We start from the raw sequence: 56,855 nt of genomic DNA, 5'->3' as shown, positions 1-56,855 counted from the left end.
CGTTCGGCTTCGGCCCCGCGCCGGTCGTCCGCGACGTGTCGCTCTCCGTCCCGGCCGGCTCGTTCCTCACCATCCTCGGCCCGTCCGGGTGCGGGAAGACGACGCTCCTCAAGCTGATCGGCGGCTACCTGCTCCCGACCACCGGCCGCGTGTTCCTCCGCGGCCGCGACGTGACGGCCGCGCCGCCGGAGGCGCGGAACGTCGGCACGGTGTTTCAGAACTACGCCCTGTTCCCGCACCTGACGGCCCGCAAGAACGTCGCGTTCGGCCTCGAAGTCCGCCGGCAATCGAAAGTGGGCGAACGGGTCGAGGCGCTGCTCGACCGCGTGCGATTGGATCGTGACGAGTGGGACCGGCTGCCGTCGCAGCTCTCCGGCGGTCAGCAGCAGCGGGTCGCGGTCGCGCGGGCGCTGGCGTTCGGCCCGGACGTGTTACTCTTGGATGAACCGCTGGCGAACCTCGACCGCCACCTGCGGGAGTACCTGCGGGCCGAGCTGCGGCGGGTCCACGCGGAATCGGGCACGACGACGCTCATGGTCACGCACGACCAGGACGAGGCGCTGGCCGCGTCCGACCTCGTCGGCGTGATGCACGCCGGGCGGCTGCTCCAGGTCGGGCCGCCGCGGGAGGTGTACGACCGGCCGCGGACTCCGTTCGTCGCCCGGTTCCTCGGCGACGCGAACGTCCTCGACGGCGGAATCCTGGGAAGGCCCGTCGGCTCGAAGGTGCTGGTTCGTCCGGAAAACGTGACGCTTGGCGGCCCGCGAGCCGGCCGGGTGACGGCGGTTACGTTCTACGGCCGCGACCTGTCCGCCGACGTGCGGGCCGACGGCTTCACGTTGAAGATTCGGCTGGGAAGTCAGGAGAAAGTGTCGGTCGGCGATGCGGTGACGTTCGACATCCCGCCCGCCGCGTGCTGGCCGATCCCGGACGACGAACCGTGAGCCGCGGCACGCCGTACCTGTTGACCGCCCCGGCCGCCGCGCTGCTTGGCGGGTTCGTGATCGTGCCGCTCGTGCTGCTGCTACGGGTCAGTCTGTACGAGCCGGCCGGCGGACGCGGATTTTATTCACCCGGCACGGTCACGTTCGACAACTTCGCGGCCCTGTTCGACGCCAACGGGCTCGCGCTGATTCGCTTCACGATCCTGTTCGCGGTCACGGTCGCCGCCGTGACGCTGCTCATCGGCTACCCGCTCGCGCTGTTCGTGCGGTCGCTGACACCGCGGTGTCAGTCAATCGCCCTCGCCCTCGTGCTGCTGCCGAAGACGGCCGGGCTGCTCGCCACGCTGTTCGGGTTGCAACGCCTTCTACCACGTGGCCCGGTCGCGGCCGCCGTCGCGGAGGTGTACTTGATCCTGCCCTACGTCGTACTCGTGCTGGTCGTGCAGTTGCGGTCCATCGACCCGACGCTGACGGCCGCCGCCCGCGGCCTCGGCGCGGGGCCGTGGCAGGCGTTCCGCCGCGTCACGCTGCCGCTGTCGCGGCCGGGCATCGTCCTCGCGTTCGAGCTGGGCCTCGCGTGGGGGCTGGGGGCGTTCCTCGGCCCGCTGTTCCTCGGCGGGCCGGACGAGATGACGCTGTCGGTCGAGGTCCACCGCCAGGCGTTCGAGTACGGCCGGTGGCCCCGCGCGGCGGCGGAGGCGGTCGGGTTGCTCGTACTGACGCTCGCCGTGCTGCTCGTCAGGAGGCGGCGATGAGTGCGCGACTCGTCGGCTGGGCCGTCCTCGTCGGCCTGCTCGCGCCGGTGTTGCACACGGCGTGGGTGTCGTTCTCGCCGGACTCCTTCCTGACGCCGCCGGCCGACGACTGGTCGCTGCGGTGGTATCGGGCCTTCGCCGAGGACCGCCGCTGGACGGCCGCCGTCGCGCGAAGCCTCATGGTGGCGACGTGCGCCGGCGTGCTGAGCGTCCTCGCCGCCGCGCCCGCGGCCTACGCGATTCGGCACGAGCGGTTCGTCGGTCGAAAGCTGCTCGCGGCCGGCGTCCTTTTGCCGGCGTGCCTGCCGCCCGCCGCGCTCGGCATGGGCGTGCTGCCGTTGATGCACGCCATCGGGTTGTGGGGCAGCCTCGTCGGGATCGTGCTTGTCCACGCGACGCTGGGCCTGCCGGTCGCGTTCCTGATCGTGCGGTCTCATTTGACGGAACAGATTCACCAGCTCGAATCGGCCGCGCGGGGCCTCGGCGCGAGTCCGTCGCAAACACTCCGCCGCGTCACGCTGCCGCTACTCCGGCCCGCGCTCGTCGCGGCGGGCGTGGCCGTGTTCGTGCTGTCGCTGAACGAGTCGCTCGTCACGCTGTTCCTGGCGACGCCTTCGACCGAAACCGTCCCGGCGGTGACGTGGCCGCAGTTGCGGTACTCGCCGACGCCGCTCGTCGCCGTCGCGTCCGGCGTCACGGCCGTCGTCGGGGCGGTCGGCATCTGGATCGTCTTCCGCGTCGCGCGGCCGATGAAATGACGAACGGCGGGCGTCTTCGCCGTTCGCGGATGAACCTTCATCATCAGTCGATGTTCGCGATCACCTCGCCGCCGTTGCGGGTGACGAACGCCGCCAGCGCCCGGATGTCCACGGTCGAGCGGAGGAACCGGACCGACCCGTCGGCGAACAGGGCGTTCACCCCGCCGGTGTGGAACCCGTACACCTGGCCGCTGCCGTCCACGTTGTAGAACGGGTGCGGGTACGTGCCGATCTGCTCGCCGTTCGTGACGTTGATGGCGTTCGGGCCGGGGAACGTCGTGCCGTCCGCCGACGCCCCGCGGAGGACGTTCAGCTCCGTCGCCGGGCGGCACCAGCCGCCGCCGTTCACCCGGTTGTTCCCGCTCGCCTGCGTGACCAGCTTGCCGAGCCGGTAGACGTTCGGCCGGCCGGCGCTCTCGGTCAGGTGCAGCGTGTTGCTCAGGCCGTCGGTGAAGCTCGCGAAGTTCAGCTTCACGGTCTTCGACAGCGCCCCGTTGTCCGCCTTCCCAGTGCCGGGTTGGATCAGGCCGAGCGTTTCGAGTTCCGGCGAGACGCCGTAGAACCCGGAGTAGTCGCCGTTCGCGACGATGTTCGTCCACGCCGGGGTCGTGTCCGGCGCGCCGTCCACCAGTTGCCCGTTCGGGGCGGACGGGCACTCGACGACCTTCAGCCGCGTGCTAAAGCCGGGGTTCAGGTTCGCCGGTTGGTGCCAGTTCACGTTGAGGCTCACGTTCCGGAACACGTTCTCCTGCTCGATGTACGGCAGCAGGTACGTCAGCCAGCGAACCCGCACGGTGCTGGTCGCGTCCGGCCGGATGTTGCTCGGCAGCCCGTTGTTCGGGTCGTGGTAGTTGTGGAACCCGAGGCCGAGTTGCTTCAGGTTGTTCTGGCAGGTGCTGCGGGCCGCGGCCTCGCGGACTTTCTGGACGGCCGGCAGGAGAAGGCCGATGAGGATCGCGATGATCGCGATCACGACCAGCAACTCGATCAACGTGAAGGCGCGGCGGGTGGTACGAACGCGGTTCATGGAACTCTCCGGGTTTGGGTTTCGTTTAGCGCTTGATGGTGAACGGTTGCAGGTCGGTGGGTCCGGTCGTCACGGTCGCGGCGAACCCGGACGTTTCCGGCTTCGCGAACTTCGGCGGCAGTTGGCTGGTCGGCCCCTCGTCCGGCCGGCGGGTGACCCACAGTTCGACGGTCACCTTGTAGTCGCCGGCCGGCGCGCCGTCGTTGCCGGCGTAGGTGGTGAGCTGGAAGTTGCCGGCCGCGTCCGTCTTGCCGTGCGGCTTCTCGCCGCCGCCGGCCGGGTGGAACACGACGGAGGCGTTCGCGACCGGCTTGTTGCCGTCAAGAACCTTGCCGCTGACCGGGAACGTCGCCTTGCGGCCGTCACCCTTCGAGCAGGACGCGACGGACACGGCGAGGACGACGACGGCGATACGGAGCAGAACTCGGCGGGTCATTTTATCACCAATATGGTCAATTTAGTGATGTAAATTCTCTATAAAGATTATCGTCTAAGTCTCCTATAGGCAACAGTTTTCCCGTCGATTTTCTGATGATTTCTTAAATTGATTGATTGCAGTGACTTGCGTTATTTCAACCTGGACGGGTCAAGGCTTTGCGCCGACCCGCCGGGGCACATGTGGCGACGGCGGGTCGGCGCAAAGCCTTGACCCGCCCTACGAGAACGATCAGATGCTGTAGTCCGGGTCGAAGACGCGGACCTTGCGAGGTGCGACGAAGACGGAATCGCCCTTCTTCAACTTCAGCTCCGCCGACCGCACCGGCGGCAGGTCCACGTTCAGCTCCATCCCGCCGTCGCGGACGGCGACCAGCACCCGCGTCACGGCCCCGGCCGGGACGACGTGCTTGACCGTCGCCGGCAGACTCCGCGTGCCGTTGGCGTGCGTCGCGAGGTCCAACTCGTGCGGGCGGACGAACACCTTCGCCGGGCCGTTGGCCCGATACTCCGGCACGTCGAACTCCAGCCCGCCGACGATCGCCTTGCCGTCGTGGACGCGGCCGTGGAACACGTTCACCTGGCCGAGGAAGTCCATGACGAATGGGTTGGCCGGGTGGTCGAACACCTCCTGCGGCGTGCCGGCCTGCTCGATCCGCCCGGCGTTCATCACGACGACGCGGTCGGCCACCTCGAAGGCCTCCTCCTGGTCGTGCGTGACGAAGATCGTCGTGACCGGAACCTCGTCGTGCAGCCGCCGGAGCCACTGGCGGAGTTCGGCCCGGACGCGGGCGTCGAGCGCGCCGAACGGCTCGTCCAGCAGCAGCACCTGCGGCCGCGCGGCCAGGGCGCGGGCGAGCGCAATCCGCTGCCGCTGGCCACCGGAGAGTTGTGCGGGGAACCGGTCGCCGTGGTTCTCCAGCCGCACGAGGTGGAGGAGTTCGTTCACGCGGGCGGCTACCTCCGCGTCCTTCCACTTGCGAACGCGGAGCGCGAACGCGACGTTCTCGAACACGGTCATGTGCTTGAACAGCGCGTAGTGCTGGAACACGAACCCGAAGTTGCGGTCCTTCGCCGAGCGGCGGGTCACGTCCGCCTCAGACTGCAACACGCTGCCGGAATCGGGCTGCTCCAGCCCGGCGATGACGCGGAGGAGCGTCGTCTTCCCGGACCCGGACGGGCCGAGTAGCGCGAGCAGTTCGCCTTCGGGAACGTCGAGCGAGACGTTGTCGAGGGCGGCGAACTTCCCGAACCGCTTCGTGGCGTTCTGGACGCGGATGCTCATGCGAGGGACTCCGAAAGGCGAACGGCACGGCGTAAGCGTGCCGGTGTGCGGCGGCGTGCGCCCGAGCGGTTCACCGGCACGCTTACGCCGTGCCGTTCGCCGTAGCCGCTGTTTCGGCCCGCAACTTCCGCTCGACGGCGACCTTGATGACGAGCGTGACGAGGGCGAGCATCGTCAGCACGGACGCCAGCGCGAACGCCGCCGGCTGGTTGTACTCCTGGAACAGCTTCTCGACCCGCAGCGGCATCGTGTCCGTCTGCCCGCCGATCCGGCCGCTCACGACGTAGATCGCGCCGAACTCGCCCATAGCACGGGCGTTGCACAGGATGACGCCGTACACGAGGCCCCACTTGATGTTCGGCAGCGTCACCCGCCAGAACATCTGCCACCCGTTCGCCCCGAGGCTGCGGGCCGCGGTTTCCTCCTCCGGGCCGTTCGCTTCGAGAACGGGAATGAGTTCGCGGGCGACGAACGGGAACGTCACGAACGCCGTCGCGAGGACGAGGCCCGGCGGGGCGAAGATGACCTGGTAGCCGTGTTGTTTCAGCCAGTCGCCGAGCGGCGTCTGCTGGCCGAACAGCAGTACGAACACGAGGCCGGCGACGACCGGCGAGACACTGAACGGCAGGTCGATGAGCGTCGTCAGGATCGTGCGGCCGGGGAACCGGAACCGTGCGATCGTGTACGCCGCGGCGACGCCGAACACGGTGTTCAGCGCGACCGCGACCGGCGCGACCATGAGCGTGAGAAAGACCGCGTGCCGGGTATCCGGGTCGTTGACGAGGTAGCTCCAGTACGCGGCGAGGCCCTTGCTGAAGGCTTGCGCGAACACGTTCACGAGCGGCACGACGATTAGCACGCCGACGACGAGGAGCGTGAACGCGATCCAGAGCTTCGGAATCAACTTCGTCAGCGGCGCGAGGACGCGGCCGAGCTTCTCCAGCGGCTTCTGCGCGACTTCCGCCGCGAACGGGACCGTCAAGAGTAGGCCGAGCAGCGAGAAGAACCGGGACGTGCCGCGCGAGAGGTACTTCGGAGCGGACCCCGGCTGGCTCCACCGCTCGATGAGGTTCACGACGACGAGCAGCACGAACGACACCGCGAGCAGCATCACGGCGATGGCGGCCGCTTCCTTGTACGCGAACTCTTCCAACCGCGACACGATCAGAACCGGGGCGATCTCCGTCTTGAACGGCATGTTGCTGCTGATGAAAATGACCGACCCGTACTCGCCGATGGACCGCGCGAACGCGAGCGTGAACCCGGTCAGCGCCGGCGGGATGAGGATCGGGAAGATGACGCGGCGGAACGTCTGCCACCGGCTCGCGCCGAGGATGGCGGACGCCTCCTCCGTCTCGGCGTCCAGGTCTTCGAGCACCGGTTGGACCGTCCGCACGACGAACGGGAACCCGGTGAACACGAGGACGAGGATGATCCCGGTCCGCGTGTACGCCGCCTCGAACCCGACCGGCATGAGGAACTGGCCGAGCCACCCGTCCTTCACGTAGAGGCTCGCGTACACGAGGCCGGCCACGGCCGTCGGCAGCGCGAACGGCACGTCCACCAGCGCATCGACGAACCGCTTGCCGGGGAACTCGTACCGCACGAGCGTCCACGCGACGGCGAGGCCGAGGGCGACGTTGATGAGCGCCGACACCAGCGACACGGTGAACGTGAGCCGGTACGCGGCCTGCGCCCGCGGCGTCCAGACGGCCGCCCAGAACTCGGCGAGGCTGAGGTCCGCGGCCTTCACCAGGCACGCGGCGAGCGGGATCAGCACGAGCAGGCTGAGGTACAGCATCGTGTACCCCAGCCCCAGCCCGAACCCCGGTAGCACCCGACGGGACGACGCGGAACTCATGCCGCGTCCCCGGCCCGCGCCTCGGCGTCGAACACCTTCCGCAACTCCCGCCACAGCGCGAGTTCGAGGTCGGTGAACGGCACGGCGGCCGTGTGCCGGAGGGCCACGTTGTACGCCGCCTGCGTCAGCTTCGCGATCAGCTGCTCGCGCGGCGTGTCGGTGGTCTGCCACTCTTCTTGGTTCGTCATGGCAACTCCAAGGCGAACGGCACGGCGTCAGCGTGCCGGTTACGCCGCAGCGACCCACACCGGCACGCTGACGCCGTGCCGTTCGCCGTTCATGGCTTCGCGTAAATTTGGTCGAACACGCCGCCCTCGGCGAAGAACCGCTTCTGGATCGCGTCCCAACTCGGGCCGAGTTCGCGGGCCGGGAACAGCTTTAGGTCCGGGAACCGGGCCGCGTTCCGCTTCCGCACGGCCTCGTTCGTCGGCCGGTAGTAGTGGTGCGCGATGATCTCCTGGGCCGGCTCCGTGTAAAGGAACTTCAGGTACGCCACGGCCGACGCCCGCGTGCCCTTCCGGTCCACGACGGCGTCCACCATCGCGACGTGCGGCTCGGCCAGCACGCCCACCGGCGGGTAGACGATCTCCAACTCGCCGTTCGCTTCCTGTACTTCGAGGTACGCCTCGTTCTCCCACGTCAGGTGAACGTCGCCGATCTTCTTCTGAGCGAACGTCATCGTCGCGGCGCGGGCCGACGTGTCGAGGACCGGAACGTGCCGGTACACCTTCGTCACGAAATCCAACGCCTGAGTCTCGGACCCGCCGAGGGTCGTGACGGCCCCCCACATGCCGAGGAAGCTCCACTTCCCGTTGCCGGAGGTCTTCGGGTTCGGCGTGATGACGCTCACGTTGTCGCGGGCTAGGTCCGACCAGTCGCGGATTTGCTTCGGGTTCCCCTTCCGAACCACGAACACGATCGTCGAGACGAACGGTAGCGACCGGTTCGGCAGCCGGTCCTCCCAGCCCGCGTCGATCAGCCCGGCCTTGCGGACGGCGTCCGTGTCGGTCCAGAGGGCGAGCGTGACCACGTCCGCCGGCAGCCCGTCGATGACGGCCCGCGCCTGGCTGCCGGACCCGCCGTGCGACTGGCGGATGAACAGCTTCACGCCGTTCTTCTGCTCGTAGTCGGCGATGAACGCGGTGTTGATGTCGCGCCACAGCTCCCGCGTCGGGTCGCAGGCGACGTTCAGCATCTGCTCGTTGCGGGCGAACCCGGCCGTGACGACCCAGACGAACGCCCCGACGACGTACAGGATGGTTGCTACTACGGCCAATTTCCGAACCATCGGGGACGCCTCGTGAATCTTTACAATGATTATCGTCTAGAAGATAATTGTCAACAGCGCGATTTCCGAGAATGTCAACTCGACCGGTGACGGCAGGAGAAGGTGTAGCGATTCCGGGAAGAGCGAGGAGTTGAGCGGCCGACCGAATGCTTTGCGGCGGGGGAGCGGAGGGCCGACTTCCGAAGTCCGGCTTCGACTTCGGAAGTCCATCTCGCGCCAAAGCGTTCCACACCCCCGGAGGATACTCGTCCCGTTCGACTTCCGAAGTCGAAACCGGACTTCGGAAGTCAGGGTTGACCGGCGGCGGAAATTCCTTCACCCTGTCGCACCGGAGACACCGAGGTTTCCTCATGCGCAAGTCCGTCAGCCTACTCGTCGCCGCCGGCCTCGCCGTCGGGGTCGTTGCCCAATCGCCGCCGCCGGGGCTGCTGCCGCCAAGCATCACCGGCAAGCCGGCCCCGGAGGCGGTCACGCCCGCCGCGGCCACCGTGCCGAAGCAACCGGCCATCGCCCGGTTCCAGAACTTGCAGAACGTCCCGCCCGAGACGGCTTCGACGGTCCTCGCGATGCGGTCGTCGGCCGAGTGGCTGGCGAAGCGGCAACTCGCGCACGGCCGGTTCCTCTTCGGCGTCAACCCGGCGCTGCGGACGCCGATCGACGGCGACACCGACTTCCGCCAGGCGGTCGCGGCGTGGGCCGTGTGCCAGGCCGCGAACTTCACCGGTGACGAGAAGCTGACCGCGTGCGGCGCGCAGGCCGTACTGACGCTGCTGACGCAAACGAAGGACGGCGTGCCGATGCCCGCGAACGGCAACCCGGTCGGGTTCGGGGCGACGCTGGCGCTCGCGATCTTCGCGCTGCCGACGGCGGACGCGAAGCTACTCGGCGAGGCGGAAAAGCTGTGCGACCAGCTGCGGAAGCAGATCCAAACCGATGGCTCCATCGCGTGCAGCGACCCGGCGGACGCGGACTGCTTGAACGTCTACCCCGGCCTCGCGCTGCAGGCGTTGGCCGCGAGCCGGCGGCCGAAGCCGGAGGTGGCGAAGGCGCTGGCGTTCTACCGGGCGAAGTTCAAGGCGGCCCCGCACGCCACGTTCGCGGGGACGATGATCCCGGCGGCCGTCGAGTATTGTTTGGAATCGAAGGACGGCGCGGCCGCGGCGGCCGCGTTCGAGATGGCCGACTGGCTGTCCGCCGTGCAGTACGGCAAGGGGGACGTGAAGCACGTCCTGTGGGCCGGCGCGTTCCGCACGGACGTTTCGCCGACGGCCGAACCCGGCTTCGAGTCGGCGCACGCGGCTCGGGGCCTAGCCGCGGCGTGCCAGCTCATCCGCCAGGGCGTGCCGGACGTGGCCCGCTACCAGAAATACCGCCCGGCTACGGTCGAGGCGCTGGCGTTCCTCCGCGGGCTACAATACTCGGTGGACAACACCGGCCACTTCGCGACCGACTTCCGGTCGCAGTACCTGCTCGGCGGCGTGCGCGCCGGGCTGACCGACGGCAACATCCGGGCGGACGCGACGGCGCTGGCGGAGCTGGCGATGCAGCGATTCCTGGAGAGCGGCGCGGAGGGGCAGTAGGCTTGTAGGGCGGGTCAAGGCTTTGCGCCGACCCGCCGTCGCGCCAACCAGCGCGTCGTTTCTCCCGCGTGGTTGCGGTCTCCCGGCGGGTCGGCGCAAAGCCTTGACCCGCCCTACAAGAAGCGAACTGACACCCCGCTGTCAAACTGACACCCTCCTCCGACCACTACATTTCTGGCCGTTTGCACCAAATTTCCATCGCGCTTCCACTTGCGTCAACGCCCACGGATTGGCACGCCGGTTGTATTCGCACCCGTCAGAAGCGGCCGCCGGACTAACCCACGGGCTGTCGGCGGTTCGCTTCAAAACCAACCCAAAATTACACCCTTGCCCGTGGAAAACCTGTTGGAGGTCGAGGCATGTTTACGTCCTATCGCAACGGCTCCATGGTCCCGGCGGAAGAGCGGAACTCGAACCGGCTGTCGTCCCTGCTGGACCACTTCTTCCATAACGACTTCTTCACCCCGGCCGGCACGCCCGCCCCGACGACGGTGCTCCCGCTGTCCGTCTGGGAGGACGAGCAGAAGGTGTACGTCGAACTCGACGCCCCCGGCGTGTCCGAGAAGGACTTCGACATCACCCTGCACGACGGCGTGCTGACCATCCGCACGGAGCGGAAGAGCACGGCCGAAGGGCGGTTCGACACCCGGACCTATGGCCGGTTCGAGCAGCGGATCACGCTGCCGAACACGGTGGACGAGAACGCCGTGGCGGCCAACCTCGCGAACGGCGTGCTGAGCCTGACGATCGCGAAGGTCCCGGAAGCGAAGCCGCGGAAGATCGAAGTGAGCGTGCAAGCCAACGGCTAATCCCCGTTCATACCTTTGGGCGGTCGGTCCTCGACGGGCCGGCCGCTTTTTTTTGGGCCGGCGGCCGCCGTAGAATTCCAAGTCCCATCCGGAGGAAGATTGGAGGTTCAATCATGAAGTTTCTCTCCCGCATCCCGCTCGCCGTCGTTTGTCTCAGTGCCGGCGGGCTGATTGGCATGTTGTTCAGCGACCGGCTGCACGGCCAGAACGTCCCGGCCCCGCTGCCGGCCGTCATGCCGAAGGAAACCGGGTCGTACCGCGAGGTCGTGAAGCGCGTCCTGCCCGCGGTCGTGAGCATCGAGGCGAAGGTCACCAAGAAGCCTGTCCAGGCCAACCGCCCGCGGCAGCAGCTGCCGCCGAACGTGCCGGAGGAGTTCCGGCGGTTCTTCGAGGGGCAGGACGGCGGCGAGCAACGGTTCGACCCGAACCTCGGCTTCGGCTCCGGATTCGTCATCGACCCGAGCGGCGTCATCCTGACGAACTTCCACGTCGTTGACGGGGCCGACACACTGGAAGTGTCCTTCCAGGACGGCCGCAAGTTCACGACCACCGACGTTCGCCGGGACGCGAAGACCGACCTCGCGGTGCTGAAGATCAAGGCCGACCAGCCGCTGCCCTCGCTGGAGTTCGGGGACAGCGACGCGATGGAGGTCGGCGACCGCGTGCTGGCCGTCGGCGCGCCGTTCGGCCTCGCCGGGACGGTGACGCAGGGGATCGTCAGCGCCAAGAGCCGGCAGAACCTCCGGCTGAACCAGTACGAGGACTTCCTGCAAACGGACGCGGCGATGAACCCCGGCAACAGCGGCGGGCCGCTCGTCAACCTCGAAGGAAAGGTCGTCGGCATCAACAGCGCCATCAAGACTCGCGGCGGCGGCTCGAACGGCGTCGGCCTCGCGGTCAGCAGCAACCTCGCGAAGGACGTGAGCCGGCAGCTACTCGACGGCGGGAGCGTGAAGCGCGGCTACCTCGGCGTCGGCGTGCGGGCCGTGGACGCGGACCTCGCCGCGCGGCTCGGCGTCCCGGCGGACGGCAACGCCGTCGTCGTCACGAAGGTGTACGACAACACGCCGGCGGCGAAGGCCGGGCTGAAGGCCGGGGACGCGATCCTGTCCGTCGGCGGCGTCGCGCTCAAGGACGTGGCCGCCCTGCCCCGCGTCGTGGCGAAGCTGCCGCTCGGCAAGCCGACGGAAGTTATCTACGTCCGCGACGGCAAGACGTTCGCCCAGCAGGTGACCATCGACGAGCAGCCGGAGGACTACGGCAGCGCCGAAAAGATGACCCGCAGCAGTTCCGCCCGCGTGCCTACGGACGCCGGCGTGGACGTGGGCGGGCTGACCGTCACCGACCTGACGCCGCAGTTGACCGGGCAACTCGGCTTCCCCCGCGACGCGAAAGGGGCGCTAATCATGGGCGTCGAGCGCGGGTCGGCCGCGGCCGACGTGGGTCTCGTCCGCGGCCTCTTGATCGTGAAGGTGGACAAGACGCCGATCAGTGGCGTGAAGGACTTCCAGGACGCGATGGCCGCAGCGTCGAAGGAGAAGGGGGCGCTCTTGATGGTGACGCGGCCGAACGGCGAGTCAGACTTCGTCGTGCTGAAGGTGAAGTAACGGATAGGGCTTGAGCGTCGCGGACCGAGAACGATGTTCCCGGCCCGCGGCGGTTTCAAACGCGTGACTGCCACACGTCCGGCGACCGGCCGCCGTAGAGAACGGCAATCACCTCAACGGCCGTGCCGTCCGTTCGGTAGTAGACCACATATCCGAACCGCCGGACACCGACGGCCCGGACGCCGTCACCGACTTCGCCCGCTACGAGCGGCCAGTCACCGATACGGTCGAGCGTCGCCAACACTTCGTCCACGAACTCGTTTCCGAGGCCGGCCCGCTTACCGTTGAAGTAACGTTCCCCATGCCGAATGTCGTCTCGGGCCAGCGGCGTCACCCGAACCGGCACGCTCATGGCCGACCGCCCTTCAGTACGCGCCGGAGGTCTTCCAACGGGATCGCGGCACTCGGGTCGGCGTCGGCCGCGGTAATTCGGCGTCGCAACTCGTCCCGATGCCACGCGGGAATCGGCGGCGGCCCGGCGTCGAGAAGGCTGTCCCACAATCGGCCGAGGAGAGTCAACCGTTCGTCCACGGTGAGTTCATCGACGGGCAGGTTAACGGCCGCGTGTGCCATGTCGTTCCTCCGAATGCGACACGTAGTAGTCTACTCGGAACTCGATTGAAACAAAAGCACTCGACCTACCCTCGCGTGTTCACGCCCATCGCCTGGTAGCCGTAGCAGTGTCCGGTGTAACCCCGGAACACGAGCATCCCGCCGAGGGCCGCGAGCGCCATCCCGGCCAAGTTCCCCTGGGCCAGCCCGAAGCCCGCCAGGGCCGCCCCGCCGAGTTCGGAGACGATCCGCTCGTTCCTGCCCACGTTGATGGCAGGCCCTTTCCGAATCGGGTTATCCAAGTTGCGGACGCCCTGGTGCGTCATCGGATATTGTTGCGTAACGGCCATTTCCGCCCCTCCTGTTTTCGCCCGGCGAACCGTTGCCGGGATCGGTAAGAACGGGAGCAACTCGAATACCCAAAAAAGAAACACCCCAGGCTCATCGCCTGGGGTGTTCCCATTATCAATGACGGCTGTCGCAGACAGTCGCCCGTCTGCGGCTGTCAGACAGCCGCCACCTCAAAACCTTGGTAACACGAACTACTCAAGGGATCACCTCCTTTACGTTAAGCCTCGCCGGACGGTCCCCGGTACCACGGGTTCCGTGCGGCCTTTCGTCCGTCGCGTCACGGTTCACGCGACCCACACCAGAATCATACCCGACGGCCGGCGTCGATCCAAATAATTCTGCCCCCGCAATCCCGTGCCAACGCCCGCCCGACCGGCAGGACGCGCACGATTGATTCCGGAAGTTCCCCCGCCCCACCCCGGCGGCTCTAGTCGGTTACGTCAACGGCCGACAGAATATCCCGTTAGAACGGGTGGAACCCCGTGCCGCCACTCCTCGAAGGAATCCCGTCATGCTCGGATCGGTCCTCCTCGTCACCGCCCTGACCCTGTCCCCCGGCCAGTCGGACGGCACGCTGAAACTGTCCAACGTCCGCAGCACTTACGGGCTGCACGGCGGCACGCGGCCGGAGGGCAAGCTCCTACCCGGCGACGTGCTGTTCGTCGGGTTCGACATCGAGAACATCGTCGTCAGCCCGACCGGGTACGTGAAGTACGAGATGGCGATGGAAGTCCTCGACAAGAACAACAAACCAATCTTCAAGCAGGACCCGGCCGAGAAGACCGACTTCGTGCCGCTCGGCGGGTCGAAGCTGCCGGCCCGCGCGTTCATCACCATCGGCCTCGACCAGGAGCCGGGGGCGTACACGCTCAAGCTGACCGTCACCGATCTCGCGAAGACCTCCGGCAACGCGAAACAATCCTTCTCCAAGGCGTTCGAAGTGGCGAAGAAGGAATTCGGCATCGTCGCCGTCTACCCGAGCGTCGATGAACGCGGCGAGATCCACGCCCCGACGGCCGGCACGGTCGGGCAGTCGTACTTCCTCCAGTGCAGCGTCGTCAGCTTCGAGCGGTCGAAGCCGGACCCGAAGACGCCGAAGGCGGTGGCGCAGCCGGACCTGACGTTCGAGATGACGATCCTCGACGCGACCGGCCGGCCGACGCTGGCGAAGCCGACGACGTTCAAGCTGACGGCCGAGGTGATGGAGAAGGACCAGATGTTCACGATGCGGTTCGTGCTGCCGATGACGCGGGCCGGGAAGTACGTCGTCCGGCTGAAGGCGGTGGACGGCATCGCGAAAAAGGAATCGGCGTTCGACCTGCCGATGTCCGTGATCGAATCGCCGAACTGATCGCTGCCATACATAGCCGCCGGCTTGCCGGCGGGGTTTTGGGCGTCGCAAAACCCCGCCGGCAAGCCGGCGGCTATATAATTGCGGTCACGCTCGGGCGTCCCGGCCCCGTGCCATTCCAGAACAGAGACCGGCAAACATGAGCCAGCTGCACGACCGCATCGCCCAGTTCCGCAAGATGGCGACCGACGACCCGGAGAACGAACTCGGCCATTTCCGCCTCGGCCAGCTCCTCGCCGAGGACGGCCAGACGGCCGAGGCCGCGCTGTCGTTCGCCCGGACGCTGGAGATCAGCCCGCAGTTCTCGAAGGTGTACCAACTCCTCGCCGAGTGCCACATGAAGCTCGGCGACAACCCCACGGCCGTCGCGGTGCTGACGACCGGGTACAAGATCGCCGACGAGCGGGGCGACAAGATGCCCCGCGACGCGATGGCGAAACTGCTGACGCAACTCGGCGCGGCGATCCCGAAGGTCGAGGCGGCGGCCGCCGCGGACGACGGCCCGGACACCGGGTTCCGGTGCGAGCGGCCCGGCTGCGCCGCCGGCCGGCGTGCCCGCCAACTGCCGAAGCCGCCGGTCCCGGACGAGATCGGCGTCCGCATTTACGAGAAGGTGTGCGCCGACTGCTGGACCGGATGGTTCAAGGACTACAGCATCAAGGTCATCAACGAGCTGCGGCTCGACCTGAGTTCGGAGTTCGGCCAGGCGGAGTACGACAAGTACATGCGGGAATACCTGGGGTTCGACGGCCAATGACGCGGGAGTACCTCATCCAGTACGGCTCGGCCGCGTTCGTCGGCCGGTTCGCCGCCGGGGTCGCGTTCGCCCGCGGCTCCCGCGCGGTCGTCGAGTCGCCGCGCGGCGTCGAACTCGGTACAGTCCTGTGCGAGCCGCACGAGCAACTCCGGCGGGCCGTGGCCCCCACGACGGACGGCCGCGTCCTCCGCCCCGCGACTTCGGAAGACGAGGTGGAGCAACTCGCGACGACGGACCGGGCGAGCGACCTCCTCGACGCGGCGAACGCCGACATCGCGGCCGGCGAGCTTCCGGCCCTCGTCCTCGATTGCGAAGTCTTGTTGGATTCGTCCGCCGCGATTCTGCACGTGACGACGTGGGGCGAACTCGACCTGTCGCCGTTGCTCGACCGCTGGTCCGCGGCCTTCGGCCGGCCGGTGCGGTTGCACGACCTGACCGCGATGCCCGTCGCCGCGGAACCGGCGACCGGGTGCGGCAAGGACGGGTGCGGGTCCGGCGGCGGGGGCTGTTCGTCGTGCGGCACCGGCAACTGCGGGACGGGCGGCGGGTGCTCCCGCGGCAAGGTGAAGTCGGGCGCGGAGCTGACCGCCTACTTCCGCGACCTTCGCGAGAAGATGGAAGCTAAAGTGGTCGGGCGGCGCGGGTTAGTCTAAGGGGTTAGGTTGTTCGGGCGGGAGCGGCGGTTGCTCGGTCGTATCCCCCTGCGACCCGGTTGAAGGGTCGCCCTCCGTGTCCCGGAGGGTGTCACGGACCCGCCTCTCGATTTTCCGCGCAACCTCGCGCACACGGTTGAGCATGGGATCGCTCAACTCCTGAGGTTGCTCCGGGACCTCTTCGCTCTGGCGCGAAGAGTCTTCGGGGTCTGCGTCAGGTTGCATGTATTCTGTAAGCAGTTAAGGTAACTCTTTTCATCAGTGCATCGGGCGCGCCGTTCTCCACTAGCCCCGACAGATTCTCGAAGATCGTTGTCGAGGTTCCCACCAGGACGTATCGTGGCCCGGCCCCCGCTCGATTTATCGCGGCTGAAAGTCTTCCCCCTGGCACAACGGGCGAGCCTGACGCTGGCGGACGACATCCTCCTCGACCCGGACGCCGAACCGGCCGCGTGTTCCGAAACGAACGCGGCCGTCATTCGCGAGTGCGCGGGACGGATCGCGGCGGCGAAAGCCCGCGGCTCGTCAATCATCCTCATCTACGGGGCGCACCTCTTGAGGAACGGCGCGGCCCGTATCCTCGACCGGATGATGGAAGCGGGGTGGCTGACGCACCTGGCGACGAACGGGGCCGGCACGATCCACGACTGGGAGTACGCCTGGTTCGGCGCGAGCACCGAGAGCGTGGAGATGGGCGTCGCCGGCGGCAAGTTCGGGACGTGGCACGAGACGGCCGACGCCATCCACCTCGCGGTGATGACCGGCGCGCTCGACGGCCTCGGCTACGGCCGGGCACTCGGCCGGTTCATCGCGGAGGACGGCGCGGACGTTCCCGCCCCGGAAACGCTGGCCGCCGAGGTCGCGGCCGACCCGTTCCACCCGCTCACGGCGGCGCGGGCCGACCTGCTGCGGGCGATTAAGGAACAGAACTGGCCGCCGGTCCGAATGCGGGTCGATCACCGGTGGCGGCACGCCTCGATCCTCGGGTCGGCGTATCAGCGTGGCGTGCCCGTGACGGTGCATCCGGGCATCGGGTACGACATCATTTCAAACCACCCGGTCTTCAGCGGCGCGGCCATCGGCCGGGCGGCGGAGTGGGACTTCAAGCTGTTCGGCGGCGCGGTGGACGGATTGGACGACGGCGTCGTGCTGTCCGTCGGGTCGGCGATCATGGGGCCGCAGGTGTTCGAGAAGAGCATCAGCTGCGCGAATAACATTCGCCTGAACGCCGGCCGCGACGCGGTGCGGGGGCACGCAATCTACGTCGTCGATCTCCAGGACGGCGGCGGGTGGGACTGGGCGACGGGGGAGCCGCCGAAGACGAACCCGGCGTACTACCTGCGGTTCTGCAAGAGCTACTCGCGGATGGGCGGGGCGATGCGGTACGCCCAGTGCGACAACGCCGCGTTCGTGCATCGGCTGTATCAGGAACTCCGCCGCTCGTAGGGCGGGTCAAGGCTTTGCGCCGACCCGCCGGGGACTGCAATCACCCGGAGACACGCCGAGCGGGTTGGGCGATGCGGCGGGTCGGCGCAAAGCCTTGACCCGCCCTACAAGAAGCCGGTTCGATGTCCTTCCGACGCGGTCGTGACCCCACGGCGGGTCGGCGCAGAGCCTTGACCCGCCCTACAAAACTCACCTTGCGAACTCGTCCCGCAGGAACGCTTGCACGTCGTCCCACAGGTCGGCCGCCCGCTCGAAGTTCACGTCCATCGGCTTCGCCCGCCCCGGTGTGAGCAAGCTCGCGGGCAGCTTCGCCGCCACCTTCGGGTTCAGCGGAATCTGAAACCCGCCGCCCTCGGCGAGCGCCTTCTCCGTCTCCGGCCGCAGCAGGTGGTCGATCAGCCGCCGCGCCCCGGCCGGGTTCGGGCAGCCCTTCACGACGGCCAGCGTGTTCGGGATGTACAGCACGCCGAGCCGCGGGTGGGCCGGGTGGCCGTCGCGGTCCGGGAACACGATCGCGACCGGCTTCCCGGCGTTCAGCTCGATCAACGCGTCGTCCGTGTCGGTCAGCCCGACGGCGTACCGGCCCTCGCTCACGCCGACGGCCGCCTGCTTGTTCCCCGGCACTAGCTGCACGTCGTTCGCCTTCAGTCCGCGGAAGAACGCCTTCGCCCCGTCCGGCCCGAGGGCGTCGAACAGGCACGCGGCGTGCGTCGCGGTCGTGCCGAACTGCGGCTTCGCCATCGCCACCTTCCCCTTCCACTTCGCGGCCGTCAGGTCCAACAGCGACCGCGGCCGCTCGGCCTCGGTGACCAAGTTCGTGTTCACGATCAGCACCCGCGCCCGGCCGGCGAACGCCTGCCACGTCCGGTCTTTCGCCCGCGTCCAGTCCGGGAACGCCGCGGCCGCGGGTGGGTCGTAGGGTTCGTACACCCCCTTCCGGGCGAGGCGGATGGTGGCGAGGATTTCGTTGTTCCAGTGAACGTCGGCCCGCGGCCGGGCCGCCTCCGCTTCCAGCTCCGCCGCGAGGCTGACGGACTTGTTCGCCTCCGTGTCGAACTTCGCCGCGACGGTCAGTCCGGCGTGCTTTTGGAACTCGTCGAACACGCCCTCGGCGAACTCGCGGTCCTGGGCGCAGTACACGACGACGCGACTCGTCGGCTTCTGACAGCCGACGGCGACGCCGAGGACGAATAGGAGTGCGAAGCGCGGAAGCGTGGTCATGCCTTCAACGTGGCGAACTTCGACCGGATGTTCAAGGGTTTCCGACGGGCACGCCGCCGCGACAGGCCGGGCGGGCGGCGAAGTCGTAGAAGATACGCATGTTCGATTTCTACCCGGCCTACGAGGAGCACTTCGCCCAGGTCCAGCTGACGCTGTTCATGCTCGGCATGGGGGCGACGCTGTCCGTCCGCGACTTCGCCGCGGTGGCGCGGAAGCCGCGGTCGCTCGCCGTCGCGCTCGTCGGGCAGCTCGTCCTCTCCCCGCTGATCGCGCTGGCCGTGAGCCGCGCGTTCGGCCTGACGCCCGGCATCGCCCTCGGGCTGATCCTCACGGCGGCGATGCCCGGCGGGGCGACGGCGAAGGCGTTCGTCGTCCTCGCCCGCGGGTCGGCGGCCCTCGCCATCTCGCTCACCCTCGTCTCGACGCTGGCCGCCGTCGTGACCGTGCCGCTCACATTGCAACTCTGCGCGGGCGCGTACGTCCCGGCGGGGTTCGAGATGCCGACCGGCCGCATCGTCCGCGACGTGGGCTGCTTCGTCCTCGCCCCGCTCGCGGTCGGCATCGCCCTCGGCTCCCGCGACCCGGCCCGCGGGCGGGCCGTCAGCCGGTGGCTCATCCGGGCCGGGTTCGTGGTCGTCCTCGCGATGGTCGTCTGCGCCCTCGGCAGCCAGCGGATCCGCCCCGGCGAGCGGGGGTTCACCGTCCCGGCGGCGGTGATCGTGTTCGCCCTCGTCTGCATGCAGGTGAACATGCTGCCGTTCCGCGCCCTCGGGTGGCCGCGGGCCGACACCGTCAGCGCCGGCATGGAGGCGACCATGCGGAACATGAACCTCGCGCTGCTATTGAAAGCCGGCCTGTTCCCGGACCGCGGCCCGGCGGACGTGGCCGCCCTCGGCGCGGAGGTCATGTTCGTCGTCCTGTTCTACGCCGGCGCGGCGTTCTTCCTGGGGCTGCCGCTGGCGCTCAACTTCCGGCGAATGGCCCGCCGCGACGACCGGCGGGCGGCCTAAGATAAACAGGCCCGGCCCGGCCCCCGCGTGACCACCCACCGGGGCCGTGGCCGCCCACGACGGGACGTAATGAGCGACAGTACCAGCGGCGTGGCCGAACCCTCTCCCGCGACCGCCCTTCCCGACCTAGCCCACGTCCGCGCCGTCGCGGACCTGCTCCCGCACCTCGCCTGGTCGTGCCGGCCGGACGGCCACTGCGATTACCTCAGCCGCCGGTGGGTCGAGTACACCGGCGTGCCGGAAGCCCGGCACCACGGCCGCGGGTGGCTCGCCGCCGTCCACCCGGACGACCGGGACCGCACCGGGGCGGCGTGGGCGGCGTTCGTCGCCGGCCGCGGCGAGTACGACATCGACTACCGGCTCCGCCGGCACGACGGCGTCTACCGGTGGTTCAAGACCCGCGGCGCGCTCGCCACGGACGCCGCCGGCCGGCCCGTCCGGGTGTTCGGCACGACGACCGACGTGGACGACCAGAAGCGGGCCGACGACCGGTTTCGGGCGCTCGTCACCACGACCGCGGACGTTGTCTACCGGATGAGCGCCGACTGGTCGGTGATGTACCCGCTCGACGGCCGCGGGCTGGTGCGGAGCACCGACCGGCCGATCCGCGACTGGCTGGAGGCGAACATCCCGGCGTTCGAGCACCCGCGGGTCCGGGCGGCGGTCGAGCGGGCGATCCGGACCCGCGAGCCGTTCGAGTTGGAACACCAGGTCTTCCGGCCGGACGGGTCGCTCGGGTGGACGCACTCCCGCGCCGTGGCGGTCCTCGGCCCGGCCGGCGAGGTGGTCGAGTGGTTCGGGGCCGCCACCGACGTTACCGCCCGGAAGCTGGCCGAGGCCCGGTTCCGGTCCGTGTTCGAGGCGATGGACGAGGGGTTCTGCCTCGTCGAGCCGGTGTTCGACGCGGCCGGCCGCCCGGTCGATTACCGCTACCTGCTCGCCAACCCCGCGCTCGAGCGGCACACCGGGCTGAAGGACGTGGTCGGCCGGACGGCCCGGCAGGTCATGCCCGGCCACGAGCAGGACTGGGTGGACGGGTACGCGCGGGTGGCCCTCACCGGCGAGCCGTTCCGCCGGGAGGGCGGGGTGGAAGACCTCGGCCGGTGGTACGAGGTGGTGGCGTTCCGGGTCGGCGACCCGTCGCTGCGGCAGGTGGGCGTCCTGTTCGCCGACGTGACCGCCCGCCACCGGGCCGAGGAGGCGGTCCGGGCGAGCGAGCGGCAACTGGCGGACGTGTTCCGCCACGCCCCGTCGTTCATGGCCGTCCTCCGCGGGCCGGACCACGTGTTCGAGCGGGCCAACGACGGGTACGCGGCCCTCGTCTCCCGTCGGCCGCTCCTCGGCCGGCCCGTCCGGGACGCCATCCCGGAGGTCGTGCGGCAGGGGTTCGTCGACCTGCTCGACCGGGTGTACCGGACCGGCGAGCCGTTCGTCGGCCAGGCGACCCTCGCCGTCCTCGACCCCGGCGACGGCCGGCCGCCCGAGGAGCGCATCCTCGACTTCGTTTACCAGCCGCTCCGCGACGCCGCCGGCGCGGTCACCGGCGTCCTCGTCCACGGCATCGACCTGACAGACCGCGTCCGGGCCGAGGAGCGGCTGCGGGAAGCGGACCGGCGGAAGGACGAGTTCCTCGCCGTCCTCGCCCACGAGTTGCGGAACCCGCTCGCCCCGATCCGCAACGGGCTGCAAGTCATTCGACTGGCCGGCGACGACCCGGCCGCCGTCCGCACGGCCCGCGAGATGATGGACCGCCAGCTCACCCACCTGGTCCGGCTGGTCGATGACCTGCTGGACGTGTCCCGGATCACCCGCGGAAAGCTCGACCTCCGCCGGGAGCGAATCCTCCTGTCGGACGCGGTGGCCGCGGCGGTCGAGGCGGCCCGCCCGGCCCTGGACGCGGCCGGGCACGCCCTGGCCTTGTCCGTGCCGCCGGCTCCGGTCTACCTGGACGGCGACCTGACGCGGCTCGCGCAGGTGCTGGGGAACCTGCTGACGAACGCCGCGAAGTACACCCCGCCCGGCGGCCGCGTGTGGTTGACGGCCGAGCCGACCGCGACGATGGCCGTGGTGCGGGTCCGTGATACCGGTATCGGCATCCCGGCCGACGCGCTGCCGACGGTGTTCGACATGTTCAGCCAGATCGACCGGCCGCTCGAACGGACGACCGGCGGGCTGGGGATCGGGCTGGCGCTCGTCCGCGGCCTCGTCGAGTTGCACGGCGGGTCCGTGACGGCCGAGAGCGAGGGGGAAGGTACGGGGAGCACGTTCACGATCCGGCTCCCGCTCGCCGAGTACCAGCCGCCACCGGCCATGCCGGCCGACGCGGACGCGGTGCCGACCGCCGGGCCGGGCCGGCGGATTCTGGTCGTGGACGACAACCGGGACGCGGCCCTGTCCACGGCCGAGATGCTGCGACTGCTGGGCCACGAGGTCGCGACGGCGCACGACGGCCGGGCCGGGCTGGCGGCGGCCGCGGCGTTCCGCCCCGAGGTGGTGCTGATGGACGTGGGGATGCCGGGGATGAACGGCCTGGACGCCACGCGGGAACTCCGGGCCACCCCGTGGGGGCGGGCCGCGACCGTCATCGCCCTGACCGGCTGGGGGCAGGAGGCGGACCGCGAGCGATCGCGGGCGGCCGGGTGCGACGGCCACCTCGTCAAGCCGGTCCACCTCCAGGACTTGCTCCCGCTGCTCGCCGTGCCACCTGCCGATCCCGCCCCCCTTCGTCCGTGACGTGGAAATCATAAGATTGCAGGAGGCCATCCGGAGGGCGGACGATCAGCAGCAGTTACAACCTCACCCACTTGAAAGTTCTCGAGGCCGAGAGCATCCACATCATCCGCGAGGTCGCCGCCGAGTTCGAGCGGCCGGTGATGCTCTACTCCATCGGCAAGGACTCGGCCGTCATGCTCCGGCTGGCGCAGAAGGCGTTCCACCCCGGCCGGTTGCCGTTCCCGCTCTTGCACGTCGACACGACCTGGAAGTTCCGGGCGATGATCGAGTTCCGCGACCGGTACGCCCGCGAGCAGGGCCTCGACCTGAAGGTCTGGACGAACCAGGAAGGGAAGGCCCAGAACATCAACCCGTTCGACCACGGATCGAAGAAGCACACGGACATCATGAAGACCGCGGCGCTGAAGCAGGCGCTGAACCACTACCAGTACGACGCGGCGTTCGGCGGCGCGCGGCGGGACGAGGAGAAGAGCCGGGCGAAGGAGCGGGTGTACAGCTTCCGCGACCAGATGCACCAGTGGGACCCGAAGAACCAACGGCCGGAGCTGTGGAACCTCTACAACGGCAAGATCAACAAGGGCGAGAGCATCCGCGTCTTCCCGCTCTCCAACTGGACCGAGCTGGACGTGTGGCAGTACGTCCACCTGGAGAACATCCCGATCGTGCCGCTGTACTTCGCCGACGTGCGGCCGGTGGTGGAGCGGGACGGCACGCTCATCATGGTGGACGACGACCGGATGCGACTGAAACCCGGCGAGCAGCCGATGATGAAGCGGGTGCGGTTCCGCACGCTCGGCTGCTACCCGCTGACCGGGGCCGTCGAGAGCAGCGCGACGACGCTGCCGGAGATCATCGAGGAGATGATCCTGGCGAAGAACTCCGAGCGGCAGGGCCGGGTCATCGACCACGACGAGACCGGGTCGATGGAACAGAAGAAACGCGAGGGGTATTTCTGAATAGTTGATAGTTGGCGGTTGGTAGTTGGTAGTCCGAGGGTGGCCGATGGCCGTTCAAAATTACAAAGACCTCGTCGCGTGGCAGAAGGCGATGGAGTTGGTCGTCGAGATATACCAAACCACGGCGGCCTTCCCCACCGGCGAACGGTTCGGGTTGACGAACCAGGTGCGGCGAGCGGCGGTGTCGATCCCGAGCAATATCGCCGAAGGCCAGGGCCGCGGCCCGTCGCACGATTTCGTTCGCTTCCTGTGCATGGCCCGAGGCTCGCTCCAGGAGGTCGAGACGCAATTGATCCTGGCCGCCCGCCTCGGCTACATTCCACTAGAGCGCTGTGACCAACTGTCCGACCGCCTCATCGAACTGGCAAAAATCATCAACGGCCTCATCCGTTCCATCCCGACTTGATTTAACTACCAACCACCAACTATCAACTGCCAACTATGCAGCAAGAAAACATTCACGAGTACCTCGCCCGCCACCAGCGGAAGGAGCTGCTTCGCTTCCTCACCTGCGGCAGCGTGGACGACGGCAAGAGCACGCTCATCGGCCGCCTCCTGCACGACACGAAGATGATCTACGAGGACCAGCTCGCCGCCGTGAAGCGGGACAGCGAGAAGGTCGGCACGACCGGCGCGGGCGAGATCGACCTCGCGCTCTTGACCGACGGCCTGAAGGCCGAGCGGGAGCAGGGCATCACCATCGACGTGGCGTACCGGTACTTCAGCACCGACCGCCGCAAGTTCATCATCGCCGACACGCCCGGCCACGAGCAGTACACGCGGAACATGGCCACCGGCGCGTCCACCTGCCAGCTCGCCATCATCCTCATCGACGCCCGCCACGGCGTCCAGACGCAGACCCGGCGGCACTCGTTCATCGTCTCGCTGCTCGGCATCCGGCACGTCGTCGTCGCGATCAACAAGATGGACCTCGTAGGCTTCTCCCGCGAGGTCTTCGAGAAGATCAAGGACGAGTACACCGGGTTCGTCGCCAAGCTCGGGCTGCCGGACATCACGTTCATCCCGATGTCGGCGCTGAAGGGGGACAACGTCGCGGCCCGAAGCGACGCCATGCCGTGGCACCACGGCCCGGCCTTGCTCGACCACCTGGAGACGGTCCACATCGCCAGCGACCGGAACCTGACCGACCTGCGGTTCCCGGTGCAGTACGTCCTCCGCCCGAACCTCGACTTCCGCGGGTTCGCCGGCACGGTCGCGGCCGGCATCGTCCGCAAGGGGGACGAGGTCGTGGTCCTGCCGTCCGGCAAGCGGAGCCGGGTGAAGTCGATCGTCACCTACGACGGCGAGTTGGACGAGGCGTTCGCGCCGCAGGCGGTGACGGTGACGCTGACCGACGAGGTCGATGTCAGCCGCGGCGACATGCTGGTGCATCCGGACAACACGCCGCACGTGTCCAGTCAAATTGAGGCGATGGTCGTCTGGATGGCCGAGCAGCCGCTCGTGCCCGGCAAGGCGTACACGCTGAAGCAGACCACGCGGCAGGTGACGGCCGAGGTCGCGGCGTTCCGGTACGGCGTGGACGTGAACACGCTGGAACACCGGGCCGCCTCCCGGCTGGGGCTGAACGAGGTCGGGCAGGTGCAGCTCAGCCTGACGCAACCGCTGGCGTGCGACCCGTACCGCTCGAACTCGGCGACCGGGGCGTTCATCCTGATCGACCGGCTGACGAACAACACCGTCGGGGCCGGCATGATCCTCGAAGCCGGCACGCCGCGGCAGGCGGAGGCGGTCGTCACCGCCAAGGCCCGCGAGAGCCTGGTCGCCCCGGCCGAGCGGGAGCAGCGGTTCGGCCAGAAGCCGGTGACGGTGCTGCTCGTCGGGCTGACCGGCAGCGGCAAGAGCCGGATCGCCTACGCCCTGGAGCGCCGCCTCTGGGACGAGGGCCGCGCCGTGACGGTGCTGTACGGCCAGAACATGCGGCACGGGCTGAACCGCGACCTCGGGTTCACCGCCGACGACCGGTCCGAGAACCTGCGGCGGTCGGCCGAGGTCGCGAAGCTGATGAACGACGCCGGCGTCATCACCGTCGCGGCGTTCGTCGCCCCGCACGAGGCGGTCCGCGAGCGGGCGAAGCAGCTGATCGGCCCGGACCGCGTGTTGGAGGTGTACTGCACGGCCCCGATGGACGTGCTGCGGTCCCGCGACCAGAGCGGGGCGTACAAGCTGGCCGACGCCGGCACGATCGCGCAGATGCCCGGCGTGACGGCCGCGTTCGAGGAGCCGAAGGCCCCCGACCTCGTGCTGCAAACCGACCAGCTCAACGTGGACGCGAGTGTGACCCGCATCGTCGAACTGATGAAGGCGAAGGGCTATTTACGGTAGCGGTCAACAACCACTCAAGACGGTTTGATCCTTCGCGGAAAGGCGGTAAACTACCAGGTGTCCCGAACGGAGTCCGTCCCGCGATGAGCAGCCCCGCGACCGTCCTTCCCGAAGAACAGACCGACACCCGCACGAAGCGGCAGCCGCCGTACTCGGTCATCCTCCACAACGACGACGTGAACACCATGGCGTTCGTCGTCGCCGTGCTCCAGAAGGTATTCGGGTACACCCTGGAGAAGTGCGTCAAGCTCATGTTCGAGGCGCACAACTCCGACCGGTGCGTCGTCTGGACCGGGGCGATGGAAATCGCCGAGCTGAAGGCCGACCAGATCATCGGCTGCGGCCCGGACCCGGACCGGGCCGACGACGGGGCCGAGCCGCTCCGCGTGACCGTCGAACCCGCGCCGTGACGGTCGCACCCGGCCTGCCAATTCTGCCGGTCGCGCGACCCGTTCCCCGCCGACATCCCGCGCAATTCCCCGACCGATTCGCCCGCCGTTCGGCCGCCCGCCGATGTCATCCGAAGTCCCACACCAGGAGCATCACGATGATCTCGCGCGCGATCGTGTCGGCGGCCGTCCTCGCGGCCGTGTTTGCGTCGGCGGCGTCCGCCCAGTACCGCGGGTCGGTCGGCGTGGGCGTCGGCGTCGGGTCGCCGTGGAACTACTACGGCCTGCCCTACGGCCCGTACGCGTTCGGCTACCCCGGCGCGGCCGGCAGCTTCTGGACGAACGGGCACAGCCTGTACGGCCCGCCGGTCCCGACCTACGGCCCGACGCCGGGGGCGTTCGGCGGCAGCGACGCCCACCGCGGCCACCAGAACTACGGGTGGCTCGGCTACTACACGCCGTCCCCGCGGCTGGGGTTCTCCACGGTGAACGTCTACCCGAACGACCAGCCGCGGCTGGAACTGACCGGCCCGTCGGTGGACGCGATCGCCCCGCGGGAGGTTCCGCGGGCGGAAGCGACGACCGCGCCGTCGAAGTTCCGGCTGTTCAAGCGGCGGTGAACTTGACCGGCCTCGGCGGCGTACCTACCGTGACGGCACGCTATCACCCGTGCCGTGACGCCACGCCGAGGCTTTCGTGATCGTACCACCTTCTCCCACCGACCCGCCCGTCGAAAGCCCCGCCCCGCCCCCGCCGGAGGCCCCCGCCGTCCCGTCGCCGCCCGGCCCCGCGGCGTGGCTGACGTGGGTGAAGTCGGTTGACGCGGCCCTCCTCGTCATGGTGCTGGTCGCCGCGTTCATGCTCGCGTCCGGCGTCTCCCGAACGACCGACCAGTGGCTCCACTTCGCCAGCGGCCGGGCGCTCTTGAACGGCGAATACTCCCTCGGGACCGACCCGTTCTCCCACGCGACGGCCGGCCGCACGTGGGTGAACCACGCTTGGCTGTCGAGCGTAGCCGCGTACCTGCTCTACCAGGCGGACACGTCCGGGTTCGTCGTCGTCGCGGTGAAGGCGTTCCTGTTCGCCGCGACGTTCGGCGTCGTCTTCCTGATCCGCCGGTCCGGGCAAACGATCTGGCCGTGGGTCGTCGCCACGGCCGTCGCCGTCGTCGCCGCCGCCCCGCACGCGCAGCTCCGGCCGCTCGTCGTCTCCGGGCTGTTCCTCGCCGTCACGCTCTACTTGGTGCTCGGCCGCGACTGGAAGGCGTCCGCGAAATTGCCCCTCGCGGCCGTCGGCCTGCTGTTCTGGGTGTGGGCGAGTTCCGACGTGTGGTTCTTCCTCGGGCCGCTGACGATCCTGCTCGTGCTCGTCGGCGAGGTCGTGCAGAACGCGGTCTGGAAGAAGGCCGAACCGACGGACGACGCCGTCGCCGTGCCGCACCTGCTGAAGGCGCTCGCCGTCGGCGTCGTGGCGTGCAGCCTCACCCCGCACCACGTCCGCGTCTGGCAGTTGCCCGCCGAGCTGGGGTTCCACCTGCCGACGAACTTCCAAACCGACTTCGACCTGGCGGCGTTCGCCCTGTCCCCGACGGACAAGAGCTACTTCGACCGCCCGACCCGCGGCAAGAGCGTCAACGGGGCGGCGTTCGCCGGGCTGCTCGTCGGCGGCGGGATCGTGGTGGCGATCACCGGGCTGGCCCGGCTGCGGGTCGCGCACCTGCTGCTCTGGATCGCGTTCGCCGGCCTCGCGCTGCTGCAACAGCGGGCCATCCTCTTCTTCAGCGTGGTCGCCGTGCCCGTGTTCGCGACCGGGCTGTCGGCGCTGATCGACGGGGTGAAGCTCGGCCCGGCGGACGGGCCGCGGGCGAACCTACTCTTGATGCTGTCGAGCCTCGGCCGCATCCTCGGGCTGCCGGCGACGCTGCTGTTCGTGGCGGCCGCGTACCCCGGCTGGCTGCTGCCGCAACCCGGCCACCCGTCGCTCACCCCGCGGGTCGCGTGGGCCGTCGAGCCGGACCCCGGCCTGAAGCGGACGGCCGAGATGCTCGGCCGGTGGCGGGAATCCGGCCGGCTGCCGGCCGACTACCGCGGGCTGATCGTGAACACCGAACTGGCCAACCACGTCGCGTGGTTCGCCCCGAAGGAGAAGGTGTTCGTCAACGGCCGGTACGCATTCCACGGGCCGGAGTTGGCGGACTTCCTCAAGGTCCGGCGGGTGTTCCTCGACCGCCAGCAGCCGATCGACGCGGTCGAGATCGAGGCCGTCCATGAGGTCGCGCAGAAGCACGACCTCGCCTACGTCGCGTTCGCCGGCATCGGCTACCCGCCGCTGAACGTGGACATGCTCCCGCTGTACCAGTTGACCGCCCCGGAGGGCGGGTACGCCCTGTGGCACGTGGACGGCCGGGCCGTCGTCCTCGGCGACTTGCAGGCGAAGAATTATCGGGCGGCCGTGTTCCAGGAACTGGCGTTCAACCCGGCGCGGCTGGGGTTCGACCCGAACGCGGCGGCCGTGCTGCCGCCGCCCCCGCCGGGGATGCCGAAGGTGGCGGCCGAGCCGTCGTTCCTGGACCCGTTCTTCCAGCCCGTGCCGGCCGTCCCGCCGCACGAGGCGCTGGACGCGGCGACGTGGTTGAACATCGGCGACGAGTACGCCCGCCGGGACTACCGCGGCCGGGTCGGGGACCGGGTACTGCTCGACGACCAGACGATCCGGATGATCGGGTGGCCGTGGTTCGGCGGGGCCGTCGGGAACCCGCTGCTGGCGAGCGCGGCCCAGAACGGCGGCTACCGGACGCCGGACGTGGCCGTCGCGTACAACGTCCTCGCGCTGCGGGCGGCGTGGCAGGCGATCGCCGCCAACCCGGACGACCCGTTCGGGTACTACAACCTGTCGCAGGTCTGCGGGGCGACGCCGTTCGGCGTGCCGGGGCGGAACGTCCTCGGCGGGCGGAACGCGATCCCCGGCATGCGGGGCGACATCAAGCAGCAGCTGGAAGTCGCGGGGCTGCGGCAGTTCATCGACCGGCTGCCGCCGCCGGGGGCCGTCTCCCGCGGGGTGGCCCGGATCGGCCAGGAGGCCGCGTACCGGCTGCACCTCCTCTACCAGCCGGACCAGGCCTCGCAGGCCGGCCAGGCCGTCCTCCCGGAGTCGGCGTCGCAGATGCTCATCCGCGCCCGCGAGTACTACGAGGCGAGCGACCTGCCGGCGCGGATGCCGGAGGAGCACGACCGCCGCAAGAAGGACTTCGAGGCCCGGTTGAAGAACTTGGAGCGGCTCGTCATCCCGGCGAACGACAACTTCCAGCAGTTCAAGAACCTGGACCTTCCCGCGCAGGTCCGGGGGGCGATCGAGCGGAACCTGTTGGTCCAGGCGGCGGAAAAGTTCGCCGAGGCGTGGCGGACGCAGAACCTCGGCCCGGACCCGCAGAAGTTGACGCTCCAGATGGTCCGGTCGTTCGTAATCCTCGGCCAGTGCGACCAGGCCGACTTCTACCTGACCCAGGTGGAAGACGCCATCGCGGAGTTGCGGGCGAAGGGGGACGCCAAGGTCGAGGGCGTCGCGCAGGTCGTGGACGGGTTCCGGTTCCAGTTGTGGCAGCTCCGCGGCGACTACGCGAAGGCCGGGGAGGCGCTCGAGAAGGCGATCCGGCTGCCGCCGCTGACCGAGTCCGAGAAGGAGGCCGTGCGGGCGGCCGTCGCCAAGCCGACGCTGGCCGCGTACCAGGACTACCTCGGCGGTTTTGACCAAAACGGCCTCATCAACGGCCCGGCGATGTCATTGCTCGGCGGCCCCGGCCTGTTCGGCCAGACGCACGTCCAGTTCAGCATCGACAAGTGGCAGCAGCACGCGGACTTCTTCATCCAGCGGGGCCTGCAACTGCTGCTCGAGGGGAAGGTGGCGGAGGCGAAGGTCCGGTTCGAGCAGGCGCTGCGGCCGGAGAAGGTCGAGATGCCGGCGTACATGCCGCAACGGCAGCTCGCCGAGCAGTACCTCCGGCTCATCGAGGAGGGGCCGCGCTAGTCCCCCATCCAGGCGAGGATGTCGGCGACGAACGGGTGGCCCGGCGGCTCGAATTCCAGCGTATGCGCGGCCGCCGGGTAGTCGATGACCTGCTTCCGCGGCGCGGGGAACGTCTCGACGAACGCCCGCGTGCGGGCGTTGTCGATGATCTTGTCCTCGCCCGCCAACAGCACGAGCGTCGGCACGGTCACGCGCTTCGCGGCCCGCTTCAGGTACACGTCGAAGGCGGCGCTGTTGAACAGGAACCGGGCCGTCGCCATTCTCAAGTCGTGCGGCTCCGCGGCGATGAACTTTTGCCACTCGGCCGACTTCGTGAACAGCTCCGGCTCGTTCAACGGGATCGGGAACATCCGCGACGGGTTGCGGACCCGCGCACGACCGATGGCGATCCGCTGGCCGAGCGACGGCGACACCTTCGGGCATAAACCCGGGCAGGCCAGGATCAGCGAATCGACGAGGCCCGGCGCGCGGTACGGCAGGCCGACGGCCAGCTTCCCGCCCCAGGAAATCCCCATCAGGTGGACCGGCAGCCACGGCCGCGACCGCCGGAGTTCGCGGAGGAACTCGGCGAGGTCGTCGAGCAACCGCCGGAAGCTCGGCGCGTCGCCGCGGTGGGCCGTGTTCAGCCCGGACCCGCGGCGGTCGAGGAAGTCCACGTCGTACCCGGCCGCGGCGAACTGTTCGCAGGATCGCGTGTACCACCCGCCGTGGCTGCGGATGCCGTGGACGGCGACGAGCCGGCCGCGGGGCCGACCGGCCGCCGGGTAGTGGCGGTAGTACCAGCGGTAGCCGTCGGAGGATCGGAACGTGTGAAAGGCGGCGGTCATGCGGACGGCCGTTGGCGGTCGGCCCGGTCGAAGATTTCTTGCAGCGAGAGTGTGAACCCCGGCAGGATGTCGCCGCCGGAGACGGTCCCGTTCGCCGGGACGGGCGCGAGTTGATCCTCGGCCGTGTAGACGACGGCGGACCGCGTTTCGGGGTCGATCTCCCAGACTTGTTTGACGCCGGCGGTGAAGTACTCCCGCCGCTTGCGGGCCATCTCGCCGGGCCGGTTGCTCTCGCTGAGGACTTCGACGACGAGGTCCGGGACGATGCTCGGCACGCGGTCCTCGCGGGCCGGCGGCCGGCCGCCGGGCAGACTGGCCCAGGCCACGAACGTCACGTCCGGGCCGCGGGCGATGTCCGGCAGGATGCGCATGAACCCGTCCGGGGCGGAGATGATCCCCAGGTCGTGTTCTTCAACGTAGTTGAGTAAGGCACGAATGATGAACGTGGCGATCCGGGATTCGTAGTACCCCACGGCCTTCTCCACCAATGTTCCGTCAACCCACTCGTAGAGTTTGCCGCCGGGCCGCCGCTCGCTGATCTCAACGTACTGCTCGAACGTCACCGTGCCCGGTGGCGGGAACAGTCGGACCCGCTCGGCGGGCACGTCGCCGAGTTCGTGCAATAAGTCGGCCATCGTCCGGGCGTCGAGTTCCGGTTCGATTTCGGTCGCGGTCGTCATGTCGGTATCTTCCCTCAGCCCTTGCGGACCCGCAAGAGGAACGTCGGGTTCACGGCCTCGAACCGCAGGCTCTCCATCTGCTCGACGCCGCGGGCGATGCTGACCAGTTGCACGTCCACGGCCGCGGCCAGCCGCTTCATCACCGCATACGTCGCGGACAGCATCTCCAGCGTGCCGACGTTCACGACCAGCCGGCCGCCCTTGCGGAGGGCCGCGAACGCCGCTTCGAGCAAGCGAGAAATCTCGCCGCCGTTGCCGCCGATGAAGATCGCGTCCGGGGCGGGCAGGCCGTTGAAAATGGCCGGGGCGGTGCCGAACACCGGCTTCACGTTCTTGACGCCGAACGTCTCCAGGTTCGCGGCGATGAGGTGGAAGTCGGCCGCGTCCTGCTCAATGGCGTACACCACGCCGGGGGCGACGAGGTTGGCCATCTCGATCCCGACCGACCCGCTGCCGGCCCCCACGTCCCACGCCACGTCGCCGGGCTGGAGGTTCAGCTGCGCCAGCGCGAGCGATCGCACTTCCGCCTGCGTGATGAGGCCGGACTTCGGCCGGGACTGTGCGAACACGTCGTCCGGGTTGCCGAACCGCGCGAGCGCCGCGCCGGTTCGCGGCACGTCGGCACGGTTCGGCTTCCGCTTCAGGATCAGGATGTTCAGCGGGTCGAACGTCATCCCCTGGAGGTCGGCGAGTTCGCCCTGCGTGACCCGCTCGTCCCGGCCGCCGAGGTTCTCGCAGACCGTCGCGCGGAAGTAGTCGATGCCGCGGGCCAGCAGCTCGCGGGCGATCCGGCCCGGCGGGTAGGCGTCGCTCGTGAACAGGCCGACCGTTTCCGCCCCGCGGACCTTGTCGATCACGTCGTCCAGGGACTTCGTCGAGAGGTCCGTCAGGTAGGCGTCCTCCCACGTCTCCTTCACGCGGGCGAAGGCGAGCTGCATGCTGCTGATGTGCGGCACGACCTCGAACAGGTCCGGGCCGACCTTCTCACACAGGTAGCGGGCCGTGCCGTAGAACAGCGGGTCGCCGACGGACACGATCGCGACCCGCTGCTTGCCCGCGACCGCCTTCAGCCGCTCGACGACGGCCGGCAGATCGGTCCCGATGGTCACCCGCTCGGCCTTCAGTTCCGGCAGCAGCCGGAGGGCGGCGTCGGACCCGAACACGATGTCCGCGCCGGTCAGCCACTCGCGGGACCGGGCCGTCACCCCGGCCAGCCCGTCGGGGCCGACGCCGAGAATCGGAATCTTCACTGCGGACACGGTGACACCTGCGGCGGGAGGGAATCGGTTTCCGGAGATTGTAGGGGCAACCCGACTTCCGAAGTCCGGCTTCGACTTCGGAAGTCGAACGCGGCCAAGAACCGGGGGGCTAGGGAGAAACGCCCCCGCGTGGGATCGACTTCCGAAGTCGAAGCCGGGCTTCGGAAGTCGGGGCCTCTAGCAATCCGCATGGCGTTCGCCCGGCCGCGTGGGTAGAATCCCAATAATTCCTCCCACCCTTCCCCCGCCTGACTGAAAGGACTTCCGATATGACCCGTCACCGGCTCTGGACCCTCGGCCTGTCCGCCGCCCTCGTCGGCGTGCCGGCCGTGCAACTCGTCGCCGCCCCCGCCGCGGAGTTGACCGAGGAGCAACTGATCGAGAAGGCCAAGAAGCTCAACGGCGAGACGAAGACGCTCGAGGACGCCGACGCGAAGCTGAAGGCGCTCAACAAGGACAAGACCGGCACGGCCAAGCTCGTGAAGGCCGCGGCGAAGCTCCAAAAGGCGGCGAAGGACGACGAGAAGCCGTTCCGGTACTTCGCGACGCTCGTGCTGGCGAAGGCCGCGCACACCGTCAAGGACTACGACGCCGCGGAAATCTTCTACAAGGCGTGTTCGGACATCGCCATCGACGACCTGCAGTCGAGCGAGCACATCATCCGGGCCGTGGACGGGCACATCGACTTCCTGATGGCCCGGAAGAAGTACGACCAGGTCGAGGAGCTGTGCGAGCGGGTCATGGCCATCAACGGCGACGACACGCTCAAGAACTACAGCCTGATCGACGTGATGGAGAATTTGCTCGTCGCCCAGTCGCGGAACGGGCAGGGGGACAAGGCGCTGGAGAAGGCGGACAAGCTCATCAAGACGTTCGACGGGAACTTCATCTTCCACCGGATGAAGGCCCGATTGCTGGTCGATGCCGAGAAGTGGGACGACGCGGTGAAGCAGTACGAGAAGATGATCGACGCGATCAACGACAACGAGAACCTCAAGAAGGAGCAGAAGGAGCAGTACGTCCGCGGCACGAAGTACGCCATGAGCGGCATCTACGTCAGCCAGAACAAGATCGACGAGGGGATCAAGGTCCTCCGCGAGCTGGTGAAGGAGGACCCGGAGAGCGCGACGTTCAAGAACGACCTCGGGTTCATCATGTGCGACAACGACCAGAACCTGGACGAGTCCGAGAAGCTGATCCGCGAGGCCATCGCCCAGGACCTGAAGCTCCGCGAGAAGGCGGCCGAGGAGGGGAAGATCACGAAGGAGGAGGCGAAGAAGCCGAACGCCGCGTACGTCGATAGCCTCGGGTGGGTGCTGTACAAGAAGAAGAAGTACGACGAGGCGCTGAAGAACCTGCTGGAGAGCGCCGGCAGCGACGACGAGGAGAGCAACCACATCGAGATTTGGGACCACGTCGGCGACTGCTACCTGGCGATGGGCAAGAAGAAGGAGGCCCTGGAAACGTTCCAGAAGGCGCTGAAGATGGAGGACGTGACGAAGAAGGACGGCGAGCGGAGGAAGAAGGTGACGGAGAAGATCAAGAAGCTGAAGGCCGAAGTGTCTAAGTGAGTGGAATGAAAAACCGAAAGCCCCGGCACGACCGTGCCGGGGCTTTTTCGTTTACACGAACCGGACGTGCGATTTCTTCACGGCCGCTTTGAGACGCTTCAGGTACGCCGCCCGCGGGATTTCGACCGCCCCCATCCGCTGGGTGTGTTCCGTCGTCATCTGCACGTCGAACAGCTCGTACCCCCGCTCGCGGAGGTGCTGCAACAGCGACACGAGCGCGACCTTCGACCCGTCCGTGACGCGGTGGAACATCGACTCGCCGGCGAAGAACGCCCCGATGCCGACGCCGTAGATGCCGCCGGCCAGCTCGTCGCCCTGCCACACTTCGAGGCTGTGCGCGTGGCCGAGGCGGTGCAGCTGCGCGTACGCCTGCACCATGCCGCCGGTCACCCACGTCCCTTCGGGGCGGTTCTCGCCGCACGCCAGCATGACCATCTCGAAGCACTGGTCGATGGTGACGTGGAATTTGCCGCTCCGGATGGTGCGGGCGAGGCTGCGGGAGACGTGCAGCGTGTCGTACTCGATCACCGCCCGCGGGTCCGGCGACCACCACAGGATCGGGTCGTCGTCGTTGAACCACGGGAACACGCCGTCGGTGTAGGCTTTGATTAGTGTCGAGGGGTTCAGGTCGCCGCCGACGCCGACCAAGCCTTCCCCGTCGGCCAGGTCGGGGGCGATCCACGGCCGGTCATCGGGCGTACTCGCTTTCATCGCTCGCTCAACTCCGCGGTGTCGTCCCATCATACCACCCGCCGCCGCGGGGATGAAGGGCGCGGCTACTTCCCGATGGCGTCGATGATTGCGGGGGCGTCTTTCGGGGCCGACCACGCGGTGAAGGTCACCACGGCATTCCCCGCCTCCTTCGACGGTTCCAGCCGGAGGATCGCCTGCCAACCGCTCTTCGCCTTCACGAACCGCCAGACCGTCCCGGTCGGGGCCGCGCCGACCGTCAGCACGACGGCGCGGCCGTCGGCCGGCAGAACGACTTTCGTTCCGTTCGCGGGAACCTCGGAATCCGGCGCAACCGTCGCCCCGACGACCCGCGGCTCGGCGGTCGTCGTTCCGGCCAACAGCCACGCCGTTCGTGCCGCCGGAACCTCCACCTGGAACGCACGCGTCAAACCTACGGCCAAGCCCCCCTTCGCCGGGCGGACCGTCTCGCGGACCGCGAGTTCATCCTTCACATCGCCGTCGCCGACGCGGTAGCGGAACGTCGGCGAGCCGTCGTCGGCCAGCGCGTACCCGTCGAAGTGGACGTGCCGCGGCCCCTTGTAAATCTCCTCGTTCGGGACCGGTGCGCCGAACGCAAAGTCCTTCGCCCGCGCGTCGAAGTCCGGTGGCGTGCGGCCCGCGGTCACGGCCCACGGCGGACCCTTCGGCGGCGTCAGGAACTTCGGGCCGAGCAACTTCGCCGGCGCGCCGCCGCGGTTGTTCCAGACCGGCGACGCGTCGAGGAAGTTCCCCTCCCAGGCGTAGCTCACCCGGCAAGCGTCGGCGTCGAACGCGAAGCTCACCCCGGCCGGGAACCCGACGGCGATGGCCTTCGTCCCAGCCCCGTCCGGCATGAACGTCCGCAGGATCTCCGGCCGCGCCCCGACCTTCACGATCAGGCCCTTCGGCGGCTCCATCCCGGCCGGCAGCGGCAGGCCGGGGCCGAGCGACAGGTACGCCCAGATCGCGTCGATCTGCGGGTCGGCCTCGCCCTTCAGGAGTTTGTCGAACGCCGACTTGCCGTAGTTGAAGTTCTGGGGCATCTTCGTGCCGGGGGCGAGCCGCTGCGGGTTGTGCATCCACCGCTCGTACCAGTCGAACCGCAACCGCTCGGCCGTCCGCGCGAGGTCCGGCCCCCGCGTCCCGCCGCCGACGTGCCCGCTAATGTCGTGGCACTTGATGCACCCCAGCCCCTCGGACCCGCTCAGCTTCCGCCCGGCTTCGAGCTTCTCCTGCGTGTACTCGACCTTCCGCGTGCTGGAGTCCGGCACGGTCCCTTCGAGGTGCGCGAGGGTGACGGGTAGGTGGCCGACGTTCTGCTGGCCGTACTGCGGCATCCGCAGCGACATCCACGGCCGGGCGCGGCCGCCGCTGACCAGCACGCTTTCGAGCCACGTCGTCTTCGCCTTGTGGCCGACGCCGGTGAGCCGCGGCGGGGCCACGTCGTCCGCGTTCTCGGCGTTCTCCAGCTTCTTCATCTGGTCGGCCAGCTCCGTCCCGATGCCGCCCTCGCCGTCGCGGACGTGGCAGTTCAGGCAGTTGAACCGCTTGAACGCGGTGCGGGCCAGGTCCGTCGGCGACCGCGAACCGGTTCCGACGAACGCGGCGAGCGCCGTCCGCTGCGGGTCGTCGAACTTGTAGACCGGAACCTTCGTCGCGTCCGGCTTCGCCGCGAGGCAGCCGGCGTCGGCCTTCTTCGCCGGCGGCGCGGTCCGCGCGGCCAGCGCCTTGCCGCCCGGCGCGACCGTGTGGCAGTTCACGCAGCCCTTCGATGTCACGAGCTTCTGGCCGAGTTCCCGCCACGACTTCGCGTCGAAATCGGCGGGCTTCAGGTTCGGTTCCTTCACGGCGGCGCGGTCGTAGTGGTCGTCGGTCGAGCGGATGAGGAACCGCGCGAGGTCGCGGGCCTCCTCGTTCGTCAGCTGCATGTTTGGCATCCGGCCGTGCGGGTTCGCCTTCAGCGGGTCCGCGAGGTACCGCTGGAGCTGCTCCGGCGTCGTCTTGCTGCCGAGGCCGCCGAGGGCGTAGAGCGATTGCGACCCCGTCGCCGTGCCGAGGCCGTGGAAGCTGGACGATGGCTCGAATGGGACCGGCTTCTCGTCCTCGTCGTCCTCGTTCTTCTTCGCGGTCGCGGCCAACTGCTTCCCGTGGCACGCGGCGCACCCGGTCGTGGTGAACAGCTTCTGCCCGTTGGCGATGTTCTTCGCCCATTCGTTGGAGATCGTCGGCAGCTTCGCCGCCGCGAGCGGCCCGTCGAGGGAGGTGAGGTATTGCCCGACGGCGTACCGCTCCGCCGCGCCGCGGTCGTCGTTCGCGAACAGCTTCGGCATCGTCGTGTTCGGCCGCAACTTCGCGGGGTCGGCCAGCCACGCATCGAGCCAGCCGGGGTAGACCCGCTTGCCCACGTCGCTCAGGTCCGGGCCGGTACGGTCCACGAGGGCCGCGTCCTTCGGGGCGTGGCAGTTCTTGCAGCCGTGTTCCTCGAACAGAAACCGGCCGTGGTCGAGCGGCAAGCTCTTCTCGACCGTCTCCTTTCGCTGGGCCGGCAGGTGGCCGAAGAAGTAGTGCGGGACCGGCTCGCGGCGGAAGCCGGGGCCTTCCCAGACGAGTTCAAACTGCCGGTCGGCTTTGTCGTCCGAGGCGAACGTGGCGACGAACTTGTAAACGCCGGGTTCGAGCTGCACCGCTGGCGCGCCGAAGGCGGCGATCACTTTCTCGCCGCGCGAAAGCGTCACGCTCGCCGTGCCCCCCTTCACGGTCCCGGCGAACTGGTACTTCCCGGCCGTGACGATCTGGAGGTAGCCGTCCCAGGTGACGCGGCCGATGGCCGGGCCTTCGCCGGCCCGCTGGTAGAGCGCGACCGTCGGTTCCAGGCGGTACGTCGTCCCGAACGTGGCGACGAGGCCGGGCTTCAGCAGCTTGCGATCGACTTCGGGTTCGGCGGCGGGGCAGACGGTCGTGGCGAGGACGAGGGCGGCGAGCGCGAGGGTTCGAGTCATGTCGAAACGGGCCGGTGGGGTGGGTGGTTCGTCCCTCTGATTATCCCGACGGCGAGTGAAGCCGCAAGCCGAATGGGGTCAGGATTTGGCGAACGGCACGGCGTAAGCGTGCCGGTGGTCCCGCGGGGCCACACAGACCCACACCGGCACGCTTACGCCGTGCCGTTCGCCAAATCCTAAACTATCCGCGTCCCATCACCCCGAACGCAGGTGCGGCATGTTCGATCTCGCAGCGGTTCAACAGGCGATTCGCGCCAACAACTTCGACGGCTGGCTGCTGTACGACTTCCGCGGCCTCAACGTCCTCGCCCAGCGGGTCGTCGGCCTCGCAGAGAAGAAGCTGTCCCGCCGCTGGTTCTACTTCGTCCCCGCGACCGGCGAGCCGCGGAAGCTGGCCCACGCCATCGAACCCGCGTCCCTCGACGCGCTGCCGGGGACGGACAAGACGGTCTACCGCCGGTGGCAGGAACTGGAGGCCGGCGTGCAGCAGCTGCTCGCCGGGGCGAAGACGGTCGCGATGGAATACTCGGCCCGCAACGGTAACCCGTACGTCAGCCGCGTCGATGCCGGGACGGTCGAACTCGTCCGCTCGTTGGGCGTCGAGGTCGTTTCCTCCGGCGACCTGATCCAACAGTTCGAGGCGACGTGGGACGACGAGCAGGAGCGGATGCACTTCGCGGCCGAGAAGGTGACGGCCGCCGCCTACGGCGTGGCCTACCAGTTCATCGCGGACGAAATCCGCGCGAAGGGGCAGACGACGGAAGTGGCGGTGCAGGCCCGAATCATGAAGCACTTCGCGGACCACGGTTGCACGACGTACTCGCCGCCGATCGTCGGCGTCGGCCCGCACAGCGGCGACCCGCACTTCGACACCAGCCCGGCGACCGATTCCCCGATCCGCAAGGGGGACTTCGTGCTGATCGACTTGTGGGCGAAACTCGACCAACCGCGGGCCGTGTACAGCGACCTGACCCGCACCGTCTTCGTCGGCGAGACGGTCCCGGAGAAGTACACGAAAATCTTCAACGTCGTCGCCGCCGCGCGGGACGCCGCCATCGCGAAGGTGAAGGACGCCTTCGCGAAGGACGAAGTCCTCATCGGCTACATGGTGGACAACGCCTGCCGGGACGTGATCGAGAAGGCGGGCTACGGGCAATACTTCACGCACCGGACCGGGCACAACATCGGCCAGGAGGTCCACGGCAACGGGGCGCACATCGACGGGCTGGAAACGAAGGAGGACCGCCGCGTCATGCGGCGGACCTGCTTCAGCGTGGAGCCGGGGATTTACCTGCCGGAGTTCGGCGTGCGGAGCGAGGTGAACGTGTACATCGACGCCGCCGGCGCGGTCCACGTCACCGGCGGAGCGCTACAGACGGCGGTGGATACGATTGCGGTGTAGGGGCCGGCGTCGCCCGCCGCTGCTTCAACTGCCAGATCGCGTCCGCGAGGAAGATCAGGACGGCCACCCACACGCAGACGTACGCGGCCCACTCCTCGCGCGTCGGCGTCTCGCCGAGGGTGAAGATGGCGATCAGCATCTGCGTCGTCGGCGAAATGAACTGGAGGAAGCTCATCGCCACGAGCGGTAGCCGGCGGATCGACATGATGTACGTCAGCAGCGGCGCGACCGTGACGACGCCGCTGAACATGATTAGCCCGTTCAGCCCCCACGATTGATTGAAGTGCCCCTGCGGGCCGAGGTACGCCAGGTACGCGGCCGCGGGCAGGAGCATGACGAGCGACTCGACGGTTAGCCCGGTCAGGCTGTCCACCGGCATCGCCTTCCGGACGAACCCGTACAGGCCGAACGTGATCGGCAAGGAAAACGCCAGCCACGGGAAGTTCCCGGCCGCGGCGAGCGGGACGCACAGCCCGGCCGCGATGATGCCGAGGGCGGGGTAGTGGGCCGGCCGCAGCCGCTCGCCGAGGAACACCGTGCCGAGGAAGGCGTTCACGAGCGGCAGCATGAAGTACCCGAGGCTGCCTTCCGCCACCCGGCCGATGACCGTGGCGTAGATGTAGATGAGCCAGTTGACCGCGAGCAGCGTGGCCGACAAGACCATGAGGGCGAGCAGCTTCCGCGAGCGGAACACGGCGACGACCGGCCGCCACCCGACGACGGCGAGGGTGAGCAGCCCGAGGATCGGGAGCGACCAGACGACCCGGTGGGCGAGGATTTCGACGGCCCCGACGTGGTGTTGTTTGAGCGCCGAGAAGTAGAGCGGGACCATCCCCCACCACAGGTACGCGAACGTCCCCAAGAGGAACCCCGTCCGCGTACTGGCCGAGTCGTCTGACACGTCGTCTCCTTAATCGCGTATCGAATGTCGTCTCGCGGCGGTCTTGTAGGGCGGGTCAAGGCTTTGCGCCGACCCGCCGGGGGACCGCAACCACAGGGAAGATACGTCGAACCGGCTGGGACCGTATCGGCGGGTCGGCGCAAAGCCTTGACCCGCCCTACGAAACCCCCAACCACTTCGCCAGCAGCTGGTGGAAGTGATACCCCGCGTTCTCCCGCTTCACGCTGAACCGGCCGCTGACGAACGTGGAACTTTGCAGCCCGCGCTGCACGTCCTCGCAGATGCCCACGTCCTCGGCCTGCACCCGGTCCGCGACGGCCACGCTCTCGTCCTTGAACGTCGCGTCCGTCTCGGCCGCGAAGTAGAAGTCGAACACCACCCGGCAGCGGTCCGGGCCGAGCGGCAGCACGAGGTTCGTGTCCATCACGCCGGCGTACACGTTCGCCATGAAGTTCGGGAAGACCCACCAGTACGCCGCGAGGTCGCCGGTGCGGGTGCGGCCGGTGTCGCCGTCGGCCGCCTTCAGCGGGCTGCACTGGAGGCTCGTGTTGCCGTGCGTCGTCGTCACGTACTCGCGGTAGTCGAGGACGCCCGCGAGGCCCGGATGCACCGTGTTGACGTGATACCCGCCGTCCAGGTAGTTATCGACGTACACCTTCCAGTTGCACGCCAAGTCGTAAGTCTTCCGCGCGTGCCACGTCAGGTTCGCGAAGCAGTTCCGGGAATCCGCCCAGTCGGGCAACGGACTGAGGAACCGCTTCAGAGGTTCGCGCGGCTCGCCGAGGTGGACCCAAACGAACGGCCCCCACGCCGTAACGGGTATAGCGACGAGGCCGTTCGCGTCTTTCGCGAAATCGCAAACGCCCTCGAACTCCGGCGTGCCGCGGAGGTTCCCGGCGAGGTCGTAGGTCCAGCCGTGGTAGCGGCACCGCAGCTTCGTGGCGTGGCCGCACGGCTCACTCATCACCGGCGCGGCCCGGTGGCGGCAGACGTTGAAGAACGCGCGGAGGATGCCGTCGTCCCCCCGCACGACCAGCACCGGCTCGCCGGCCACGTCCGCGGTGAGGAACCCGCCGATTTCCGCGACCTGCTCCGCGCGGCCGACGCACTGCCAGGAGTTGCCGAAGACGTGCCGCCGCTCGCGGTCGTGGTGGTCGCGGTCGAAGTACCAGGTGTTCGGGATCGTGTGGGCGAGTTCGAGCGGCCGGGCCGGGTCGAACGGCGTGCGGTCGATGGACATGACAGACCTCCATCGACTAGCCTACAAAAACGAAGAATGGCCCGCAGATGACGCGGACTTCGGCGCAGATAAAGAGGATGAAAACCAAGAAGAGATTTGGCTTTATCCGGTTTTCATCTGCGTCCGAAGGTCTGCGTCATCTGCGGGCCATTCTGATTACTTCTTCTCCGCGATCTGCTCGAAGTACAGCTTGATGACCCGCGCGTAGTCCTCGCCGTACTTCGCCTGCAGGTCCTGGATGATCTTCGACTTCACGTCGCCGGGCAGGTCGCCCCACGGCTTGCCGAGGTACTGCTGCACGTCCTTCGGCAGGTCGGACTTCGTCGGGGCCTCCTGGCCGGACCCGTCGTTGTTCATCGGGTTCGACGCGCTGCCGTTCTTCCCCTTGCCGTCCGGGTCGCCCTCGGCGAGTTGCTTCGCGGCGTCGTTGAGCTTCTGGGCCGCCTTCTCCATCGACTTCTGCGCCTTGTCGTTCTCCTTCTGGCCGAGCTGCTTGCCGGCCTGGTCCATCTGGCCCTCGGCCTCCTTCACGCTCTTCCCGGCCTTCTGCGCGGCCTTGTTCCCCTTCTCCCCCTCGCCGTCCATCGGCTTGCCGCCGCCGGCTTCCTCGGCCTGCTGCTGGGCCTCGCCGAGCTTCTTCTCGGCCTGCTTCCGCGCGTCCTCGGCGTTCTGCTTGCGGCCGGCCTCCTCCTCGCGCTTGGCCCGCTCCATCTGCTTCTGGGCCTCGCGGGCGGCGTCGCCGGCCTTCTTGAGCTTCTCGTTGTCGGCCTTACCGGGTTCCCTCGCCGCGTCGTCGAGCTTCTCGCCGAGTTCGCCGGCCTGCTTCGCGAGGTCGCCCTGTTGCTTCTGCTGCTGGGCCGCGGCCGCGCCGGGGTCGTTGCCCTGCTCGCCGGCCTCCTTGTTCAACTGCTGCTGCCGGTCGGCCAGTTCCTTCGCCTTCTTGCCGGCGGCGTTGTCGCCGTTGGCCTTCGCGACCCGTTCGAGGTTCTGTTGCGCCTTCTCGCCCGCCGCCTTCGCGCGGTCCGGCGACCCGGCCTTCATCTGGTCGGCCGCCTCCTGCGCTTGCTGGGCCGCGTCGTTCGCCGGCTTGCCCGCGCCGCCCTCCTGCTTGCCGGCCTCCTTCGCCAAGTCCTGCGCCTCGTTCGCGAGGTCTTGCTGCTTCTTGGCGTGGTCCTCGACCTTCTTGTTGTCCGTCGGCTGCGGCCCCTTGTCGCCGGCCTCGTTCGCCTTCGCGAGTTCGTTGCGGAGGTCGCGTTCTTGCTTCGCCAGGTCGCGGGCGGCCTGCGCGTCGGCCTTCGACGGCAGCCCGGTCGCGTCCTCGCCGGGGGTCGCGTCCGGGTCGCCGCGGTCGGGTTGCTTCTGCGCGTTCTTCTCGCCCTTCTTCTGCATCTGGTCGGCGAGTTCCCGCATCGCCTCGGCCGCGTCCTTCTGAAGTTTCGGGGCCTTCTCCGGGTTCGGGTCGCGTTGCAACTTCTCCAGGGCGTCCGCCGCCTTCTTCTTCGCCTCCTGCGCGTCGCCGACGCGGGTTTGCTTCAAGTCTTCCGCTTGCCGTTGGAGTTCGTCCTTCGCGGCGTCCGTCTGCTCCGGCGTGGACGGCTTCCCGGCCTGCTGCTTCGCCTTCTCCGCGGCCGCCTCTTGCTGCTTCGCCAATCGCTCGGCGCGCTCGGCGTCCCCTTCCGCGCCGGCCAACTGGTCCGCGAGCCGGTCGAGTTCCTCGGCCGCCTCCTTCGTCTTCTTCTTGAGTTCGTCCGCGTCGTTGCGTTGAAGGGCCTCCTCGGCCTTGCGGACGGCGTCCTTCGCGCGGTTGAGTTGCTCCGCGTCATTCGGGTCGGTCATCTTCGCGAGGTCGTTCTTGAGCGCCCGTTCCTGCTCCTGCAGCCGCTGGAGCTGGTTCGGGTCCGGCTTGCCGTTCGCCTTGTCGGCCGCGTCCGCGATCTCGCGCTGCTGCTTCGCCAGCTCGTCGGCCTTCTGGTCGTTCGGCTTCTGCCCGTCGAGCGCCTGCCGCAGCTGCTCCATCTGCCGCTTCGCCTGTTGCTGGGACGCGCCGGTGTCCTGCGTGCGGCCGTTCTGCAAGTCCTCCGCGGCCCGCATCGCGGCCTCGGCGGTCTTCTCCTTCCGCTTCTCCAGCCCCGGCGTGTCGAGCTGGTCGAGCTTCTCCGCGATTTCCTGCTGCTTCTTCGCGGCGTCGGCCAGCTTCTCGGCCGCCTCCTTCCGCGCCACCTCGTCCGGGGTCTTCTTGTCGAGGCCCTTCGTCTTCTCCTGAATTTCCCGCTGGAGCGCGTCCTGCTCCCGCTGGAGTTTTTGAAGCTCGTCCTTCGCCGCCTTCATCCGCTCCTCGCGGCTCGGCAGCTTGTCCGCGAGCCGGTCGAGCGCCTCGGCGGCGTCCTTCATCTTCTGCTCGGCCTGGGCCGGGTCCTCACCCGCCGCCTTCTTCGCCTCGTCGAGTTTCTGAAGGGCGTCTTCCTTCGCTTGTTTCGCCTCCTCGTTGCCGGGCGGCGTGGTCAGCTTCTCCGTCGCCCGCCGCACGGCGTCCTGCTCCTTCTGCATCTTCTTCTTCAACTCGTCGGACGGCTCCTTCGCGTCCGCCGCCTTCTTGCGGAGTTCGTCCTCCAGCTTCGCGAGCTGCTGTGCCGCCTTCTTCGGGTCCTTGCGGTCGGCGGCGGCCTTCTCCAGCGCGTCGGCGAGCTTGTCGAGTTCCTTCGCCGCTTTCTCTTGCTCCGTCATCGCCTCGACGGCGTTCCCCTTCTCGATCTGCTCGTTCGCCTTGTCGAACGGCTCCTTCGGGAGCTGGTCCGCGCCCGCGACCTTCGCCTCGTCGGCCGTCTTCTTGCGAAGTTGGTCGGCCTTCTCGCCGAGGTCCTTTTGCTTCTTGGCAGTCGCCTCCATCGCCTTCTTCTTCGCGGCGTCGGCCTGGTCCTTGGCGGCCTGCTCCAACCGCCGCTGTTGTTCGGCCAGCTGCTTCGCGTCCTCGGCCAACTCCTTCGCCTGCTCCTTTTGCATCTCCTCGACGGCCTTCTTCAGTTGCGGGTCGTTCTTCAGCAACTCGTCCAGTTCCGCGTTCAGTTCCTGCTGCTTCTTCGCCACGTCGCGGGCGACGCGGTCGTTATTCGGGTTGTTCTTCAACTCCTCGGCCAGCTCCTTCTCCTTGTCCGCGATCTCCTCGAGCTTCCGCTTGTTGAGAAGGTTCTTCGCCACCTCGTCGGCCTTGCCGATCAACTCCCGCAGCTTGTCCTTCGCGCGGTTCAACTCGGCCGCGGCCTCGCGGACGGCCTTGTCCCGCGGCTCCGGGTCGGCCTCGTTCTGCGCCTTGCGGAGCTTGTCGTCCGCCTGCCGCAGCGGGTCCTCCTCGATGTCCTTGATCTCCCGCGCGAACGGCCGGAAGTCCGGCGTCAGCCCCACCTCGCGGGCGAGGTCTTCGAGCTGCCGGGCGGCGTCCTTCTCCTTGTTCTTCGCGTTGTCGAGCGCCGCGATCTGGTCCGGCGTCAGCTGGTCCTTACCGGCCGCGTCCTTCCTCACCTCCTCGACGGCCCGCTGCGCGTCGGCCACGTCCTTCCGCGCGGCCTCCAGCTTCTCCTTGATCTTCTCCGCCTTCGCCAGGATGTCTTGCTCCGCGAGTGGCTTCGCCGAGCGGTCGAGCTTCAGTTCGGACCAGCCCTTTTCGGGGTAAAAGACCTCCTGCGGCGTGGCGTTGAACTCCGGCACGTTGCGGTTGTCCACCGCGCGGATGCGGAACTTCACCACGTCGCCTTCCTTCGCCTTGTCCGCGAGGTCGAACGAGTACCGCCCCTCGGCCCGCTGCGTGCCGATGTCCTTGAGCGTGACCGGCAGCACCCGCTTCGTCGCGGGGTCGTTGTTCAGCTCGAACTGCACCTCGACCTTCTCGACCTTCACGTCGTCGGTGATCGTCAGCTCGACGGGGACCCGCTCGCCGGGCCGCACGTCGCGGGGCTTGTCGCTGACGTTCGTGACCTTCTCGAACTTCGGCGGGGCGTCGATCCGGGCCTTCGTCGCGACGACGACCTCGGTGCGGACGTTCTGCTCGCCGGTGACGACCAGCTTGAGCGTCCCCTCGCCGATCAGCATCCACTCGGCCGTGCCGCCGGTCCGGTCGGCGTTCAGGTTCGCGAAGAACTGGTCGGCCGCGATTTGCGCGTCCGGGTTGGCCGGCTTCCACTCGAACGCCGCGGACCGGGCCGGGCGGTTGAACTTCAGGTCGAACGTCACCCGGCTGTACTGCAGCGCCTCGAACTCGTGCAGCCCTTGCTGCTTCTGCTCCTCGAGGCTGCCGGCCGCGTACTTCGGCGGGGCGACGGTGAACGTCGTGCCGTCCGTCAACTCGACCGCGTCCACGACCGTGACCTTGAACCACTCGCTGCGGACGCCGCCGGCCTCCATGCAGTAGTCGAACCCGTCCTTCACCGTCGGCCGGGTGACGGTGAACGCCGCCTTCTCGTCGCCGGTCATCGGCAGCTTCTTCTCCTCGCCGGCCTCCTCCTTGTAGACGAGGGTTGCGATTTCCGGCAGCGGCGCGTCCGGGCTGAGCCGTTCGAGGAACCCGGTCAGCGTGACGGCGTCGTTCCGCTTCACGATCAGGTCCTTCGACGACACGACGACCTTGAATCCGGTCTCGGCCTTCGCCCCGCCCCACGGCATGAGGAACCGCCGCAACCGCTCGGCCGCGCCGGGGATGAAGAACAGCGGCGACAGGATCGCGGCCGCGACGAGGAACGACAGGAACGCGAGCCGGACGACGGACGCGGTCGGCGCGGCCTTGTGGAAGTTCAGCTTTTTGGCGCGTTGGGCCGTGTCCCGCGCGAGGACTTCGATGAGCGCCTTCGAGCCGTTGCCGGGTTCGGCGTTCTCGCTGAGTTCGACGAGCGTGCTGAGCCGCTCGGACAGGTTCGGGAACTGGTCCTCGATGGCCGCGGCCAGGAGCGGGACCGGGATCGGGCTGCGGATCGGCCGGAGGACGCACCGGCGGAACGCGACCACTTGCAGGACGACCCACCCGACGAGTAACAGCGTGCGGCCCCAGCCGGGGAACTCGAAGTTGGCGTCGAGCAGGACGAGGCCGAGGGCGGACCCGAAGAACGCGAGCGCGAACCAGCTGACGCCGCGGTACAGCCACAGCCGCCGCACTTGTTGCGAGAGTTCGCCGAGCTTCTCCTCGATGGCGTGCGGCAGCTTGACGGCGGACATACGGACCCCTCGGGACGCGGCGGTTCACCTTCAACTATAAATGAAGGTCCTGGGGCCGGGCAAGGAATCGTCGGATGCCGGACCCGCCGTTACAATCCGGAAACACGCCGCCGATGATCTCCCCCGAACGGCTCGACCAGTTGCAAACCCAGTGGGTCCGGTTCGTCGGCGGCCTCGGCGTGAACCCGGCCGCGGCGTACCCCGTCTTCGACCGGCTCGTCGCCGCCCATTCCGAACCGCACCGGCACTACCACAACCTGGAGCACGTCGTCGAGGTGCTGAAGGTGGTCGGCCGCCTCGCGAAGCTGGCCGACGACCCGACGGCGGTGCAGTTTGCCGCGTGGTTCCACGACGCGGTGTACGACCCGACGAGCAAGACGAACGAGGCGGACAGCGCCGAGCTAGCTCGTGTGAACTTGGGGGAACTGGGAATCGTCCCGGAGCTGACCGCGAAGGTCGCGACTCTCATTTTGTTGACGACCCACGCCGCGACTCCCGATTCGCCGGACGCGAACGTCCTGCTGGACGCCGACCTCGCGATCCTCGGCGCGGGGGAGGCCCGTTATCGGCGGTACGCCGACGCGATCCGCCGGGAGTACGCCCACGTCCCGGACGAGGCGTATCGCGCCGGCCGCGCCGCCGTGCTGGAAGGGTTCCTGGCCCGCGACCGCATCTACCGCACGGACGTGCTGTTCCTCGAAGGCGAGGCGACGGCACGGCGGAACCTGGCGGCCGAAATTCAACATCTACGGACGGGCACTTCAACGTAATGACAGCGTGAAACAGGTTCGCGAAAAATCTCGAAGGAAATCGGGAATCCGCGCGAACCTGCCGCGATCCGGGCCTCTCTGATAGGGAACGTCCGGCCGAGGTTCACGTGAAATACACCGAAAATTCCCGCGAAAACGCGGGAATACCGGTTGCTCGGCCGCGTCCAACGGGTATGATCGCTGATTCTTCCCCGTTCGGCGCAAACTTCGGACTTCCGGACGTGTTGGAAGGTAAGTCGTTTCCTTCACCCTAACTGCCTGGACATGCGTAGCTAAACCCAACCCACGGCGGGCCTCGGCCCGCCAAATCGTTCCGTCGGAGGTGTGTGTCATGAACGCCGTGAACCTGATGAACCGCGTGACGAAGACCGTGACGTCCGGCCTCGCCAATACGGCGAAGCGGACGGCGGCCGATCGCGTCGGTACCGGGTTCATGGCGGTCGCCATGCCACTACCGCCGGCGGAGTTCCTGTCTCCGGGACAGTCGTTGTCCCAGCGTCCGCACCACGAACCGCAACCCGGTTCGCGGCAGGAGGAGGTATCCGCCATGCGATATCCGCTGATTGCCGTTGCGGTCGGACGTGTCTCTGGCCCTGTCGTTCGTCGCACCCTGTTCGCCCAATGGGCGAAGCAGGCGAACCAGCTCTCCGGCACGCCGCCGATGGCTGGTACGAACCGGCAGATTCATTCGTGGCCTCACTGTTCGAGAACGCGGATCGGTAGCGACTGCCAATCGCCCGACCGCCGAGCGGACAGGACGGACCGAAAACGCGGCTTAGCCGCGGCACGAATGAGTCGGCCGAGTGCGGCGACCGCGAAGTGAGGTGACGCACGGCTTAATAGCGAACATTTGCTCGAACTTGACGTGCCTCCGACCGGCCCCCGCGGGCGGTCCAAGACGTTCGACCGTGAGCAAGTAGCGCGAAGAAGCTGTGACGTGACCGGCCAGACAGTAACCCTCGACCGATTGCGGTAGGCGTTGCCCGATTGTTCGGGTCATCCGTCGTTGGCGCGTTCCCACGTCGTGGGGCGTCCGCCACCGGCGCGACGCGGACCGGCGGCGCGGAACCGACGAGCCACCCGGCTCAGTCCGTTCCTGTGCGTCGATTCCGCCCGACCCGTCCGACTCGTGCCGTCACCGCCAATTACAACCGCACCCGCCGCGGGGCAAACCGCGCGTGTCGGCCCGACGAGTTCGCACCCGGCCATCTCAGGTGGTCGCGACCGGTGCGTTGTCGGTCCCGCCGCCCGGCCCGCTCGGACCGTTGCGACTCAGCCCCCTCCACTGATCCGGGGCGGCGGTCGCGAATGGTCTGAAAACGCCGGTTCGGTCCTCGAAACGATGGGATCGGGACAGGAACCCAATCATGAGCTGGACGGAAATTACGATCCTGGTGGACAAGGCGAAGACGGGCGACCGGGCGGCCTACGGCGAACTGGTCACGCGGTTCCAGGCGAGCGTGTACGCGATGGCCCTGGCGCGGGTCCGGGACCCGATCGAGGCGCAGGAGCTGGCGCAAGAGGTGTTCGTCCACGCGATGCGGAAGCTGCCGCAACTGCGGGACGCGCGGTGCTTCGCCGGCTGGCTGCGGCGGATCACGGCCCGGATGGCCATCAATCGGCTGACGCGGAAGGGTCCGGTTTTCGGCACGGAGCCGGAGTTCCTGGACGGCGTCGAGGGCGACTTCCGGACGCCGGACGAGCAGCTCGTCCTCTCCGAGGAGAAGGCCGGGCTGCACGCCGGCCTGAAGAAGCTGAAGGACCTGGACCGGGCGACGCTGGAGGCGTTCTACCTGCGGGGCCGGAGCCTGAAGCAGATGGCCCGCGAGTTCGAGACGCCGGTCGGCACGATCAAGCGGCGGCTGCACGTCGCGCGGGCGCGGCTGAAGGACGTGTTGGAAGGCCGCGAGCCGGGCGCGGAAGCCGCCGGCGTGCAGCTGGCGGTGTGATATGAATGAGCAGTAACCCGAACGCCCCGCGACGGAGTCGCGGGGCGTTTTTGTTTCATGGCTCGTCTCTCGGTCGCTTCAAAATCCCGATGTGGAGAACGTAGACCAACCCGCCCGGCTGAATGTCGAACGATACCGCGAACGGCCCGGTGAACCAGAGGCGGCGTGCGTCCGAACCGCGTGACTCGCCCAAGGACCACGCATTTTCTTCGAGTCGCTTATCAATTCGCTTCACGGTCACTTCGAGCGCCCGCTGATCCGCCAGTGGCAACAGCACGTAATAATCGGCGAGTTGATCGAGGGCGGGCGGTTGCCAGATGACGGTCACTTGGAAAGCCCCCGTAACCGTTCCATAACCTGCTCGATCGTATGGCCGCCTTCCATCTTCGAGATGCGGTCTAGCTCCTCGTCCGACGGCCAATCTTCGGGGGCGACCAGCTCTCGGTAGTTCACAACCTTCCGCCCGAGGGCGAGCAGGTTGCCCGCCGCGTCGCGAAATTCGATTTCGCCGTTCGTTGCTAGAATCTGTTCCCGCGTTTCGTCGGCGACGATCACCGTACTCATCGGCTTACCTCCTTCGGTTACTCGCAGTATATCCTCTCAACGCCCGTCACGCATAGCCGTTGGCCGTCCGCGCCAGGTACGCTTCCGCGTCGCCGCCGGCCAAGACGGTGTGGACGTAGGCGTCCCGCTCCCATCCGACGACGTGGAGGTCCCACACGCAGAACGACTCGCCGCCGGCGGCCGGCCGCCACGCCCCGCCGTCCTGCACGAACACCCGCGTCGGCAGCTCGTTCTCGCGGTCCCACCAGCACAGGATGAGATAGTTGAGCGTCCGCGCCTGGTGCAAGATCGCGAACCCGACGCCCGGCCGCTCGCCCGTCACTGCCGGCGACGGCAATTGCCCGCACGCCAGCCGCAGGCCGTCGGCGAACGCCGCGGCGTCGAACGGCACGTCGTCGGCCAGAGTGATCGCGTACTGCTTCAGACGATACCCGCCGATGTCGTGTCGTCCGAGCGACCGGAGCGGCCGCGGGCGGTACGGGACGAATGCCTGAGTCATGTCGTGAAACCTCCCGCCGCTTCCGGCGAAATTCTTACAGTATACCCTCACGCCCCCCCCACCCGGAGTTCCCGCCGATGCGTCGGTTCCGTTCGCTCGCTTACCTCCTCGGCGGGTTCCTCTTCCTCGGCCTGATGCTCACCCGCCCCGCCCGCGGCGAGGGGGAAGCGGCCGCGAAGCCGGACGCAACGATAGGCGTGCCGGTCGTGATCGAGAAGACGGCCGGCGGGAAGGTCGAGGGGAAACTGCCGCCGACGCTGCAACTCAAGACCGACTACGGCACGCTCGACCTGGCGCTCGACAAGGTGAAGACGATTGACTTCGGCGTGGAAGACGGCCACCCGCTCGCGATCGTGGAACTGGCGAATCAGAACCACCTGCACGGCCACCCGACCGCCGACACCATGACGGTGACCGCCGCCGACGGCACGACTCAACAGTTGAAGCTCGCCGACGTGCGGGAGCTGAAGGTCCAGCGGCCGCCGGTCGAGTTGTCGCTCGTCGCCGCCGCCGTCGGGCTGGTCACGCTCGCGCTCATGGAGATCGTCCTCGGCATCGACAACATCATCTTCCTCGCCATCATCGTCGGCCGGCTGCCGAAGGAGCGGCAGCCGCAGGCCCGCAAGATCGGCCTCGCCGCCGCCCTCGGGACCCGCATTCTGCTGCTGTTCTCGCTGTCGTTCCTCCTCGGCTTGACGGCGAAGGTGTTCACCCTGCCGATCCCCGGCATGGCCCCGGACGCCCGCGACATCTCCTGGCGGGACATCATCCTCCTCGCCGGCGGCGCGTTCCTGATCGTGAAGTCGGTGATGGAGATGCACCACAAGTTGAGCGAGGCGAAGGCCCACGAGGAGGGGAAGCCGAAGGCGCAGGCCGTCGCCAGCTTCGCGAAGGTGATCGTCCAGATCGCCATCATCGACATCGTCTTCTCGCTCGACTCCGTCATCACGGCCGTCGGCATGGTCGATTCCCTGCCCGTCATGGTCGCCGCGATGGTCATCGCCATGCTCGTCATGCTCGCGTTCGCCGGGCCGATCTCGAACTTCGTGGACAAGTACCCGACGGTCAAGGTGCTGGCCCTCAGCTTCCTCATCCTAATCGGCGTGCTGCTCGTCGCGGAGGGGTTGGGGCAGCACATCGACAAGGCTTACGTCTACTTCGCGATGGCGTTCGGCGTCGGCGTCGAGATGGTCAACATCTTCCTCCGACCGAAGGGCGTTCCGGAATATATCGTCGGCGAGCGGCACCACCCGGCGAAACACCCGGCGGAATCGAAAACCCACGTTGCCACGTAACCCGTTCGCGTGATACCCTTTCGCGCTTCTCCCCCGTGCGCAAAGGGACGCCGATGGCTGACGTGTCGCCCGTAGACGGATCGTGGGAACTCGACGTCGCCAAGCGGCGGATCGAGCAGCTCGAGGCGGCGCTCATGCGCCGCACGGAGTTGCTCGAGCAGCGGCAGACGGAACTGCACGCGATCAAGTCATCGAAGGCGTTCCGCATCGCGAAGATCGCCCAGAAGTTGCTCGACCGGTTCCTCCCGCTGCACACGAAGCGTCGCGTCGCGGTCAAGTCGTTCGCCCGGAAGTTCGGCCGCCTCCTGGACCGCCGGGTCAACGGCGGCCCGCCGCCGGAGGAGCGCCACCGCGAGGAATGCACCCCGCCGGACGAGTACCAGCGGTGGATCAAGGCGTTCGAGCCGACGGCCGCCGACCTCCAGAAGCAACGGAATCACAAGTTCCCCCGCGCCCCGATCGTCAGCGTCGTCGTGCCGGTGTTCAACCCGCCGGCCGCGTTCCTGGACGCGATGTTGAAGTCGGTGCAGGCACAGACGTACCCGCACTGGCAGCTCTGCCTCGCCGACGCCAGCACCGCCCCACACGTCCGGCCGCTGCTGGAGAAGGCCACCGCGGCCGACCCGCGGGTGAAGGTCCGATTCCTCGAAACCAACGGCGGCATCGTCGGCAACTCGAACGCGGCCCTCGAACTGGCGACCGGCGACTTCGTCGCGCTGCTCGACCACGACGACACGCTCGCCCCGTTCGCCCTGTACGAAATCGCCGAGACGGTCCTCGCGAACCCGACGGCCGACTTCCTCTATTCCGACGAGGACAAGCTCGACTTCGAGGGCAACCGCGTCGAGCCGAACTTCAAGCCGGACTGGTCGCCGGAGACGCTCCGCAGCCGGAACTACATCTGCCACTTGGCTGTGTTGAAACGGACGCTCGTGGACGAGATCGGCGGGTTCCGGGCCGGGTTCGACGGGGCGCAGGACCACGACCTCGTCCTTCGCGCGACGGAACGTGCCCGCAAGATCGTCCACGTCCCGCACGTCCTCTACCACTGGCGGATGCACCGGCAATCGACGGCCGCCGACGCCGGGACGAAGGGGTACGCCCACGCCGCCGGGAAGCGGGCCGTGCAGGAACAACTCGCCCGCCTCGGCGTTGACGGGACGGTCCACGACGGCGCGGTCCCCGGTATGTACCACGTCGTCCACCACCTGCGGACGCAGCCGCTCGTCAGCGTCATCGTGCCGAACAAGGACGCCGCCGAGATGCTCGCCCGGTGCGTCGATTCCCTCGCGAAGTCCAGCTACGCGAACTACGAGTTGCTGATCGTCGAGAACGGCAGCGTCCGGCCGGAGACGTTCGCGTACTACCGGCAGTTGGAGAAGCAGCCGCACGTCCGCATCCTCGAATGGAAGAAGCCGTTCAACTACGCGGCCGTCAACAACTTCGCCGCGGCGCAGGCCCGCGGCGAGTTGCTCCTCTGTTTGAACAACGACATCGAGGCCGTGAACCCGGACTGGCTAGAGCAGATGGTGAAGCTGGGCGTGCAGCCGGGGGTTGGGGCGGTCGGGGCGAAGCTGTACTACGCGGACGACACGATCCAGCACGCCGGCATCGTCGTCGGCATGGGCGGCGTCGCCGGGCACAGCCACCTGAACTTCCCGCGGATGGCCACCGGGCACATGCAACGGCTGCGATTCACCCAGAACGTCGCGGCCGTCACCGGGGCGTGCCTGCTCTGCCCGACGAAGGTGTTCCGCGAGATCGGCGGGTTCGACGAGGGGTTCGTCCTCGCGTTCAACGACGTGGACATCTGCCTGCAAATCCTGCAGAAGGGCTACCGCGTCGTCTGGACGCCGAACGCGGAGCTGTACCACTTCGAGTCGAAGACCCGCGGGTACGAGGACACGCCGGAGAAGCAGGCCCGGTTCCAGCGGGAGATCGACTTGTTCCACATCAAGTGGTCCGCGTTCCTGCGGCACGGCGACCCGTACTACAACCCGCACTACCGGCTCGACCGCGCCGACTTCGCGCTCAAGGTCGCATGACCGACACGGTCGATCAAACCGGCCGGGGTGGACTTGAAGCAATTCGGCCAGAATCCGTCCGTGGAAAATCCCTCCCGCCTTTTGTCCCGTCTGAATGGCATACGGCCCGCGTCCGGTTCGCCGGGCGCAACCGCCACCCGCCGTCGCGTTGACCCGGCGGGCGGCGGAAAATCCCCGGCCGCCGCCGACCCCCCGCCCGCGCGTCGGGTATATCTGCGTAGGCATTCCGTCCGCGCGGATTCGTGGGGCGTCCGTTCGCAAGCCGCGACCGGCCCCCGGCGACCGGGTGATACCCCCAACGAAATGCCATCACCCACCGAACGCGCATATAGGAGTAGTCCGCAAATGTTCGGCTTCACGTCGCGGCAGGACCGCACCCCCGACCGGCCCACGCTCCAATCGCCCCTCCGGTTGGAGACCCTCGAAGCCCGCGAGACGCCGGCCGTCATCACCGTGGACGACACGTACTCCATCCAGGCGGGCAGCGTCCTCGTCGTCGATGCGAAGAACGGCGTCCTGTCGAACGACTTCAGCGACTCGAACTTCCAGGCCATCCTCGTCGCCACGCAGCTCAGCCCGGCGAAGTCGAGCAAGCAGCCGGCCCCGGCCCTGCCCGGCAGCACGCTCACGTTCAACTCGAACGGCAGCTTCACGTTCGTCGCCCCGAGCGACTACGACCAGAACCAGTTCGGCCCGGTCCAGTTCACCTACCGGGCGAACGACACCACGACCCAGGAGCAGAGCGCCCCGGCGACGGTCACGATCAATATCGTCGCCCCGACCCGCTCGACGAAGCTGTTCGCCACCGGCGCGGGGCCGGGGGCGGGGCCGCAGGTCCGGGTGTACGAATCGACCACCGGCAGCGAGCGGTTCTCGTTCTTCCCGTATGAGAGCACGTTCACCGGCGGCGTCCGGGTGGCGACGGGCGACCTGAACCAGGACGGCGTGGACGACATCGTCACGTCCCCGGCCGTCGGCGGGTCGGCCCGCATCTCCGTGTTCGACGGGGCGAGCGGCGTCCTCATCCTGAACTTCTTCGCGTTCAACGACCCGAACTTCCGCGGCGGGGCCGAGGTCGCCATCGGCGACATCGACGGCGGGCTGGACGCGCTCGGCAACCGGACGAACGAGCTGATCGTCGGGGCCGGCGTCGGCGGCGGGCCGCGGGTGTCGGTCTACTCCCTCGCCGTGCAGGCGGACAAGACGCTCTCGAACACGCTCATCTCGGACTTCTTCGCCTACGAGCAGTCGTTCCGCAACGGCGTCCGCGTCGCCGCCGGGAACGTGGACGGCATCACCGGGGCGGACAAGCGGGACTTCATCGTCACCGGGGCCGGCCCCGGCGGCGGGCCGGCCGTCAAGGTGTTCGACGGCCGGAAGACGATCGGCGTGTCGAGCCCGGCCCCGAACCGGGCGTTCTTCGCGTTCGACTCCGCGACCCGCGGCGGGGCGACGGTCGCCGTCGGCCAGTTCCGCGGCGACGGGAAGGCGGACATCGTCGTCGGGTCGGGGGCGGCCGAGGTGTTCCGGGTGTTCGACGGCCGGTCGTCGGCCCAGCTCCGGGAGCTCGTCGTCCCGCCCAGCGACGGGTCCATCACCCCCGGCATCGGCGGCACCGGCGGCACGAACACCGGCGGCGGGTCGATCAACTTCGGCGGGTCCGGCGGGCTAATCACCACCGGCGGCGTCGGCCGGTTCGGCACCGGCGGCGTCCGCGTCGCCACGACCGACCGCAACGGCGACGGGCTGTCCGACATCATCGCCGGGGCCGCGTCCGGCACGCTCCCGCGGCTCCGCATCTTCGACGGCAACTCGCTCGCCGAGTTGAGCAACTTCCTGGCCTACCCGTCGAACTTCCTCGGCGGCGTGTTCGTCGGCGGGAACTCGCTGTAGCGGGCATCCGTTCGTGGAACCCGGAGCGGGGGCGACGGGGTGTGTACCGCTCGTACACACCCCGTCGCTCCCGCTCCGGGTTCCACTTTTCGGCCGGTCGTCGTACACTGATGGTTCAGTTTTAAGGCCGGTCGTCCCCCGGACGGCCGCCTGACCCCACCCGTTCGGCTCGGCCCGTCGCGGAGCATCCGGGTGCGGTGACCCCCACCCCCATGACAACTCCGTCTGGCCCCCATTCCGGGCCGGCCCATCCCGCCCCGCACCAATCCTTTTGGCTCTGGGTGATGTGCCTCACCGGGGTCGATTACTTCTCGACCCTCGGCTACCAGCCGGCCATCGCCGTGCAGAACGCCGGGATGCTCGCCCCGCTCGCCACGGTCGTCCTGATCCTCGTGACGTTGTTCGGCGCGCTGCCGGTGTACGCCTACGTCGCGTCGAAGTCGTTCGAGGGGCAAGGCTCGATCGGCATGTTGGCGAAGCTCGTCGCCGGGTGGCCGGGCAAGATCATGGTGCTCGTCCTGCTCGGGTTCGCGGCGACCGGGTTCGTCATCACGAAGACGCTCTCGGCCGCCGACGCCGCCGTCCACCTGATCGAGAACCCGAGTTGGCCGTGGAAGCCGGACCTCGGCTCGTCGCCCGCCCTCGGCCAGCAGATCGGCGTGACGATGTTCATGCTCGTCCTCCTGGGCGGGATGTTCATGCGGGGGTTCCGCGAGGTCATCGGCCTCGCCGTCGGCATCGTCGCGATCTACCTGGCGCTGAACGTCGTCGTCCTCGGGTACGGGCTGAACTACCTCGCGCAACACCCGGAAAAGTTCGACGCCTGGTGGGAGCTGGTGCGGACCGGGCAGTGGTACCTGCCGGAGAACCCGCTCGGCGCGGCCGGCGGCGGGTGGCTGTTCATGGTCGCCGTCGCG

48 protein-coding genes and 1 pseudogene (2 of these 49 running past the window's edge) are annotated in these 56,855 nt (G+C 68.3%); 27 read left to right on the top strand and 22 right to left on the bottom strand.

What is annotated here, in order from left to right:
- The 3 genes in view from AC5JJ2_RS18530 to AC5JJ2_RS18520 are tightly spaced (each overlapping or abutting the next) and all read left to right on the top strand, a layout consistent with a single transcriptional unit that may run on beyond the window.
- A protein-coding gene (locus AC5JJ2_RS18530) for an ABC transporter ATP-binding protein (RefSeq protein ID WP_495859506.1) crosses the window boundary here: on the top strand, positions 1-944 show its 3' portion. The gene continues 85 nt to the left of window position 1, outside the view; only the last 944 of its 1,029 coding nucleotides appear in the window; its start codon lies off the left edge, out of view; the stop codon is at positions 942-944.
- Positions 941-1,699 (top strand): ABC transporter permease, encoded by a 759-nt coding sequence (locus AC5JJ2_RS18525; RefSeq protein ID WP_495859505.1) that lies wholly within the window; start codon positions 941-943, stop codon positions 1,697-1,699. Before AC5JJ2_RS18530 ends, AC5JJ2_RS18525 begins: the two co-directional genes overlap by 4 nt.
- Positions 1,696-2,457 carry an ABC transporter permease gene (locus AC5JJ2_RS18520; protein WP_495859504.1) on the top strand — a complete coding sequence of 254 codons (762 nt, stop codon included), beginning with the start codon at positions 1,696-1,698 and terminating at the stop codon, positions 2,455-2,457. The genes AC5JJ2_RS18525 and AC5JJ2_RS18520 overlap by 4 nt, the downstream gene beginning before the upstream one ends.
- 43 nt (positions 2,458-2,500) lie before the next feature.
- Here AC5JJ2_RS18520 and AC5JJ2_RS18515 read toward each other — a convergent pair whose 3' ends face one another.
- The 7 genes and pseudogenes from AC5JJ2_RS18515 to AC5JJ2_RS18485 form a co-directional block, all read right to left on the bottom strand.
- Positions 2,501-3,484: a DUF1559 domain-containing protein gene (locus tag AC5JJ2_RS18515; protein WP_495859503.1), complete on the bottom strand. Its 984-nt coding sequence runs from the start codon at positions 3,482-3,484 to the stop codon at positions 2,501-2,503.
- Between the two features lie 25 nt (positions 3,485-3,509).
- Entirely contained in the window at positions 3,510-3,920 is a 411-nt protein-coding gene (locus AC5JJ2_RS18510) for a carboxypeptidase-like regulatory domain-containing protein (protein ID WP_495859502.1), read from the bottom strand.
- Between the two features lie 231 nt (positions 3,921-4,151).
- Positions 4,152-5,204 (bottom strand): sulfate/molybdate ABC transporter ATP-binding protein, encoded by a 1,053-nt coding sequence (locus tag AC5JJ2_RS18505; RefSeq protein ID WP_495859501.1) that lies wholly within the window; start codon positions 5,202-5,204, stop codon positions 4,152-4,154.
- Between the two features lie 82 nt (positions 5,205-5,286).
- Positions 5,287-6,279 carry a sulfate ABC transporter permease subunit CysW gene (gene cysW / locus AC5JJ2_RS18500; RefSeq protein ID WP_495859666.1) on the bottom strand — a complete coding sequence of 331 codons (993 nt, stop codon included), beginning with the start codon at positions 6,277-6,279 and terminating at the stop codon, positions 5,287-5,289.
- A pseudogene (cysT, locus tag AC5JJ2_RS18495) lies at positions 6,256-7,065 on the bottom strand (sulfate ABC transporter permease subunit CysT); the annotation flags it as partial. The pseudogene cysT and the gene cysW, both read right to left, overlap by 24 nt.
- Complete coding sequence (locus AC5JJ2_RS18490; protein ID WP_495859500.1) at positions 7,062-7,253, bottom strand: hypothetical protein; 192 nt, start codon at positions 7,251-7,253, stop codon at positions 7,062-7,064. The gene AC5JJ2_RS18490 and the pseudogene cysT, both read right to left, overlap by 4 nt.
- 89 nt (positions 7,254-7,342) lie before the next feature.
- A complete protein-coding gene (locus AC5JJ2_RS18485; RefSeq protein WP_495859499.1) occupies positions 7,343-8,353 on the bottom strand; it encodes a sulfate ABC transporter substrate-binding protein in 1,011 nt (336 codons plus the stop codon).
- A gap of 350 nt (positions 8,354-8,703) precedes the next feature.
- Between AC5JJ2_RS18485 and AC5JJ2_RS18480 the strand changes: the two genes are divergently transcribed.
- The 3 genes from AC5JJ2_RS18480 to AC5JJ2_RS18470 all read left to right on the top strand — a co-directional run bounded on the left by AC5JJ2_RS18480 (position 8,704) and on the right by AC5JJ2_RS18470 (position 12,349).
- Positions 8,704-9,933, top strand: coding sequence for a hypothetical protein (locus AC5JJ2_RS18480; RefSeq protein WP_495859498.1), 1,230 nt, complete (start codon positions 8,704-8,706; stop codon positions 9,931-9,933).
- 359 nt (positions 9,934-10,292) lie between these two features.
- Positions 10,293-10,742 (top strand): Hsp20/alpha crystallin family protein, encoded by a 450-nt coding sequence (locus AC5JJ2_RS18475; protein ID WP_495859497.1) that lies wholly within the window; start codon positions 10,293-10,295, stop codon positions 10,740-10,742.
- Between the two features lie 113 nt (positions 10,743-10,855).
- Entirely contained in the window at positions 10,856-12,349 is a 1,494-nt protein-coding gene (locus tag AC5JJ2_RS18470; protein ID WP_495859496.1) for a Do family serine endopeptidase, read from the top strand.
- Between the two features lie 55 nt (positions 12,350-12,404).
- On the opposite strand, the gene AC5JJ2_RS18465 is transcribed toward AC5JJ2_RS18470, so the two are convergent.
- The 3 genes from AC5JJ2_RS18465 to AC5JJ2_RS18455 all read right to left on the bottom strand — a co-directional run bounded on the left by AC5JJ2_RS18465 (position 12,405) and on the right by AC5JJ2_RS18455 (position 13,251).
- Positions 12,405-12,701: a type II toxin-antitoxin system RelE/ParE family toxin gene (locus tag AC5JJ2_RS18465; RefSeq protein WP_495859495.1), complete on the bottom strand. Its 297-nt coding sequence runs from the start codon at positions 12,699-12,701 to the stop codon at positions 12,405-12,407.
- Entirely contained in the window at positions 12,698-12,922 is a 225-nt protein-coding gene (locus AC5JJ2_RS18460) for an addiction module protein (protein WP_495859494.1), read from the bottom strand. The genes AC5JJ2_RS18465 and AC5JJ2_RS18460 overlap by 4 nt, the downstream gene beginning before the upstream one ends.
- Positions 12,923-12,987: 65 nt before the next feature.
- Positions 12,988-13,251 carry a YgaP family membrane protein gene (locus AC5JJ2_RS18455; protein ID WP_495859493.1) on the bottom strand — a complete coding sequence of 88 codons (264 nt, stop codon included), beginning with the start codon at positions 13,249-13,251 and terminating at the stop codon, positions 12,988-12,990.
- Between the two features lie 512 nt (positions 13,252-13,763).
- Between AC5JJ2_RS18455 and AC5JJ2_RS18450 the strand changes: the two genes are divergently transcribed.
- From AC5JJ2_RS18450 to AC5JJ2_RS18435, 4 genes are all read left to right on the top strand, one after another.
- The gene (locus AC5JJ2_RS18450; protein WP_495859492.1) at positions 13,764-14,603 is read left to right on the top strand and encodes a hypothetical protein; all 840 of its coding nucleotides are present in this window, start codon (positions 13,764-13,766) and stop codon (positions 14,601-14,603) included.
- 139 nt (positions 14,604-14,742) lie between these two features.
- Positions 14,743-15,360: a Fe(2+)-trafficking protein gene (locus AC5JJ2_RS18445; RefSeq protein ID WP_495859491.1), complete on the top strand. Its 618-nt coding sequence runs from the start codon at positions 14,743-14,745 to the stop codon at positions 15,358-15,360.
- Positions 15,357-16,013: a hypothetical protein gene (locus AC5JJ2_RS18440; protein WP_495859490.1), complete on the top strand. Its 657-nt coding sequence runs from the start codon at positions 15,357-15,359 to the stop codon at positions 16,011-16,013. Before AC5JJ2_RS18445 ends, AC5JJ2_RS18440 begins: the two co-directional genes overlap by 4 nt.
- A 339-nt stretch (positions 16,014-16,352) precedes the next feature.
- The gene (locus AC5JJ2_RS18435; protein ID WP_495859489.1) at positions 16,353-17,459 is read left to right on the top strand and encodes a GSU2086 family protein; all 1,107 of its coding nucleotides are present in this window, start codon (positions 16,353-16,355) and stop codon (positions 17,457-17,459) included.
- 189 nt (positions 17,460-17,648) lie between these two features.
- On the opposite strand, the gene AC5JJ2_RS18430 is transcribed toward AC5JJ2_RS18435, so the two are convergent.
- Positions 17,649-18,680 (bottom strand): extracellular solute-binding protein, encoded by a 1,032-nt coding sequence (locus tag AC5JJ2_RS18430; protein ID WP_495859488.1) that lies wholly within the window; start codon positions 18,678-18,680, stop codon positions 17,649-17,651.
- Between the two features lie 98 nt (positions 18,681-18,778).
- Here AC5JJ2_RS18430 and AC5JJ2_RS18425 point away from each other — a divergent pair, with 98 nt between their 5' ends.
- The 8 genes from AC5JJ2_RS18425 (at position 18,779) to AC5JJ2_RS18390 (ending at position 30,134) form a co-directional block, all read left to right on the top strand.
- Positions 18,779-19,690, top strand: coding sequence for a bile acid:sodium symporter family protein (locus AC5JJ2_RS18425; protein WP_495859487.1), 912 nt, complete (start codon positions 18,779-18,781; stop codon positions 19,688-19,690).
- A gap of 69 nt (positions 19,691-19,759) precedes the next feature.
- Positions 19,760-22,423: a PAS domain-containing hybrid sensor histidine kinase/response regulator gene (locus tag AC5JJ2_RS18420; RefSeq protein WP_495859486.1), complete on the top strand. Its 2,664-nt coding sequence runs from the start codon at positions 19,760-19,762 to the stop codon at positions 22,421-22,423.
- A 44-nt stretch (positions 22,424-22,467) separates the two neighbouring features.
- Positions 22,468-23,379, top strand: a complete 912-nt coding sequence (gene cysD / locus AC5JJ2_RS18415) for a sulfate adenylyltransferase subunit CysD (protein ID WP_495859665.1) — start codon at positions 22,468-22,470, stop codon at positions 23,377-23,379.
- A 46-nt stretch (positions 23,380-23,425) separates the two neighbouring features.
- Complete coding sequence (locus AC5JJ2_RS18410; RefSeq protein ID WP_495859485.1) at positions 23,426-23,785, top strand: four helix bundle protein; 360 nt, start codon at positions 23,426-23,428, stop codon at positions 23,783-23,785.
- A 35-nt stretch (positions 23,786-23,820) separates the two neighbouring features.
- Entirely contained in the window at positions 23,821-25,722 is a 1,902-nt protein-coding gene (cysN, locus tag AC5JJ2_RS18405; RefSeq protein WP_495859484.1) for a sulfate adenylyltransferase subunit CysN, read from the top strand.
- 83 nt (positions 25,723-25,805) lie between these two features.
- On the top strand, positions 25,806-26,132 hold the full coding sequence (locus tag AC5JJ2_RS18400; RefSeq protein ID WP_495859483.1) for an ATP-dependent Clp protease adaptor ClpS: 327 nt from the start codon (positions 25,806-25,808) through the stop codon (positions 26,130-26,132).
- Positions 26,133-26,269: 137 nt separating this feature from the next.
- A complete protein-coding gene (locus AC5JJ2_RS18395) occupies positions 26,270-26,731 on the top strand; it encodes a hypothetical protein (protein WP_495859482.1) in 462 nt (153 codons plus the stop codon).
- Between the two features lie 76 nt (positions 26,732-26,807).
- A complete protein-coding gene (locus tag AC5JJ2_RS18390) occupies positions 26,808-30,134 on the top strand; it encodes a hypothetical protein (RefSeq protein ID WP_495859481.1) in 3,327 nt (1,108 codons plus the stop codon).
- On the opposite strand, the gene AC5JJ2_RS18385 is transcribed toward AC5JJ2_RS18390, so the two are convergent.
- From AC5JJ2_RS18385 to cbiE, 3 genes are read right to left on the bottom strand one after another with little or no spacing between them, the layout of a single operon-like run.
- A complete protein-coding gene (locus AC5JJ2_RS18385; RefSeq protein ID WP_495859480.1) occupies positions 30,131-30,961 on the bottom strand; it encodes an alpha/beta fold hydrolase in 831 nt (276 codons plus the stop codon). The genes AC5JJ2_RS18390 and AC5JJ2_RS18385 overlap by 4 nt on opposite strands.
- Positions 30,958-31,641, bottom strand: a complete 684-nt coding sequence (locus AC5JJ2_RS18380) for a Uma2 family endonuclease (protein WP_495859479.1) — start codon at positions 31,639-31,641, stop codon at positions 30,958-30,960. The genes AC5JJ2_RS18385 and AC5JJ2_RS18380 overlap by 4 nt, the downstream gene beginning before the upstream one ends.
- 14 nt (positions 31,642-31,655) lie before the next feature.
- Positions 31,656-32,891, bottom strand: a complete 1,236-nt coding sequence (gene cbiE / locus AC5JJ2_RS18375; protein WP_495859478.1) for a precorrin-6y C5,15-methyltransferase (decarboxylating) subunit CbiE — start codon at positions 32,889-32,891, stop codon at positions 31,656-31,658.
- Between the two features lie 278 nt (positions 32,892-33,169).
- On the opposite strand from cbiE, the gene AC5JJ2_RS18370 reads away from it, so the two are divergent.
- The gene (locus AC5JJ2_RS18370) at positions 33,170-34,471 is read left to right on the top strand and encodes a tetratricopeptide repeat protein (RefSeq protein WP_495859477.1); all 1,302 of its coding nucleotides are present in this window, start codon (positions 33,170-33,172) and stop codon (positions 34,469-34,471) included.
- A gap of 51 nt (positions 34,472-34,522) precedes the next feature.
- Here AC5JJ2_RS18370 and aat read toward each other — a convergent pair whose 3' ends face one another.
- Both aat and AC5JJ2_RS18360 read right to left on the bottom strand, forming a co-directional pair.
- Complete coding sequence (aat, locus tag AC5JJ2_RS18365) at positions 34,523-35,182, bottom strand: leucyl/phenylalanyl-tRNA--protein transferase (RefSeq protein WP_495859476.1); 660 nt, start codon at positions 35,180-35,182, stop codon at positions 34,523-34,525.
- 65 nt (positions 35,183-35,247) lie between these two features.
- On the bottom strand, positions 35,248-38,181 hold the full coding sequence (locus tag AC5JJ2_RS18360) for a c-type cytochrome (RefSeq protein ID WP_495859475.1): 2,934 nt from the start codon (positions 38,179-38,181) through the stop codon (positions 35,248-35,250).
- A 217-nt stretch (positions 38,182-38,398) separates the two neighbouring features.
- Between AC5JJ2_RS18360 and AC5JJ2_RS18355 the strand changes: the two genes are divergently transcribed.
- Entirely contained in the window at positions 38,399-39,583 is a 1,185-nt protein-coding gene (locus AC5JJ2_RS18355; protein ID WP_495859474.1) for a M24 family metallopeptidase, read from the top strand.
- On the opposite strand, the gene rarD is transcribed toward AC5JJ2_RS18355, so the two are convergent.
- From rarD to AC5JJ2_RS18340, 3 genes are all read right to left on the bottom strand, one after another.
- A complete protein-coding gene (gene rarD, locus AC5JJ2_RS18350; RefSeq protein ID WP_495859473.1) occupies positions 39,537-40,484 on the bottom strand; it encodes an EamA family transporter RarD in 948 nt (315 codons plus the stop codon). The two genes, AC5JJ2_RS18355 and rarD, sit on opposite strands and share 47 nt — an antisense overlap.
- A gap of 157 nt (positions 40,485-40,641) precedes the next feature.
- Positions 40,642-41,724: an aromatic ring-hydroxylating oxygenase subunit alpha gene (locus AC5JJ2_RS18345; protein ID WP_495859472.1), complete on the bottom strand. Its 1,083-nt coding sequence runs from the start codon at positions 41,722-41,724 to the stop codon at positions 40,642-40,644.
- A gap of 156 nt (positions 41,725-41,880) precedes the next feature.
- On the bottom strand, positions 41,881-46,923 hold the full coding sequence (locus AC5JJ2_RS18340) for a hypothetical protein (RefSeq protein WP_495859471.1): 5,043 nt from the start codon (positions 46,921-46,923) through the stop codon (positions 41,881-41,883).
- A gap of 113 nt (positions 46,924-47,036) precedes the next feature.
- On the opposite strand from AC5JJ2_RS18340, the gene AC5JJ2_RS18335 reads away from it, so the two are divergent.
- From AC5JJ2_RS18335 to AC5JJ2_RS18325, 3 genes are all read left to right on the top strand, one after another.
- Positions 47,037-47,693 (top strand): HD domain-containing protein, encoded by a 657-nt coding sequence (locus AC5JJ2_RS18335; RefSeq protein WP_495859470.1) that lies wholly within the window; start codon positions 47,037-47,039, stop codon positions 47,691-47,693.
- Positions 47,694-48,024: 331 nt separating this feature from the next.
- A complete protein-coding gene (locus AC5JJ2_RS18330; RefSeq protein WP_495859469.1) occupies positions 48,025-48,516 on the top strand; it encodes a hypothetical protein in 492 nt (163 codons plus the stop codon).
- Positions 48,517-49,060: 544 nt separating this feature from the next.
- Positions 49,061-49,642 carry an RNA polymerase sigma factor gene (locus tag AC5JJ2_RS18325; RefSeq protein ID WP_495859468.1) on the top strand — a complete coding sequence of 194 codons (582 nt, stop codon included), beginning with the start codon at positions 49,061-49,063 and terminating at the stop codon, positions 49,640-49,642.
- A gap of 55 nt (positions 49,643-49,697) precedes the next feature.
- Here the strand turns inward: AC5JJ2_RS18325 and AC5JJ2_RS18320 are convergent, their stop codons facing one another.
- Genes AC5JJ2_RS18320 through AC5JJ2_RS18310 form a run of 3 tightly spaced genes read right to left on the bottom strand, consistent with a single transcriptional unit; the run spans position 49,698 to position 50,705 of the window.
- A complete protein-coding gene (locus AC5JJ2_RS18320; protein ID WP_495859467.1) occupies positions 49,698-49,970 on the bottom strand; it encodes a hypothetical protein in 273 nt (90 codons plus the stop codon).
- On the bottom strand, positions 49,967-50,206 hold the full coding sequence (locus AC5JJ2_RS18315) for a hypothetical protein (RefSeq protein WP_495859466.1): 240 nt from the start codon (positions 50,204-50,206) through the stop codon (positions 49,967-49,969). Before AC5JJ2_RS18315 ends, AC5JJ2_RS18320 begins: the two co-directional genes overlap by 4 nt.
- Positions 50,207-50,252: 46 nt before the next feature.
- Complete coding sequence (locus AC5JJ2_RS18310) at positions 50,253-50,705, bottom strand: hypothetical protein (protein ID WP_495859465.1); 453 nt, start codon at positions 50,703-50,705, stop codon at positions 50,253-50,255.
- Between the two features lie 77 nt (positions 50,706-50,782).
- On the opposite strand from AC5JJ2_RS18310, the gene AC5JJ2_RS18305 reads away from it, so the two are divergent.
- The 4 genes from AC5JJ2_RS18305 to AC5JJ2_RS18290 all read left to right on the top strand — a co-directional run.
- Positions 50,783-52,000, top strand: a complete 1,218-nt coding sequence (locus AC5JJ2_RS18305; protein WP_495859464.1) for a TerC family protein — start codon at positions 50,783-50,785, stop codon at positions 51,998-52,000.
- Between the two features lie 53 nt (positions 52,001-52,053).
- A complete protein-coding gene (locus AC5JJ2_RS18300; protein ID WP_495859463.1) occupies positions 52,054-54,045 on the top strand; it encodes a glycosyltransferase family 2 protein in 1,992 nt (663 codons plus the stop codon).
- A gap of 345 nt (positions 54,046-54,390) precedes the next feature.
- Positions 54,391-55,938: an Ig-like domain-containing protein gene (locus tag AC5JJ2_RS18295; RefSeq protein WP_495859462.1), complete on the top strand. Its 1,548-nt coding sequence runs from the start codon at positions 54,391-54,393 to the stop codon at positions 55,936-55,938.
- A 284-nt stretch (positions 55,939-56,222) separates the two neighbouring features.
- On the top strand, positions 56,223-56,855 hold the 5' portion of the coding sequence (locus tag AC5JJ2_RS18290; RefSeq protein ID WP_495859461.1) for an APC family permease. The gene runs 1,350 nt beyond the window's last position; only the first 633 of its 1,983 coding nucleotides appear in the window; the start codon lies at positions 56,223-56,225; its stop codon lies beyond the right edge, outside the window.

It is taken from the genome of Limnoglobus sp., assembly GCF_059499385.1.
The sequence above is the reverse complement of the archived record's forward strand: the minus strand, read 5'-3'. Positions and strand labels throughout refer to the sequence as shown.

Excerpts from the sequence above, each read along its gene's own strand:
- AC5JJ2_RS18370 (WP_495859477.1), top strand. The coding sequence starts at position 33,170 with ATGACCCGTCACCGGCTCTGGACCCTCGGCCTGTCCGCCGCCCTCGTC.
- AC5JJ2_RS18410 (WP_495859485.1), top strand. The coding sequence starts at position 23,426 with ATGGCCGTTCAAAATTACAAAGACCTCGTCGCGTGGCAGAAGGCGATG.
- AC5JJ2_RS18300 (WP_495859463.1), top strand. The coding sequence starts at position 52,054 with ATGGCTGACGTGTCGCCCGTAGACGGATCGTGGGAACTCGACGTCGCC.
- AC5JJ2_RS18480 (WP_495859498.1), top strand. The coding sequence starts at position 8,704 with ATGCGCAAGTCCGTCAGCCTACTCGTCGCCGCCGGCCTCGCCGTCGGG.
- AC5JJ2_RS18330 (WP_495859469.1), top strand. The coding sequence starts at position 48,025 with ATGAACGCCGTGAACCTGATGAACCGCGTGACGAAGACCGTGACGTCC.
- AC5JJ2_RS18510 (WP_495859502.1), bottom strand. The coding sequence starts at position 3,920 with ATGACCCGCCGAGTTCTGCTCCGTATCGCCGTCGTCGTCCTCGCCGTG.
- AC5JJ2_RS18295 (WP_495859462.1), top strand. The coding sequence starts at position 54,391 with ATGTTCGGCTTCACGTCGCGGCAGGACCGCACCCCCGACCGGCCCACG.
- AC5JJ2_RS18360 (WP_495859475.1), bottom strand. The coding sequence starts at position 38,181 with ATGACTCGAACCCTCGCGCTCGCCGCCCTCGTCCTCGCCACGACCGTC.
- AC5JJ2_RS18355 (WP_495859474.1), top strand. The coding sequence starts at position 38,399 with ATGTTCGATCTCGCAGCGGTTCAACAGGCGATTCGCGCCAACAACTTC.
- AC5JJ2_RS18400 (WP_495859483.1), top strand. The coding sequence starts at position 25,806 with ATGAGCAGCCCCGCGACCGTCCTTCCCGAAGAACAGACCGACACCCGC.
- AC5JJ2_RS18425 (WP_495859487.1), top strand. The coding sequence starts at position 18,779 with ATGTTCGATTTCTACCCGGCCTACGAGGAGCACTTCGCCCAGGTCCAG.
- AC5JJ2_RS18485 (WP_495859499.1), bottom strand. The coding sequence starts at position 8,353 with ATGGTTCGGAAATTGGCCGTAGTAGCAACCATCCTGTACGTCGTCGGG.
- AC5JJ2_RS18445 (WP_495859491.1), top strand. The coding sequence starts at position 14,743 with ATGAGCCAGCTGCACGACCGCATCGCCCAGTTCCGCAAGATGGCGACC.
- AC5JJ2_RS18515 (WP_495859503.1), bottom strand. The coding sequence starts at position 3,484 with ATGAACCGCGTTCGTACCACCCGCCGCGCCTTCACGTTGATCGAGTTG.
- cysN (WP_495859484.1), top strand. The coding sequence starts at position 23,821 with ATGCAGCAAGAAAACATTCACGAGTACCTCGCCCGCCACCAGCGGAAG.
- aat (WP_495859476.1), bottom strand. The coding sequence starts at position 35,182 with ATGAAAGCGAGTACGCCCGATGACCGGCCGTGGATCGCCCCCGACCTG.
- AC5JJ2_RS18470 (WP_495859496.1), top strand. The coding sequence starts at position 10,856 with ATGAAGTTTCTCTCCCGCATCCCGCTCGCCGTCGTTTGTCTCAGTGCC.
- AC5JJ2_RS18385 (WP_495859480.1), bottom strand. The coding sequence starts at position 30,961 with ATGACCGCCGCCTTTCACACGTTCCGATCCTCCGACGGCTACCGCTGG.
- AC5JJ2_RS18430 (WP_495859488.1), bottom strand. The coding sequence starts at position 18,680 with ATGACCACGCTTCCGCGCTTCGCACTCCTATTCGTCCTCGGCGTCGCC.
- AC5JJ2_RS18345 (WP_495859472.1), bottom strand. The coding sequence starts at position 41,724 with ATGTCCATCGACCGCACGCCGTTCGACCCGGCCCGGCCGCTCGAACTC.
- AC5JJ2_RS18395 (WP_495859482.1), top strand. The coding sequence starts at position 26,270 with ATGATCTCGCGCGCGATCGTGTCGGCGGCCGTCCTCGCGGCCGTGTTT.
- AC5JJ2_RS18455 (WP_495859493.1), bottom strand. The coding sequence starts at position 13,251 with ATGGCCGTTACGCAACAATATCCGATGACGCACCAGGGCGTCCGCAAC.
- AC5JJ2_RS18310 (WP_495859465.1), bottom strand. The coding sequence starts at position 50,705 with ATGACTCAGGCATTCGTCCCGTACCGCCCGCGGCCGCTCCGGTCGCTC.
- AC5JJ2_RS18475 (WP_495859497.1), top strand. The coding sequence starts at position 10,293 with ATGTTTACGTCCTATCGCAACGGCTCCATGGTCCCGGCGGAAGAGCGG.
- AC5JJ2_RS18520 (WP_495859504.1), top strand. The coding sequence starts at position 1,696 with ATGAGTGCGCGACTCGTCGGCTGGGCCGTCCTCGTCGGCCTGCTCGCG.
- AC5JJ2_RS18335 (WP_495859470.1), top strand. The coding sequence starts at position 47,037 with ATGATCTCCCCCGAACGGCTCGACCAGTTGCAAACCCAGTGGGTCCGG.
- AC5JJ2_RS18420 (WP_495859486.1), top strand. The coding sequence starts at position 19,760 with ATGAGCGACAGTACCAGCGGCGTGGCCGAACCCTCTCCCGCGACCGCC.
- AC5JJ2_RS18490 (WP_495859500.1), bottom strand. The coding sequence starts at position 7,253 with ATGACGAACCAAGAAGAGTGGCAGACCACCGACACGCCGCGCGAGCAG.
- AC5JJ2_RS18450 (WP_495859492.1), top strand. The coding sequence starts at position 13,764 with ATGCTCGGATCGGTCCTCCTCGTCACCGCCCTGACCCTGTCCCCCGGC.
- AC5JJ2_RS18380 (WP_495859479.1), bottom strand. The coding sequence starts at position 31,641 with ATGACGACCGCGACCGAAATCGAACCGGAACTCGACGCCCGGACGATG.
- AC5JJ2_RS18325 (WP_495859468.1), top strand. The coding sequence starts at position 49,061 with ATGAGCTGGACGGAAATTACGATCCTGGTGGACAAGGCGAAGACGGGC.
- AC5JJ2_RS18465 (WP_495859495.1), bottom strand. The coding sequence starts at position 12,701 with ATGAGCGTGCCGGTTCGGGTGACGCCGCTGGCCCGAGACGACATTCGG.
- AC5JJ2_RS18460 (WP_495859494.1), bottom strand. The coding sequence starts at position 12,922 with ATGGCACACGCGGCCGTTAACCTGCCCGTCGATGAACTCACCGTGGAC.
- AC5JJ2_RS18340 (WP_495859471.1), bottom strand. The coding sequence starts at position 46,923 with ATGTCCGCCGTCAAGCTGCCGCACGCCATCGAGGAGAAGCTCGGCGAA.
- AC5JJ2_RS18505 (WP_495859501.1), bottom strand. The coding sequence starts at position 5,204 with ATGAGCATCCGCGTCCAGAACGCCACGAAGCGGTTCGGGAAGTTCGCC.
- AC5JJ2_RS18440 (WP_495859490.1), top strand. The coding sequence starts at position 15,357 with ATGACGCGGGAGTACCTCATCCAGTACGGCTCGGCCGCGTTCGTCGGC.
- AC5JJ2_RS18305 (WP_495859464.1), top strand. The coding sequence starts at position 50,783 with ATGCGTCGGTTCCGTTCGCTCGCTTACCTCCTCGGCGGGTTCCTCTTC.
- AC5JJ2_RS18315 (WP_495859466.1), bottom strand. The coding sequence starts at position 50,206 with ATGAGTACGGTGATCGTCGCCGACGAAACGCGGGAACAGATTCTAGCA.